The sequence below is a fragment of the Alicyclobacillus kakegawensis NBRC 103104 genome, from assembly GCF_001552655.1.
Lineage (GTDB): Bacteria > Bacillota > Bacilli > Alicyclobacillales > Alicyclobacillaceae > Alicyclobacillus_G > Alicyclobacillus_G kakegawensis.
Window position 1 is genome coordinate 1 of sequence record NZ_BCRP01000021.1, and the last position, 44,448, is coordinate 44,448.

The 44,448-nt window shown below is 61.0% G+C and carries 39 protein-coding genes; 33 read left to right on the forward strand and 6 right to left on the reverse strand.

Features of this window, described 5'->3' with window-relative positions:
* The first annotated feature begins 9 nt into the window (after positions 1 to 9).
* From yicI to AK2_RS13410, 9 genes are all read left to right on the forward strand, one after another.
* Positions 10 to 2,331: an alpha-xylosidase gene (yicI, locus tag AK2_RS13370; protein WP_067935463.1), complete on the forward strand. Its 2,322-nt coding sequence runs from the start codon at positions 10 to 12 to the stop codon at positions 2,329 to 2,331.
* Between the two features lie 442 nt (positions 2,332 to 2,773).
* A complete protein-coding gene (gene acs, locus AK2_RS13375; protein ID WP_067935349.1) occupies positions 2,774 to 4,729 on the forward strand; it encodes an acetate--CoA ligase in 1,956 nt (651 codons plus the stop codon).
* A 12-nt stretch (positions 4,730 to 4,741) separates the two neighbouring features.
* Positions 4,742 to 5,326 carry an acetate uptake transporter gene (locus AK2_RS13380; RefSeq protein ID WP_067935352.1) on the forward strand — a complete coding sequence of 195 codons (585 nt, stop codon included), beginning with the start codon at positions 4,742 to 4,744 and terminating at the stop codon, positions 5,324 to 5,326.
* Between the two features lie 267 nt (positions 5,327 to 5,593).
* A complete protein-coding gene (locus tag AK2_RS13385) occupies positions 5,594 to 6,292 on the forward strand; it encodes a phosphoadenylyl-sulfate reductase (RefSeq protein ID WP_067935356.1) in 699 nt (232 codons plus the stop codon).
* A 164-nt stretch (positions 6,293 to 6,456) separates the two neighbouring features.
* On the forward strand, positions 6,457 to 7,236 hold the full coding sequence (locus AK2_RS13390; protein WP_067935467.1) for a sulfite exporter TauE/SafE family protein: 780 nt from the start codon (positions 6,457 to 6,459) through the stop codon (positions 7,234 to 7,236).
* Between the two features lie 28 nt (positions 7,237 to 7,264).
* Positions 7,265 to 8,449 carry a sulfate adenylyltransferase gene (gene sat, locus AK2_RS13395; protein ID WP_067935359.1) on the forward strand — a complete coding sequence of 395 codons (1,185 nt, stop codon included), beginning with the start codon at positions 7,265 to 7,267 and terminating at the stop codon, positions 8,447 to 8,449.
* Between the two features lie 33 nt (positions 8,450 to 8,482).
* Positions 8,483 to 10,312 (forward strand): NADPH-dependent assimilatory sulfite reductase hemoprotein subunit, encoded by a 1,830-nt coding sequence (locus AK2_RS13400; protein WP_067935363.1) that lies wholly within the window; start codon positions 8,483 to 8,485, stop codon positions 10,310 to 10,312.
* 47 nt (positions 10,313 to 10,359) lie between these two features.
* Positions 10,360 to 11,544, forward strand: a complete 1,185-nt coding sequence (gene cobA, locus AK2_RS13405; protein ID WP_067935366.1) for a uroporphyrinogen-III C-methyltransferase — start codon at positions 10,360 to 10,362, stop codon at positions 11,542 to 11,544.
* On the forward strand, positions 11,544 to 12,353 hold the full coding sequence (locus AK2_RS13410) for a sirohydrochlorin chelatase (protein ID WP_067935370.1): 810 nt from the start codon (positions 11,544 to 11,546) through the stop codon (positions 12,351 to 12,353). The genes cobA and AK2_RS13410 overlap by 1 nt, the downstream gene beginning before the upstream one ends.
* A 108-nt stretch (positions 12,354 to 12,461) precedes the next feature.
* On the opposite strand, the gene AK2_RS13415 is transcribed toward AK2_RS13410, so the two are convergent.
* Entirely contained in the window at positions 12,462 to 13,295 is an 834-nt protein-coding gene (locus AK2_RS13415) for an IclR family transcriptional regulator (RefSeq protein WP_083521204.1), read from the reverse strand.
* A gap of 241 nt (positions 13,296 to 13,536) precedes the next feature.
* Here AK2_RS13415 and AK2_RS13420 point away from each other — a divergent pair, with 241 nt between their 5' ends.
* The 14 genes from AK2_RS13420 (at position 13,537) to AK2_RS13485 (ending at position 27,283) form a co-directional block, all read left to right on the forward strand.
* On the forward strand, positions 13,537 to 14,028 hold the full coding sequence (locus AK2_RS13420) for a flavin reductase family protein (RefSeq protein ID WP_067935377.1): 492 nt from the start codon (positions 13,537 to 13,539) through the stop codon (positions 14,026 to 14,028).
* Positions 14,029 to 14,127: 99 nt separating this feature from the next.
* A complete protein-coding gene (gene hpaE, locus AK2_RS13425; RefSeq protein ID WP_067935380.1) occupies positions 14,128 to 15,624 on the forward strand; it encodes a 5-carboxymethyl-2-hydroxymuconate semialdehyde dehydrogenase in 1,497 nt (498 codons plus the stop codon).
* 21 nt (positions 15,625 to 15,645) lie between these two features.
* Positions 15,646 to 17,124 (forward strand): 4-hydroxyphenylacetate 3-monooxygenase, oxygenase component, encoded by a 1,479-nt coding sequence (gene hpaB, locus AK2_RS13430; protein ID WP_067935384.1) that lies wholly within the window; start codon positions 15,646 to 15,648, stop codon positions 17,122 to 17,124.
* A gap of 10 nt (positions 17,125 to 17,134) precedes the next feature.
* Entirely contained in the window at positions 17,135 to 18,136 is a 1,002-nt protein-coding gene (hpaD, locus tag AK2_RS13435; protein WP_067935387.1) for a 3,4-dihydroxyphenylacetate 2,3-dioxygenase, read from the forward strand.
* A 124-nt stretch (positions 18,137 to 18,260) separates the two neighbouring features.
* Entirely contained in the window at positions 18,261 to 19,148 is an 888-nt protein-coding gene (gene hpaI, locus AK2_RS13440; protein ID WP_281180669.1) for a 2,4-dihydroxyhept-2-ene-1,7-dioic acid aldolase, read from the forward strand.
* A 50-nt stretch (positions 19,149 to 19,198) separates the two neighbouring features.
* Positions 19,199 to 19,537, forward strand: a complete 339-nt coding sequence (locus AK2_RS13445; RefSeq protein WP_067935390.1) for a Rieske (2Fe-2S) protein — start codon at positions 19,199 to 19,201, stop codon at positions 19,535 to 19,537.
* A complete protein-coding gene (locus AK2_RS13450) occupies positions 19,534 to 20,379 on the forward strand; it encodes a fumarylacetoacetate hydrolase family protein (protein ID WP_157076349.1) in 846 nt (281 codons plus the stop codon). The genes AK2_RS13445 and AK2_RS13450 overlap by 4 nt, the downstream gene beginning before the upstream one ends.
* A complete protein-coding gene (locus tag AK2_RS13455; protein ID WP_067935393.1) occupies positions 20,376 to 21,119 on the forward strand; it encodes a fumarylacetoacetate hydrolase family protein in 744 nt (247 codons plus the stop codon). The genes AK2_RS13450 and AK2_RS13455 overlap by 4 nt, the downstream gene beginning before the upstream one ends.
* An 18-nt stretch (positions 21,120 to 21,137) precedes the next feature.
* Positions 21,138 to 21,536, forward strand: coding sequence for a 5-carboxymethyl-2-hydroxymuconate Delta-isomerase (locus AK2_RS13460; RefSeq protein WP_067935396.1), 399 nt, complete (start codon positions 21,138 to 21,140; stop codon positions 21,534 to 21,536).
* Positions 21,537 to 21,722: 186 nt separating this feature from the next.
* Positions 21,723 to 22,925 (forward strand): cytochrome P450, encoded by a 1,203-nt coding sequence (locus tag AK2_RS13465; protein WP_067935399.1) that lies wholly within the window; start codon positions 21,723 to 21,725, stop codon positions 22,923 to 22,925.
* 5 nt (positions 22,926 to 22,930) lie between these two features.
* A complete protein-coding gene (locus AK2_RS13470) occupies positions 22,931 to 24,358 on the forward strand; it encodes an MFS transporter (RefSeq protein WP_217994706.1) in 1,428 nt (475 codons plus the stop codon).
* A 183-nt stretch (positions 24,359 to 24,541) separates the two neighbouring features.
* A complete protein-coding gene (locus tag AK2_RS13475; protein ID WP_067935478.1) occupies positions 24,542 to 25,207 on the forward strand; it encodes a GntR family transcriptional regulator in 666 nt (221 codons plus the stop codon).
* A gap of 123 nt (positions 25,208 to 25,330) precedes the next feature.
* Positions 25,331 to 26,377 (forward strand): S66 family peptidase, encoded by a 1,047-nt coding sequence (locus tag AK2_RS13480; RefSeq protein WP_067935402.1) that lies wholly within the window; start codon positions 25,331 to 25,333, stop codon positions 26,375 to 26,377.
* A 327-nt stretch (positions 26,378 to 26,704) separates the two neighbouring features.
* The gene (locus AK2_RS13485; RefSeq protein ID WP_067935405.1) at positions 26,705 to 27,283 is read left to right on the forward strand and encodes a GNAT family N-acetyltransferase; all 579 of its coding nucleotides are present in this window, start codon (positions 26,705 to 26,707) and stop codon (positions 27,281 to 27,283) included.
* On the opposite strand, the gene AK2_RS13490 is transcribed toward AK2_RS13485, so the two are convergent.
* Complete coding sequence (locus AK2_RS13490; protein WP_067935408.1) at positions 27,231 to 27,863, reverse strand: response regulator; 633 nt, start codon at positions 27,861 to 27,863, stop codon at positions 27,231 to 27,233. The two genes, AK2_RS13485 and AK2_RS13490, sit on opposite strands and share 53 nt — an antisense overlap.
* A gap of 101 nt (positions 27,864 to 27,964) precedes the next feature.
* A complete protein-coding gene (locus tag AK2_RS13495) occupies positions 27,965 to 29,110 on the reverse strand; it encodes a GAF domain-containing sensor histidine kinase (RefSeq protein WP_067935413.1) in 1,146 nt (381 codons plus the stop codon).
* A 227-nt stretch (positions 29,111 to 29,337) separates the two neighbouring features.
* Between AK2_RS13495 and AK2_RS13500 the strand changes: the two genes are divergently transcribed.
* The 7 genes from AK2_RS13500 to AK2_RS13530 all read left to right on the forward strand — a co-directional run bounded on the left by AK2_RS13500 (position 29,338) and on the right by AK2_RS13530 (position 36,787).
* On the forward strand, positions 29,338 to 30,222 hold the full coding sequence (locus AK2_RS13500; protein WP_083521209.1) for an FAD binding domain-containing protein: 885 nt from the start codon (positions 29,338 to 29,340) through the stop codon (positions 30,220 to 30,222).
* On the forward strand, positions 30,219 to 30,734 hold the full coding sequence (locus tag AK2_RS13505; RefSeq protein ID WP_067935424.1) for a (2Fe-2S)-binding protein: 516 nt from the start codon (positions 30,219 to 30,221) through the stop codon (positions 30,732 to 30,734). The genes AK2_RS13500 and AK2_RS13505 overlap by 4 nt, the downstream gene beginning before the upstream one ends.
* Positions 30,715 to 33,066 carry an aerobic carbon-monoxide dehydrogenase large subunit gene (locus AK2_RS13510; RefSeq protein WP_067935427.1) on the forward strand — a complete coding sequence of 784 codons (2,352 nt, stop codon included), beginning with the start codon at positions 30,715 to 30,717 and terminating at the stop codon, positions 33,064 to 33,066. Before AK2_RS13505 ends, AK2_RS13510 begins: the two co-directional genes overlap by 20 nt.
* 65 nt (positions 33,067 to 33,131) lie before the next feature.
* Positions 33,132 to 34,145, forward strand: coding sequence for an XdhC family protein (locus AK2_RS13515; protein ID WP_067935430.1), 1,014 nt, complete (start codon positions 33,132 to 33,134; stop codon positions 34,143 to 34,145).
* A 127-nt stretch (positions 34,146 to 34,272) separates the two neighbouring features.
* The gene (locus AK2_RS13520) at positions 34,273 to 34,761 is read left to right on the forward strand and encodes an SRPBCC family protein (protein WP_067935434.1); all 489 of its coding nucleotides are present in this window, start codon (positions 34,273 to 34,275) and stop codon (positions 34,759 to 34,761) included.
* Positions 34,762 to 34,805: 44 nt separating this feature from the next.
* The gene (locus AK2_RS13525) at positions 34,806 to 35,666 is read left to right on the forward strand and encodes an AAA family ATPase (RefSeq protein ID WP_067935481.1); all 861 of its coding nucleotides are present in this window, start codon (positions 34,806 to 34,808) and stop codon (positions 35,664 to 35,666) included.
* On the forward strand, positions 35,654 to 36,787 hold the full coding sequence (locus tag AK2_RS13530) for a vWA domain-containing protein (protein WP_067935438.1): 1,134 nt from the start codon (positions 35,654 to 35,656) through the stop codon (positions 36,785 to 36,787). The genes AK2_RS13525 and AK2_RS13530 overlap by 13 nt, the downstream gene beginning before the upstream one ends.
* Before the next feature lie 4 nt (positions 36,788 to 36,791).
* Here the strand turns inward: AK2_RS13530 and AK2_RS13535 are convergent, their stop codons facing one another.
* A complete protein-coding gene (locus AK2_RS13535) occupies positions 36,792 to 37,841 on the reverse strand; it encodes an XdhC family protein (RefSeq protein ID WP_067935441.1) in 1,050 nt (349 codons plus the stop codon).
* A gap of 256 nt (positions 37,842 to 38,097) precedes the next feature.
* On the opposite strand from AK2_RS13535, the gene AK2_RS13540 reads away from it, so the two are divergent.
* Positions 38,098 to 38,625 carry a hypothetical protein gene (locus AK2_RS13540; protein ID WP_157076350.1) on the forward strand — a complete coding sequence of 176 codons (528 nt, stop codon included), beginning with the start codon at positions 38,098 to 38,100 and terminating at the stop codon, positions 38,623 to 38,625.
* Positions 38,626 to 38,716: 91 nt separating this feature from the next.
* Positions 38,717 to 39,961, forward strand: a complete 1,245-nt coding sequence (locus tag AK2_RS13545) for a Zn-dependent hydrolase (RefSeq protein ID WP_281180670.1) — start codon at positions 38,717 to 38,719, stop codon at positions 39,959 to 39,961.
* Between the two features lie 45 nt (positions 39,962 to 40,006).
* Here AK2_RS13545 and AK2_RS13550 read toward each other — a convergent pair whose 3' ends face one another.
* Positions 40,007 to 42,085: a S9 family peptidase gene (locus AK2_RS13550; RefSeq protein WP_067935449.1), complete on the reverse strand. Its 2,079-nt coding sequence runs from the start codon at positions 42,083 to 42,085 to the stop codon at positions 40,007 to 40,009.
* 214 nt (positions 42,086 to 42,299) lie between these two features.
* On the opposite strand from AK2_RS13550, the gene AK2_RS13555 reads away from it, so the two are divergent.
* On the forward strand, positions 42,300 to 43,370 hold the full coding sequence (locus AK2_RS13555; protein WP_067935453.1) for an anthranilate phosphoribosyltransferase: 1,071 nt from the start codon (positions 42,300 to 42,302) through the stop codon (positions 43,368 to 43,370).
* A gap of 98 nt (positions 43,371 to 43,468) precedes the next feature.
* Here AK2_RS13555 and AK2_RS13560 read toward each other — a convergent pair whose 3' ends face one another.
* The gene (locus AK2_RS13560) at positions 43,469 to 44,299 is read right to left on the reverse strand and encodes an aldo/keto reductase (RefSeq protein WP_067935458.1); all 831 of its coding nucleotides are present in this window, start codon (positions 44,297 to 44,299) and stop codon (positions 43,469 to 43,471) included.
* Between the last annotated feature and the right edge of the window lie 149 nt (positions 44,300 to 44,448).

The following is a 44,448-nucleotide window of genomic DNA, read 5'->3' on the forward strand; positions in this document are numbered from 1 at the left end:
GCGACATCTGTGAAATTCAGTAACGGAAACTGGCTCAACAGAGCGGGCGTCACGATGCACCTACCGGCGGAAGTGCACGCGCTGGACCGCCATGACAATGCACTCACCGTGTACGCGCCGTGCCAGCACATTGCGCACCGCGGCGCCACCTTACAGGGGCCGCTTTTGACCATTCACCTATCCTCTCCCATGGCCAACGTGATTCGGGTGCGTATCGAGCATTTTCGTGGAACGCGGGAGGTGGGGCCGCGCTTTCAACTGCATGACGGCGAAGCTCCGGTGGCGGTAGCGGAAACGGATGAAAAGGTCAGCCTCACATCCGGTTCTCTTACCGTCCAAATCGACAAGCGGCGCTTTGGCATGGACTTTTTCGGCGATGGCCGCCGCCTGACAGGCAGTGGTGGCAAGGCGATGGCCTACATCCGGATGGACGATCAGACGCCTTATGTAAAGGAAGAGCTGGACCTGGGAGTCGGCGAGTGTGTGTACGGTCTCGGGGAGCGGTTTGGACCGTTTGTCAAGAATGGCCAGGTGGTCGACATCTGGAACGAGGACGGTGGCACTGGGTCGGAGCAGGCTTACAAGAATATTCCGTTCTATCTGACCAATCGTGGCTACGGCGTTTTGGTCAACCATCCCGAGAAGGTCAGCTTTGAGGTGGCCTCGGAAAAGGTCTCGCGCGTGCAATTTTCCGTCACGGGCGAGGCACTGGAGTACTTCGTCATCTACGGCCCCTCCCCCAAAGACGTCATTCGCCGCTATACTGACCTGACCGGCAAACCTGCACTGCCTCCCGCTTGGTCGTTCGGGTTGTGGCTGAGCACCTCGTTCACCACCGATTACGACGAGCAGACGGTCAACCACTTCGTCGACGGCATGGCGGAGCGCGGGATTCCCCTGAGCGTGTTCCACTTCGACTGTTTCTGGATGAAGGAGTTTGAGTGGTGCAACTTCGAGTGGGACGAACGGGTATTCCCGGACCCGGAGGGCATGCTCCGGCGTCTAAAGGAAAGAGGTCTGCACATATGCGTCTGGATAAATCCGTATATCGGCCAGAAGTCACCGCTTTTTGACGAGGCGGCGGCGCGTGGTTTCCTGCTGAAACGACCGAATGGGGACGTCTGGCAGTGGGACCTGTGGCAACCCGGCATGGGCTTGGTCGATTTCACCAACCCAGAGGCCCGAGCGTGGTTCCAAGGCAAACTCGAGAGGCTGCTGGACATGGGGGTGGACTGCTTCAAAACCGACTTCGGCGAGCGGATCCCGACCGATGTGGTGTATCATGACGGGGCCGATCCGGTCAAGATGCACAACTACTATACCTATCTCTACAACCAGACGGTGTTCGAGCTGCTGCAAAGGAAACGCGGCGAACGCGAGACGGTCGTGTTCGCCCGCTCGGCCACCGTTGGAGGGCAAAAGTTCCCAGTGCACTGGGGTGGGGACTGCTATGCTCGCTATGAGTCGATGGCCGAGAGCCTGCGCGGTGGCTTGTCGCTGGGAGTGTGCGGGTTTGGTTACTGGAGCCACGACATCGGCGGCTTCGAGGAGACCGCCAAGGCGGACGTGTACAAGCGCTGGATTGCGTTCGGCTTGCTTTCCAGCCACAGCCGCCTGCATGGCAGCTCGTCTTACCGCGTCCCGTGGCTATTCGACGAGGAAGCGGTCGATGTCCTGCGTCACTTCACGACCCTGAAGCTGAAGTTGATGCCGTATTTGTACGGGCAAGCCGTGACCGCCCATAAACAGGGCATTCCGATGATGCGCGCGATGTTCCTCGAGTTCCCAGGTGATCCCGCCTGTGACACGCTCGACCGGCAGTACATGCTCGGGGATTCACTCCTAGTGGCGCCGGTGTTTTCGGAGAACGGCCGAGTCGACTACTACCTGCCGGACGGCTTGTGGACCCATTACCTGACCGGCGAGCAGGTGGTGGGCGGGCGCTGGCTGCAAGCGCACTGCGACTACTTCAATTTGCCGTTGTTCGTCCGCGGCAACAGCATTGTGGCGGTCGGTGCCCGCGCCGACACGGCCGAGTACGACTACGCCGACGGCGTCTGCTACGAGGTGTTCGCCCTGGAGGACGGGCGCAGGGCGGCAGCCACCGTGTACGCGCCGGACACCCTGCAGGCGGTGCAGGCGGTGGCCGAGCGGCGGGAGGACCGTATTGATTTCCGGGTGGTCGGGGCCGAGAAGCCCTGGACCGTGCTGCTAAACGGAGTGCAGAGCGTCGATGAGGTCGAGGGAGGCCACGCGGAGAGGACAGAGCGCGGGGTGCGCATTGTCCCCGAAGACGGTGCTTCCTCCTTGACGATTCGGCTGTCTCACTGACGGTTACCTGGGTTCGAGAGGGGCTTGCTGGAGAGAATAGGCGTGACGAACGGGTGCAATGACCCGCACGTCCAATTTCTGTCCGTTAGGGGCTTTCCCGACAGTCATCAACGATGGCTGCGGGAGAGTCCTGTTTCTTGTCAAAAACAGTTAAGGTAGCATTATGAAATATTACGAACAAACAACAATAACTAGGATCCAGATATGACCGAAGTCTTCGCGTATCGTGATAAGCCCCCCTCGGGGGGGTGGGCAGTCCCATTCGCGGCCAGATGCAGGTTGAGGCACTCCCATTCCGCATCACAACGCCTTGCAATCCAGGATCGGTGGAGTATTATGAAAATAACCCCACCAGATCCTATTTTGAAACCGCTTGCATTCGTATCGGGTTGGCTTCACTTCGTCTTCATTTTTTCATACCAAGGAGGGAAATGGATAGGTCATGAGCGGCGAACCGAAAAACCTCGACACCCTGCTGGCGGAGACGAGAACCTTTGCCCCCAGTCCATCGTTCCGGGACAACGCCAATTTCAACGATCCGTCCGTCTACGAACGAGCCGCGGCGGACCCGGAGGGGTACTGGGCGGAGCAGGCGCGGTACCTCGACTGGTTTGAGCCGTATCACACGGTGCTTGAGTGGAATCCCCCACACGCACGCTGGTTCCTTGGCGGCAAGCTGAACGCGGCCTACAACTGTGTGGATCGGCACCGGATGGGGCCGCGCAAAAACAAGGCCGCCCTCATTTGGGAGGGAGAGCCCGGGGATGTCCGGGTCTTCACCTATGACATGTTGGCCCGGGAAGTCGACAAGGCGGCGCACATGCTCCAACAGCTGGGGGTGGGCAAGGGTGACCGGGTGACCATCTACCTGCCGATGATTCCCGAACTCCCGATAGCGATGTTGGCTTGCGCCAAGATTGGGGCCATCCACTCGGTGGTGTTTGCGGGCTTTTCGGCGAATTCCTTGCGCGACCGAATTTTGGACGCCGACGCGAAGCTGCTCATCACCGCCGACGGTGGCTGGCGGCGCGGCAACCTTTTGCCGCTCAAGGCCAACGCCGACAAAGCGGTCGCGGGCACCAGCGTGAAACAGGTGCTGGTGGTCCAACGCATCGGGGATGCGGCGGGAGCCAAGATGCAGCCCGGCCGGGACGTGTCCTGGCAGGAATTGATGGACAGCGTTCCGACCACGCCTTTTCCCGCCGCAGCGATGGACGCGGAAGATATCCTGTATCTCCTGTACACCTCCGGGACGACTGGCAAGCCCAAGGGCATCGTGCACACGACCGGAGGATACCTGGTGGGCTGCAATACCTCCCTGCGCAGCGTCTTTGACCTCAAAGACGAAGATGTGTACTTTTGCACCGCCGACATCGGCTGGGTGACGGGCCACACATACATCGTCTACGGGCCGCTCTCGGCGGGCGCCACAGTGGTGATGTACGAGGGGGCACCCGACTGGCCAACCCGCGAGCGGTTCTGGGAGATGATTGAACGGTACGGCGTGACCATTTTCTACTCGGCGCCCACGCTCATCCGGACGTTCATGAAGTGGGGGCCGCAGTATCCGGAAAAGCATGACCTCACCTCCCTGCGGCTGCTGGGGACGGTCGGCGAGCCCATCAATCCGGAAGCTTGGATGTGGTTTCATGAACACGTCGGCAACGGGCGCTGCCCGATTGTCGACACCTGGTGGCAGACGGAGACCGGGTGCGCGATGATTGCCCCGCTGCCTGGCCTGGTGGAGACCAAACCAGGGTCAGCGACGCGACCGGTGCCGGGCATCTCCGCGAAAGTGGTGGACGAGGACGGGCGGGAGGTGGCCCCGGGCCATGGCGGGTACCTCGTCATCGACAAGCCATGGCCGTCCATGCTGCGCTCCGTCTGGGGCGACAACGAGCGGTTCCGAAAGACGTATTTCGGCAAGTTTCCGGGCGTGTACCTGCCCGGCGACGGCGCGCACGTGGATGAGCAGGGGTACTTCTGGATTCTGGGGAGAATCGACGATGTCATCAACGTCTCCGGTCACCGCATCGGCACGATGGAGGTGGAGAGCGCCCTGGTGGACCACCAGGCCGTCGCCGAAGCGGCCGTCATCGGGCGCAGCCACGAGGTGAAAGGGCAGGCCATCACCGCTTTTGTCACCCTCAAGGAGGGTGTCGCCACCAGCGACGACCTGGTGGCTGAGCTCAAGCAGCACGTGGTGGAGAAAATCGGAGCCATGGCGCGGCCGGAGGAAATCGTCTTTACCGCTGAACTGCCGAAGACACGCAGCGCCAAAATCATGCGCAGGCTGCTGCGCGACATCGCCGAGGGACGGGTGCTCGGGGACACCACCACGTTGGCCGATCCGTCCGTCGTCGAGCAGCTCAAGGAACTCTATCGGGACAAAGAGTAGAGGGAGGTGTGAATGGTGGCGAATGGGCTGAAAATCGGGGATCCTGGCCCCCTGGGCCTGGCTGGATTTGGTGTGACCACGTGCATCCTCAGTCTGATCAACGCCGGCGTCACCAGCGCGGATGCGATGGGGGTTGTGTTGGGCCTGGCGTTGGCCTATGGCGGCGGCGCCCAGTTGCTGGCCGGTATGTGGGAGTTTCGGAACGGAAACACGTTCGGCGCGACGGCGTTCTCTTCGTACGGGGCGTTCTGGCTGGCGTTTTACTTTATCGCGCGGGCCGCCCCCAAAGCGGGTATGGGTGTGTTCCTGTTGTTCTTTGGCCTCCTCACCTTCTACTTGTGGTTTGGCACTTTCTACCTCAATCGCGCACTGTTTTTCGTATTCCTTACGCTATGGATAACCTTTGCCCTATTGGCTCTGCACGATTTTGGTGTACTGGGAACGTCGTCGCCCGGCGGCTGGATGGGCGAGCTGTGCGGCCTGCTGGCCTTGTACACGTCGGCCGCCACCGTCATCAATACCACCGCTGGCCGGACAGTCCTGCCGCTCGGCCAAGCGTACGCGCGGCCTCGGGCGGCAACCGGCGTGTCCGCCTGAGCCTGCCTGTTGCGCCGCTTGGCACGTCAGGCCATTGGCGCACAGCTTCGGGCCCACCGCAATCGGTCCGCAGGTGGCCTTTCGGTGCGACGGTGCCCTCCTTACCTTATATGGGTCCTCCGAGTCTAACTGCTGGTCCCCATCCTGCTGAGACGGGCAGGATGGGGATTTTCGTGCGAAAATCCGTTGTTGACGGTGGCTCCAAGATCGCGTAGACTGAATGCATTGGAAGATAGACTATTTGTATCGGAATTAGAGGTGCGTGGCGTGGAGAGGACGAAATTATCGCAGGAAGAGATTGTCCGCCTGGCTGACGAACTGGAGACGGCCCCGGCGGACAAGATTCTGCGCGAAGCCGTTCGGCTGGTTGATGGACTGACGTTTGCCTGCAGCTTTGGCGCCGAGGACATGGTGCTGCTCGACATGCTGATGGGGATTGATCCGAATGCTTCCGTATTCTACCTGGATACGGATGTGCTGTTTCCAGAAACGTACGAGCTGGTGGAGCGGTCGAAAGAGCGGTACGGAATCCCCAACCTCCACCAGGTGCGTTCCAAGCTGAGCCTGGAGGAGCAGGCGCGTGAGTACGGAGATGAGCTGTGGAAGCGAGACCCGGACCAGTGTTGCGCGTTGCGCAAGGTGCAGCCGCTGACGGAGTGGTTGGCGCAGCACGAAGGCTGGATTACCGGCATTCGTCGGGAACAGGCGCCCACGCGCAGAGGCGCAAAGGTGTTCGAATGGGACCAGAAATTCGGTTTGGTGAAAGTCAATCCGCTGGTGCGTTGGACCAACGAGGAGGTCTGGGATTACATTCGGGCACACGATGTCCCTTACAATCCGCTGCACGACCAGGGATACCCCAGCATCGGCTGCCTGCACTGCACGCGGCCGGTGGCGCCGGGGGAAGACCCGCGCAGCGGTCGCTGGGCGGGGTTTGCGAAGACGGAGTGCGGGCTGCATAAGTAAGAGTCGGCTCCCTCGCGCGGATGGCCCTCCCAGAGCGCGCGGCCACATCATAGGGTGTCGCCCGGTGTGGAGAAAATCTCCTCGCTCGCGGCCGGGTTCTTTGGCGTATGTTGTGGCCGGAGTGGCTTTTTGCACTGGCACAAGGAGAGCGGAGTGATATCCGAGTGGACCTACGCGTGTCCGTCGGCGGCTTCGTGGTCGGCGCCCTCATTGGCCTGACCGGCATGGGGGGCGGTTCCCTCATGACGCCGATGTTGATTTTCCTGTTCAATGTTCACCCAACGGTCGCCGTGGGGACGGATCTCCTGTACGCCTCAGTCACCAAGTTGGTCGGCGCGGTTCAGCACATTCGCCAGCGTACAGTCCACTTCGCCGTCGTCCTGTGGCTGGCGCTGGGTAGTGTGCCCGGAGCGGCCATCGGATCGCTGGGTATCGGGCTGATGGAGCGGCGCCTGGATACGGCGGCGCTTGATTTATGGATGAGCCGCATCCTCGGCGCAGTCTACATCCTGGCGATTGCGGTGATGATTTGGCGCTGGTGGCAATCGCGCAGACAGGTTCGGACGGGGGGCGGCGAGCAGGCGGGCAAGCCGCCTGCGGTGCGGTTGGTCGTGCTCGGCCTGGTGGCGGGGGCCATCGTTGGGGCCACATCGATTGGCAGCGGGGCCATTTACGTCGCCATGCTGGGGCTGTTGTACCCGATGGTTGCGGCGAAAATGGTCGGCACCGATGTCGTTCAGGGCGTGCTGGTGACGGCCGTCGGGGCGTTGGTACACTTTGCCTTCGGCAACGTGGATTTTGGCTTGGCGGCCAGCATCCTCATCGGCTCCATTCCGGGCATCCTGATTGGCAGTCGCTTGACCGCGCGGATCCCGGAAAGGGCCATCCAGGCGGCCCTGTTGGTGATGCTCGGGTGGTCGAGTTGGAATCTGCTGGTCAAGTGACGAACACTTCTACCCGTGGAGGTACATCATGTCGGAACTGATTGCAGCACATGGCGGTGCGTTGGTCGATCGGCGCTTGCGGGGGCGCGAGCGCGAGGAGGCACTGGCCGAAGCGGCCACGTTGCCGAAAATCCCCTTGACCAACTGGGCGCTGTCGGACTTGGAGATGATTGGAATTGGTGTCTTTTCGCCTCTGACCGGGTTTGTGGGCGAGCGGGACTGGGAAAGCATCCTCGAGACCATGCGCCTGGCGGATGGCACCGTGTGGACGATTCCGATTACGCTGGCCGTTCCCGAGTCGGTCGCGTTGTCCCTGAAAATCGGCGAGAAAGCCGCCTTGGTTGGCGAGGACGGGCGGATATATGGCACCATAGAGGTGGCCGAAGTGTATCAGCCGGACAAGCGCCGGGAGGCGGAGGCGGTCTACCGGACGACCGACGAGGAGCATCCGGGCGTGCGCAAGCTGTACGAGCGTGACGATTTTTACGTCGCCGGCCCCATCACCCTGTTGGACCGGACACAACCCGCCGAGTTCGCTGAGTATTATCTCGATCCGCCCGAGACGCGGGCCGCCTTTGAACGCCTCGGTTGGCGCACGGTGGTGGGCTTCCAGACCCGCAACCCGGTGCACCGGGCGCACGAGTACATCCAAAAGTGCGCACTGGAGATTGTGGACGGTCTGTTCCTCAATCCGCTGGTGGGCGAGACCAAGGCGGATGACATCCCGGCTCACGTACGCATGCGCAGCTATCAAGTGCTACTGGATAAGTACTATCCCAAAGACCGGGTGTTTTTCGCCGTCTATCCGGCGGCGATGCGGTACGCGGGACCGCGCGAGGCGGTGCTGCACGCATTGGTGCGGAAAAACTTCGGCTGCACCCATTTCATTGTCGGGCGGGATCACGCCGGTGTCGGCGATTACTATGGCACGTACGATTCGCAGAAGATTTTCAGCAACTTCAAGCCGGAGGAATTGGGCATTACACCGTTGTTCTTTGAACACAGTTTTTATTGTGTGAAGTGTGACGGCATGGCTTCAACGAAGACCTGCCCGCACGGGGACGAGGACCGCATCATGCTCTCCGGGACCAAAGTGCGGGAGATTTTGCGCAGCGGCCAGCGGCTGTCGTCGAAGTTTTCGCGGCCCGAAGTGGCCGACGTATTGATTCAAGGCATGGCGGAGCTTGAGACGAGTTCCCACGCGTCTCGGTAAGCCGATAGCGGCAATCGGGGGTGAAGCGCCAACATGAGTGACACGCAGAGAGAGCTCCAGGGACAACCGGGCGAGAGCAAGATTGAAGCGATCAAGCGCGACAGCCATCACCTGCGCGGGACCATTACAGAGGCGTTGCAGGATGGCAAGACATCGTTCTCCGAAGAGAACGTCCAGGTGTTGAAGTTTCACGGGGTCTACCAGCAGGATGACCGGGACCTGCGCAAACAATTGAAAAAGGAAGGCAAAGAGCGCCACTACATGATGATGGTGCGTGCGCGCATTCCGGGCGGCGTCCTGACGGCGGACCAGTATCTGCGCTTTGACCAGTTGGCCGACGAGTACGGAAACGGGACACTGCGCATCACGACACGGCAGACGTTTCAGATGCACGGCATACTGAAGGCAAACTTGAAGGAGACCATCCGTTCCCTGAACGAAGCCTTGGTGACCACCTTGGGCGGCTGCGGCGATCAGGTGCGCAACATCACCAGTTGCTCCGAGCCCCGCAGTGATTCTATCGCCCGTCAATTGCGGGCGGATCAGTTGGCGTTGGTCGCACGGTTTGGAGCCAGGACGAAAGCGTATCATGAAATCTGGCTGGATGGCGAGCAAATCACCCCCAACTACGGCGGCGACCCAGGCTCTCTGCCGGATGCGGTAGCAGGCGTCGGCGACCGCGGCGAAGGCGGCCGCAATCCAGACAGGAGCGACGACGAGGAGCCGTTGTACGGCCGCACCTATCTGCCGCGTAAGTTCAAGATTGGCCTGACCTATGAAGGAGACAACTGCTGCGACGTGTACTCGAACGACATCGGGCTGGTGGCGCACGCCGAGGGAGACCAACTGGTCGGGTACACGGTGCTCGTCGGTGGCGGCATGGGCCGCACGGCCGGGGACCCGACCACCTATCCGCGGGCGGCGACGCCGTTGGCGTTTGTGCCCCGCGGCGAGCTGCTGGAGGTCTGCGAGGCCATCCTGACGGTGCAGCGGGATTACGGCAATCGCTCCAACCGCCGGTTCGCGCGCATGAAGTACCTGATTGATGAGCGGGGGCTGGAGTGGTTCCAAGGGCAGGTGGAGGCCCGCATTGGGCGGTCGCTCACCCCGCCGCGGCAGCTCAATTGGCAGTCGTCGGAGGACCACCTGGGCTGGCATGTCCATGGGGACAAAGCCTACCTTGGCGTTTATATTGAGAACGGCCGCCTGCTCGACAGGGAAGGGCTCAAGCTGCGCACCGTGCTGCGGGAGATTGTGTCTGAGTACCGGCCGACGATTCACCTGACGACGCAGCAAAACCTGATTCTCTCCAACCTGCCGCAGAACGCCCGTGCCGACGTCGAGTCGCGCCTGCGCGCGGCGGGTGTCAAGCTGGCCGAAGACCTACCGCGGACCCGCCTGGTGGCCATGGCCTGTCCGGCGCTTCCCACCTGTGGCCTGGCGATTGCCGAATCGGAGCGTGCGATGCCGAGCCTCCTGCCCCAGTTTGAGGCGCTGTTCGCGGAGTACGGGCTGGAGAACGAGCCGATCTCGGTGCGCATGACCGGCTGTCCCAACGGTTGCGCCCGTCCCTACCTGGCCGACATCGGCTTTGTCGGCCGCGCCATTGGCAAATACGACGTGTTCCTGGGTGCGGATTCGCTCGGGACGCGCATCAACCGACGCTTCCTGGAGCTGGTGCCGTTGGACGGATTGGTCGAAGCGATGCGCCCGCTCATTGCGGTGTATGCGAAAGAGCGCCTTCCTGGAGAACGATTTGGGAATTATTGTTATCGCGTCGGGTTTGAGTACCTGGAGAAAGTTCGGGCGGATTGGGCCGCGTCCGGCTCTGGGGTGGAGAACTCCACCCCGGCCGGGGTCTGACCCGGCGGTTCCGTCACCAATGCTTTGGCCGCGAGGAGGGGGACCGCGTGGGCTCACAACGTAAAGGCAAGGTTTATCTGGTCGGCGCGGGCCCGGGCGCGGCCGGGCTGTTGACGGTGCGCGCCCGCCGGTTACTCGCTAGGGCCGACGCCGTGGTTTACGACCGCCTTCTCTCCCCTCGCCTGCTGGCTTGGACGCGGCCGGACTGCAGGTGCATCTACGTCGGCAAGCAGGCCAGCCTGCACACCCTGCCGCAGGCCGATATCCAGCGCCTGCTCATCGCCCTGGCCAAAGCCGGGGCCACCGTGGTCCGCCTCAAAGGGGGCGATCCGTTCGTGTTCGGCCGCGGGGGCGAGGAGGCGCTGGCTCTGTCCGCGGCCGGGGTCGACTGGGAGTTGGTGCCCGGCGTCACGTCTGCCGTCTCCGTTCCGGCCTATGCCGGCATTCCGGTCACCCATCGCCGCGTGTCGGCCGGGTTCACCGTGGAGACCGGACACCGCGGCGATCCGGCCGAGGGCACTGCCTGCGCCGCCCCGGACGGTGCTCCTCCTTCTCCTTTCGACCACACGCGGGTGGCCCTGATGGGCGTCGGCCACCTTTCCCAGTTGGTGGAAAATTGGCTCGGCGCAGGCTGGCCGGCGAACACCCGGGTTGCGGTTGTGAGCTGGGGTACGCGGGCGCAGCAACAGGTGGTCGACGGGACCTTGGCTGACATCGTGGACCAGGTGCGGGCCGCCGGCTTAGGTGCGCCCGCGGTGGTTGTGGCCGGCGAGACGGTCGGGTTGAGGTCCCGGTTGGCCTGGGCCGAGCGGTTGCCGCTGTTCGGACGGCGGCTGTTGGTGATGGCGGAGACGCGTGAGCTGGCCACCGACTGTGCGGACGACCTGGAAGACCTGGGCGCCGAGGTGTACGAGGCTTCGCTTGAGCATGTTCCCACTTCGGTCGCTGAGGACGCCTTGGCAAAGGGTGAAGCTGCCACGCACGGGCTATGGGAGGCCCTGCGCAGGGAGACGGCGGAATGGGCGCTGGACGCGGTCTGGGTGGAGTCCAGTCGCTGCCTTCGCGCACTGCAGGCGATGGGCATCCCGGTAACTGGGGTGCCCGTGCTGTGGATGCGCCCTGCGGCCGGCGAGGATGAAACCTCGGGCCCACTGCAGCCCGTGCTGGAAGATGCGCAGAAAGTGGCGGAGTTTCTTGTGCGCAGCGGCCAGCCGACGGGGGCGGTGCGGTGATGGGAGCGAGAGCGTCGGGAGTCCGGGCAGAAACCGGTGTGCTGCTGATAGCGCACGGAACCCGGGATCCAGAAGGGGCGGCGGAGGCGCGCCGTTTCATGGAGGCGGTGGGCAAGCGCCTGCGGCTTCAGCGGCCATGGCTCTCCATTGAGCCCTCGTTTCTGGAACTGGCTTCGCCGGACATCGGAGCGGCGGTCCGTGCCCTGGCTGAACGGCGGGTGCGTCGCGTTTTGGTCTGCCCGCTGTTCTTGTTCACAGCCGGTCACATGCAGCGGGACATTCCCGCCCAGCTGGCCGCTGCCAAACAAGGCCTACAGCACCTGGCGGCCCACCTGCGATTTGAGGTGATGCCGGCGGTAGGCGTCGACGAGCGGTTTGCCCAAGTGGCAGCCCGCCGTGTCCACGACGCCTGGTCGGCCGGCGTCCATCGGTCGGACGGGGCGGCGGTGTTGTTGTCCCGCGGCAACCGAGATCCGAATGCCTGGAGGGATTTGGTTCACCTGGCCCGGCGGGTTGAGGAGCACAGCGGTGTGCGCCCGGTCCTTCCCGCTTCTCTGACCGGTTTGGGCAGCCGGCTCGAAGCCGCCCTCGATGCGGCGGTCGACATCGGGGCCAGGTCGGTCACGGTGGTGCCGTACCTGTGGTTCACCGGCCTGCTCAGCAAGGCACTGCCCGCGCAGGTGCAGTCCTGGCGGGAGCGGCACCTCGGAATTTCTGTGCACGTCAGCCGCCACCTGGGTGTGGACGATGAACTGGTGAGGGTCATGAGCGAGCGCATCCACACGCGCTTGCTCGGCGGCAGTGGCTGACCTGGGGATGGAGGTCAGGCACGGTCTTGCATTCGTCGCGCCGTGACGACCATGCTGGATGTATACTGCCTGGATGGAGCACAGCCGTACCTGCTTGCGCTCTTGGGTTCACCCACGCCTCGGGTCCGCGCCGAGACGGCCCGATATCCGCAGGGCCGCATTTCGGACTGCGGCGGTGGCCTGGGACAGGCGCTCTCCGGTCAAGTGCACGGTCGGACCGTTGACGCCGACAGCCGCAACAAAATGATTGCGGGCATCAAACACGGGCGCCGCGATGCCGGTCACTCCGACGTACCCTTCCCCCGTCTCCACGAACACCTTTTCCTCCCGAATCTGCTGCAGGCGCCGACGGATTTGATCAGGTTGCGTCACTGTTCTCGGTGTGAAAGCGGGCAGCGGTTGGGCGAGCAGCTTCTCCAAATTGTCCGTGTCCATGTAGGCCATGGTGACGCACCCAAAGGCGCCAAACGTGATGGGCCGGCGTGGGCCTTCAAAGGTGGAAACCTTCAGGCCTTCCGGCGCCTCTTTGCGGAACACATACGTCAGCGTGTCCCCCCGCGCCACCGACATAAGAACGGTTTGCTGGGTCTGCCGGTGCAATTCCAGCAGCACGTCTTCCGCTTCCCGGCGGAGATCCAGGGAGTGGGCAACCAGGTCGCCGTAGTACAGGAACTGGTATCCCAACCGGTACTTCTGCGTTTCCGGGTTGTAGAGGATAAGCCCTCGCCGCTCCAGGGTGTAGAGGATGCGATACACGGTTGGCCGGGGCAGGCCGACCTCGTGGCACAGTTCATCCATGCTTCGCTCCGGTGCCTGGTGATGGAACGCGTTCAGGACATCCACGGCGCGGTCAATCGTTCGTATCGATGTCATGCGCAGCTCTCTCAATGCGGTGGCTCCTTTCGCTGTCCCTCGGCTGCCGCGGGACCCTGCTGTTTCCATGATAGACCGCTTCCCGTGACCGTCAATGCAGAGCGCGGACAGGAAGATTCAGAAAATGGGTTGACACACGGGGAGACCACGCGTAGGATAAGGCACAAGAGAAAAAACGAATTCTTTTGCTCACTCTGTGAGCGAATGAGTCTCCCGCACGTCGGGACGGGCTGCCCAGGGATGGGGGTGTGCAACAAAAGCACACGGATCCGCTCGAACCCAGCGGGGCTGAGAGGAGGTTACTTGGGAAATGGAATACTCTCCGACGGAAAGTAAACGCTTTCGTGAAACACTGGGCATGTTCGCGACGGGTGTGACGGTGTTGTCCACCTGGCTGGACGGGCGGGCGCACGCGATGACGGCCAACGCCTTTACGTCGGTGTCGTTGGAGCCGCCGCTCATCCTCGTCTGTTTGAGTCGCGGTTGCCGGATGAGTGCGCTGCTTCAGCCCGGTGTCCAGTTTGGCGTCAATGTGTTGGCGGCAGGGCAGGAGCCCCTTTCCAGGTACTTTGCCGGTGGACTCCGGGAGCAGCCCGAATTCAGGTTTCGTGATTGGGCGGGCGTGCCCCGACTGGAGGAAACGCTGTGCACCCTGGCTTGCGAAGTGGAAAACGTGATGGAAGGGGGAGACCATGGGATTGTCCTCGCGCGCGTGCAGCGACTCTACGTGGAACCTCGACCGCTGCGTCCGCTGTTGTTCTGGAAGGGCGGGTACTTGCCGGTGACGGCTGTCGGAGTGTAGCGAGAAGCCTTGCGTATTTTATCTTAAATCATATATGATTTTAGATAGGTTAGTGAGAGCGGATAGGCTTTAGGACGGGAAGCAGTGAGGAGGACGACAATGACAGAGTCATCACAAGTTGCTGTGAGACCGGCCCAACACTTTATTAATGGTAAGTTTTGCGACAGCGTGTCGGGACGGACGTTTGCGACCATCAATCCGGCGACAAACGAAGTGTTGACCACGGTGGCAGACGGGCAGGCGGAGGATATCGATCGTGCGGTGTCGGCCGCCAAGCAAGCGTTTGAGGCCGGCCCTTGGCGGACCATGAAGGCGAAGGACCGGGCCCGCCTGCTCCACCGCATCGCGGACACCATCGAGCGGCACGGAGATGAGTTGGCCCAACTGGAGGTGCTCGACACCGGGTTGCCGATTGCGCAGGCGCGCGGGCAGGCGGCGCGGGCGGCTGACAACTTTCGCTTCTTTGCCGAGATGGCGACGCGCCTGACCGGGGAGACGTACCCTGTGGACGACATGTTCCTCAACTATACCGTGCGCAGACCCGTGGGGGTGGCTGGGCTGATCACGCCGTGGAACACCCCGCTCATGCTCGCCACCTGGAAGATTGCCCCGTGTCTCGCGACGGGCAACACGGCGGTCCTCAAACCGGCCGAGTGGTCGCCGTTGACCGCCACGCGCCTGGCCGCGCTGCTGCAGGAGGCGGGTCTGCCGGACGGCGTGTTCAACGTCGTGCACGGTTTCGGGGAGACCGCGGGCGCCGCGTTGGTGCGCCACCCGGATGTGCCGCTCATCTCGTTCACCGGGGAAACGACGACCGGTCAGGAGATCATGCGCACCGGGGCTGGCGGCCTCAAGCGGTTTTCGATGGAGCTGGGCGGAAAGTCGCCGGTCATCGTGTTCGCGGACGCCGACCTGGACAGGGCGGTGGACGCCGTCATCTTCGGCGTCTATTCGCTGAACGGGGAGCGGTGCACGGCCGGATCGCGCCTGTTGGTGGAGCGCTCCATATGCCCTGAGTTGGAAGCGCGGCTGGCAGAGCGGGTGAAGAGCATCCGCGTTGGCCATCCGGCGGATGCAGAGACCGAGGTGGGCGCCCTCATCCACCCGGAGCATCGGGACCGCGTGCTTGCCTACATTGACCAGGGGGTGCGCGAGGGGGCGCGTATCGCCGCACAGGCGGAGGTGCCGAAGCACCTGACAGGCGGAAACTTCGTGCCGCCGACCCTGTTTGTCGATGTGAGAAACGAGATGCGCATCGCCCAGGAGGAGATTTTCGGCCCGGTGCTGGTCTCTATCCCGTTTGATACGGAGGAAGAGGCCATACGCTTGGCCAACGGCGTGAAATATGGATTGGCCGCGTACGTATGGACCAACGACCTGACGCGCGCGCATCGGGTGGCGCAGAGCATCCAGTCGGGCATGGTCTGGGTCAATTCGCAGAACGTGCGCGACCTGCGCACACCGTTTGGTGGCGCCAAGATGAGCGGCATCGGCCGCGAAGGCGGGCACTACAGCTTCGAGTTTTATACCGAATTGCAGACGGTCCACGTTTCGATGGGGACACAGCCGATTCCCAAGTTTGGCCACGGGCAATAAACGGGAAAAGGGGGCGTACTCATGGGAGCCAGGAACGGGCAGGAGTACATCGACCGATTGAACCGAGAAGCGCGGGATGTATGGATTGGCGGGGAGCGCGTGGAGGGGCCGATTGCGGAGCACCCCGCGTTCAAGAACGTCATCGCCAGCATGGCCGCGCTCTACGACATGCAGCACGACCCAGAGACCGAGGACGAGATGACGTTTGTCGAGGACGACGTCCGCTACGGCAATTCGTTCCTTGTGCCGCGAACGCGGGCCGATTTGGCGCGGCGGCGGACCGCAATGAAACGCTGGGCCGACTACAGCGGCGGCATGATGGGCCGCACGCCCGACTACATGAACAGCGCTCTGATGGCGATGAGCCAGGCGGCCGACTACTTTGCGCAGGACAACCCAGCTTATGGGGAGAACATCCGCGCCTATTACCAGTACGTGCGGGAGCACGATCTGTCCATCACGCACACGCTTATCAACCCACAGGTCAACCGTTCCTTGTCGACGGCCAAGCAGGCCAATCCCCACGTGGCGGCGCACGTGGTCGAGAAGAATCCGCGCGGGGTGGTCATCCGCGGCGCCCGGCTGCTGGCCACGCAAGGACCGATTGCGGACGAGATCATGGTTTTCCCTTCCACCGTGCTCAAGGGCACCGAAGAAGACAACCCGTACTCGTTCGCCGTCGCCATCCCCAACTCCACGCCCGGGTTGCGCTATATCTGCCGCGAGACGTTCGATTACGGCAAGAGCCACTTTGATCACCCTCTGGGCTCCCGGTTTGAAGAGATGGACGCGGTCGTCGTGTTTGACGACGTATTGGTGCCTTGGGACAGGGTGTTTCTGCTGGAGAACGCACATCTGTGCAACAACCTGCACATGGCTACGCACGCGACTATCCACATGACCCACCAGGTGGTCCAGAAAAACATCGCCAAAGCCGAGTTTCTGCTCGGCATCGCCGAGAGCATCGTGCAGGCCATCGGCATCGGCCAGTTCCAACACGTGCAGGAGAAGCTTTCCGAGATTATCCTCGCCGTCGAGACGATGAAAGCCTTTACAAAGGCGGCCGAGGCGGACGCGGCCGTGGACGAGTGGGGGGTGATGTGCCCCGATTGGGCGCCGCTCAACGCCGCCCGGCACATCTTCCCCAAGACGTATCCGCGTCTGGTGGAAATCATCCAGCAATTGGGCGCCAGCGGGCTGATGGCGATACCGAGCGAGGCCGACCTGGAAAGCCCCATTCGGCCGCAGATTGACGAGTACCTGGTGGCGCGCAATCTGCCGGCCGCAGACCGGCTGCGGTTGTTCCGGCTGGCCTGGGACGCGTCCCTCAGCGCGTTCGCATCGCGGCAGGTGCTCTATGAACGCTTCTTCTTTGGCGATCCCGTCCGGATGGCCGGTGTCTACTACAACACGTACGACAAAACGGCGATGCTGGCGCGCGTGGAGGAGTTGCTGCACCGGGGCGAACCGACGCCCCGCGCGACTATGGAAGCAAAGTGAGGGATGACGCATGGGTCAACATCCGTTTCACATTCTGCGTTCTGCCCACGCGGAGCTGGTCGTGACCGACTTGGCCAAGGCGAAGCCGTTCTACGTCGACGTGCTGGGCTTCGTCGTCACGGCGGAAAGCAAGGGGCGGCTGTACCTGCGCGGGGTGGAGGAACGCGTGCATCACAGCCTGGTCTTGACGGAAGGGGAGGTGGCTGCGGTTCACCACCTGGGCTTCCGCGTCGCGTCGGAGGCGGACCTGGACCACATCGCACGGCAGTGCCAGGACCAAGGGCTGCGCACGGTATGGCTGGAAGCCGGGGAGGAGTTGGGCCAGGGTCGGGCTCTGCGCGTGGTGGACCCGGCTGGTTTTCCGCTCGAGTTTTTCGCCGCCATGGACGCGGCACCCTCTCATCACCAGTTGTACCACTTGCATAAAGGCGGCGCGGTGCGGCGGATGGACCACTTTAATCTGTTTGCGCCCAGCTTTGACGAGGCGTTCTCCTGGTGGACGGAAGGGCTCGGGTTTCGCCTCAGCGAGTACGTCGAGACGGACGACGCCCCGCGTCGCAAAACGGCCGCGTGGTTGCACAAGAAGCCGAACGTGCACGACGTGGCCATCATGGAGGGCCCGGGGCCGCGGGTGCACCACCTCGGCTTTTGGATGGACGACATGATGAGCATCATCCGTGTCTGCGACATCTTGGGCGGTGCCGCGATGCATGAGCACATCGAGCGCGGCCCAGGCCGCCACGGCATCTCCAACGCGTTTTTCCTGTACCTGCGCGATCCGGACGGACACCGCATCGAGCTGTACACCTGCGACTATCTCACGATAGACCCGGACTTGGAGCCGATTCGCTGGAGCGCTTCCGACCCGAGGCGCCAGACGCTGTGGGGGCACCGGACCCCCGACAGCTGGTGGCGGGAAGCCTCGCCGGTGATGGACGCGGACACAGGCCGGTGCGCGTCCGTCCAGCCTGCGAGTTCTGTGGCGTCGCGGTGGAAGGAATTTATTCGATAGGCGAATGACCAAACGCCGAGGATCCGGCGGCTGTCGGAGACGCACCGGGCGGCGCCGCGGGTGCCGGAGGCTGCACCTCTTGCGGCGCAGCGCGGTCCTCGGCACAGCGAGGGAGGAGCACACTGTGGCCAAAGAGTTGCGCGGTTCCATCGTCCCCATGGTGACCCCCTTCCGGGACGATGGACAGATTGACGAGCGGGCGTACCGAGAGCTGATTGAGTGGCAGATTGACAGCGGCAGCCACGGCATCTCCTGCTGCGGGACGACCGGGGAACCCAGTTCTCTGACGACCGAAGAGCGGGAGTACCTGATGGAGGTGACCGTCGACGCCGTACGCGGGCGTGTGCCCACCGTACTGGGGAGCGGATCGACCAACCAGGCGGAGACGCTGCGCCTGACCCAGCATGCGGAGCGCATCGGGGCGGACGCCGCGCTGGTGATTGTCCCGTATTACAACAAGCCGTCCCAGGAGGGGCTGTACCGGCACTTCCGGACAGTGGCGGAATCGGTCCACATCCCCATCATCATCTACAACATCCCCGGCCGCACGGGAGTGAACATGCTGCCGGCGACGATGGCCAGGCTTCGCCGCGACTGTCCCAACATCATCGGTGTCAAGGAATCAAACAAAGACTTCGAGCAGGTCAGCCACGTGCTGCATCAGTGCGGTCGAGACTTCCTCGTCTACTCGGGCATTGAACTGTTGTGTTACCCCATGCTGGCCTTGGGTGGAGCTGGGCATGTCAGTGCCACCGCGAATCTGATGCCGCGCGAGGTGGCGGAGCTGTACAACCTTGTGGAGCGAGGCGAGTGGAAGCGGGCCATGGACCTGCACTATCAGCTGTTGGAACTCAACGAAGCCTTGTTCTGGGAGACGAACCCGGGCCCGCTCAAGGCGTGTCTGGCCATGCAGGGGAAGATCCGCCCGGTGGTGCGCCCACCCCTGGCGCTGCCGGGGGATGACATGCAGGATCGGTTGCGCGTGGTGTTGACGCGATATGGCCTGCTCTAGGGGCGAACGAGAAACCGTGGTGGCAGTGGTGCGACAAAGGGGGTGGTGGCATGCCGTGCTGGGTGGAGTGTTTGGCGTTTGATCACGTGCAGAGCCAGGGACTGTGTGCCGTCTGCGTGGATGGACGGGACATCGTGCTGGCCGCCGTGGGCGACCAGGTGTTCGCCCTGGACAACCGGTGTTCCCACGCGGATTGCGCGCTGTCGGAGGGGATGATGGACGGGTACGCCATCCTTTGCCCGTGCCACGGCAGCGAGTTTGACCTGCGTACCGGAGAGGTGTTGAACCCGCCGGCCAAGAGACCGGTGGCGACATACCGGACAAAGGTGGAGGACGGTCGTGTCTGGGTGCAGAGTGACCGGGCGGGGCATGAGGAGGGGACGGCGTGACGCAGGCGTGGCTGAGACGGCATGGGTGTGTATGGAACGAGGAAGTGGAGGCGTTTCCGGATACGATGGATCTCGTATGGCAGGGTAGGCGCATCCAGGCGTCTGAGCTGCCCTTGACCGCCCCGGTGACTGGGACGGTGTATGGTGTGGCGTTGAACGACCCCGAGTCCCTCGCCCGGCTGGATAGGGCGTTCAACCGCCCGCCGTACAACCGGCCTCCTGAGGCGCCGGTGCTGTACATCAAGCCGGCGAATGCGGTGATCGGCCCGGGGGCAGCGATACCGGTACCGGACGGAGTCGAGTGGTTGTCAGCCGCCCCGGCGCTCGGCGCCGTGTTGGGTCGGACGGCCGCGCGCGTCGACGAGCGGGAGGCTTTGTCGTACGTGCTCGGGTACACTGTCGTGATGGATGTGAGCATCCCGCGTCAGGATTGGTACCGCCCGGCGGTGGCGGAGCAAGCCCGGGACGGGTTTTGTCCGATTGGGCCGTGGATTGTGGAGCGGGCGGCGGTGGCTCACCCGAACTGCCTGCGGGTTGAGGTTTACGTCGATGGGAAGCGGTGTCTCTCCTATTCGACCGCCAGCGCCGTGCGTACGCTACCGCGGCTGCTCTGTGATGTAACCAGCTTCATGACGCTCTATCCAGGCGATGTGCTGCTGGCGGGCGTACCGGCGGATGCGCCCCTGGTACGAGCGGGGCAGCGGGTGTGCGCGGTCATCGAAGGGGTGGGTGCGCTGGAGAACCCACTGGTGGCCGAGCCGCAGGCAGAGGCGCTCTACAGTGGGCCGGTCGCGCAGCCTCAGGCCTTCGACCTGAGACCGGATGGGAAGTGGTCGCCGTGAGACGGGCGCGTGTGGCCTACCAGGGGGCGATTCACAACGCTGTCATGGAGGAAGGACGCCTGCGCCTGGCCGACGGGCGGTTGGTGAGAGAAGAGGAGGTGGTCTGGCTGCCGCCGTTTACGCCGGGCACCGCGTTTGCGCTCGGGCTGAATTACGCAGACCACGCCGGAGAGCTGGCGTTCGAGCCACCCAAGGAGCCGTTGGTGTTCTTGAAGGGGCCCAACACCTGGGTCGGCCACCGCGGTCAGACGGTCAAGCCGAGGGACGTCACGTTCATGCACTATGAGTGTGAGCTGGCGGTGGTCATCGGGCGCGGCGGCAAGCGCATCGCGCGCGAGCGGGCGTACGACCACATCGCCGGCTATACGGTCGCCAACGACTACGCGTTTCGCGACTATCTGGAAAACTTTTACCGTCCCAACTTGCGCGTGAAAAACCGGGATGCCTCGACTCCCATCGGGCCTTGTCTGGTGGACAGGGACGACATACCGGATGCGATGAACCTCAATCTGCGCACGTACGTCAACGGCGAGTTGCGGCAGGAGGGGTGCACAAGGGACATGATTTTTGACATCCCGTTCCTCGTCTCCCACATCAGCCAGTGGCTGACGCTTCGGCCTGGGGACGTCATTCTCACCGGGACGCCGCGGGGAGCGACGCCCGTCGAGGTGGGGGACGAGGTGGTGACCGAGATTGAGGGTGTCGGTCGCTTGGTCAATTTCGTCGCAGCGGACGGGTGAGGAGAGGAGGCCCATCAGGTGCCGCACTTCATTGTCGAGTACACGGACAACATCCGCGACGACGCGGACATTGCGGGTCTGCTGAAGAAGGTGCACGAAGTGTTGCTGGCCCACTCTGACGTGTTCCCTGCTGGCGGCATCCGCTCGCGCGCCATAGAGCTGCACCAGTACCGGGTTGCGGACGGATCGGCCGATGACGCGTTCGTGCATGCCACCCTGAAGATGGGCGGTGGGCGCCCGGAGGAGGTGAAGCGAAAGGTCGGGGACGAATTGTTCGCGGTCATCAAGGACCACTTTGCCGACCTTTACGCCCGACGCTACCTGGCGCTCTCGATGGAGGTCGTCGAATTCGGTGGCAAGGGAACGTACAAACACAACAACATCCACCAGCGGCTGCGCGGCGCGTCGCCGCCGTAGGGGCGGATGGGAGGTGAGGAGGCCCGGGCGGATAACGAGACCCCCGCGTCCCCCACCTGGCCTGGGGTGGCAGGGATGTATCAACTGCCTTTGTCATGGAGCTGATCCTATATGATATCAAATATATATCTTTTGCGTCACCGGAATAATTGACTGATAATACAGTTAAATTGGAGGTGAGCGGCTGTGACAACGCTCGCGGCGGAATGGGGAGCGAGCATCACCCTGGATGAGTTGAACGTCAATCCCTATCCGACTTACCGCCGGCTGCGGCAGGAAGCACCAGTCTGCTACGTGCCATGCGCGGGTCGCTGGTTTGTCACGCGCTATGACGATTGCGTCTATGTGGACACCCACCCCGAGACGTTCACTGCGCGTGAAACCGCCTCCCTGCAGACGCGAGTGATGGGGGTGACCATGCTGCGCTTGGACGGAGCCGCGCACGCCCGCCTACGTCGGGCTTGCGAAGAGCCGCTCAAGCCGCGTACCGTCGCTGAACGCTGGCGACCGCACCTGCTGAAAACGGCGCATGAGTTGATTGATCGGTTTGCCGGCGATGGGGAGGTGGAGTTGGTCAGCGCTTTTGCCGATCCGTTTGCGGCCCACTGCCTGAAGTACGTCCTGGGGCTCTGGGAGGCGACCGATGGGGACATGCAGCGTTGGACGCGCGACCTGATGGACGGGACGTCCAACTATGCGGACGATGCATCCGTATGGGAGCGGGCGCAGAAATCAGCGGCTGAGATTGACGAGGCGGTGGACCTGGCCCTGGAGCGCGTGCAGAGGCAGCCAGACGGGACCATCATCTCGAGCATGGTGCACACGGAGGTCGAGGGTCCGGCCATCACGCAGGAGGAGATTCGCGCCAACGTCAAGCTCGTCATCGGCGGCGGATTAAACGAGCCGAGGGACGGCATTTCGTTGACTGTGTGGGACTTGCTGACACACCCAGACGTATTGGCGCAGGTCCGGGCGCAACCTGAACTGTTTGCGGCCGCGGTCGAGGAGTCGCTGCGCAAGGTGGCGCCGCTGGGGATGTATCCGCGCGAAGTGGCGGTGGACACGGTGTTGGCTGGAACGCCGCTGAAAAAGGGCGACAAGCTGGCCGTGTTGGTGGCTTCCGCGAATCGCGACGAGCATCATTTTGCCCGCCCGGACGAGTACGACATCACCCGCCCGCGGCCGCGCAGCCACCTGGCGTTTGGGACGGGCCCACACTATTGCCTGGGGGCGTGGCTGGCCCGGCAGGAATTGGCGCACGCCGCCCTGCCGGCGCTGTTTGAGCGCCTGCCGGGGCTGCGGTTGGACCTGGATCAGCCACCCATCATCCGCGGCTGGGTGTTTCGCGGGCCCGTTCAACTTCATCTCCGTTGGGAAAGGGAGAGGTGATTGGCGTGGAAGCTGGACTGAACACAGAAACATGGCGACAAACTGTGGCGCGTTTGGAGCGCATCCCGGTATGGGCGCTGCCGTATCAATTCATCCTGGTGATTGGCCTGGGGTTTTTGTTCACGTTTTATGACATCTTCGACAGCAACGTATCATTTATTCAGACGTGCGCCAGTATCATCCCAGGCTTCAAGTCAGAGATGGCTGGGCAGTACCTGGGCATGCCGATACTCATGAACCTGCTTGGCTATGTGGTCGGCACTCTGGTGCTCAGCCCGGTTTCGGACAAAATCGGACGCAGAAACATGCTCCTCATCACCATGCTCATCACCGGATTGGGCTCATTGTGCACCGCGTTCACCACGAGTTACTGGGCGTTTGTCGTATTTCGAGGCATTACCGGCATCGGCATCGGCGCTGACCTGGCCGTCGTGAACACCTACATCGCCGAAGTGGCGCCGACCAAAACCCGAGCGAAGTATACCGCCCTCATTTTCATCTTCTCCGCGCTCGGAGCACTCTTGGCGGTGTGGATTGGTCTGTGGCTGACCACGCCCGCAGCTCCCTTCCCGGCGGGGCTGCCGCTTGCCCTAGGCGCCAGTCTTCCGTACGGGTGGCGCATCATGTACTGGATTGGCGCCGTCCTCGCCTTGATTGCCATCTTGATGCGCATCCGCCTGCCGGAGTCGCCGCGTTGGCTGCTTGCCGTAGACCGTGGCGAGGAGGCGGAACGCGTGGTGGCCGAGATGGAGGCGACAGCCGCCCGGCACGCGCCTCTGCCCCAACCTGCCTCCGTCTCCGTGCACTGGGTCCCTGCGACAGCCAATCCGTACGGTGACATCCTGAGCAATGGCACGTACATGCGCCGTGTTTTGCTGTTGTTCTGCGTGTGGCTGTTCAGCTACGTGACTGTGTACGGCTTCTCGGGCGGCATGACTTCGCTCTTGGTTGGCCTGCATTACGACGAGGGCGAGGCCGGAATGATTACCGCCGTGGGTGTGTTCGGAATGGTTTTGTCCGCCGTGTTCGCGTACTGGTTTGGGGAACGCCTGGAGCGGAAGGTGTGGTTGATACTATCTGCTCTGACGACGATTCTAGGCGGTATCCTGATCGGTCTGGCCGGCAGCAATCTGACGCTGGCGATGGTGGGGGCTGTGATTCTGTTCCTGGGCGAAAACTTCTGGGTACCCATCGCCTACGCGTGGACCTCAGAGAACTTCCCGGCCCGCGCTCGCACCAGCGGCTTTGCGCTGGTGGACGGCGTCGGCCACATCGGAGCCGGCATCGGCATCTGGGCCATCGCGCCCCTGGTGGCGCCGCTCGGCGTGCTGAAAGGGTTCCTGTTCATCGGCGGGTTCTTGTTCGTGGCGGCCGTGATTGCGCTGTTTGGGGCGCGAACGAAGGACCGCACCTTGGAAGAGATATCGCCGTAAGGCCACGGGACGGTGGATATCGGGCAGCCGGATGCCGGGTCCTAAGGCATCAAGCCGGCGACGGCATCCCGTTCCATCGCCCAGGGGGTCGTCGCTTGCGGGGGCCGGATCCAGATCGGGTTGGCGTCCAACGGATGGCAACCGGAATTGACCGGACCCTTGCGTCCCTATATGATAAAATGTATGAAAACACAGGCTGCAACCCCGAACAAGCAGGAACAGGCGTATGAGTGGATCAAGTCGCGCATCATGGACGGTACCTTTGGCGCCGGCTATCGACTGGTGATTGACAGGCTGGCGCGGGAGTTGGGCATCAGCGCCATCCCGATTCGCGAAGCCGTCCGCAGGTTGGAAGCGGAAGGACTCGTCGAGGTGGAGCGGTTCAGTGGCGTCCGGGTGACCCGGATTGATGAAAAGGTCTATGTGGAAACCCTGTCGGTGCTCGCTCTCTTGGAGGGATACGCGACGGCTCTGGCCGCTCCGCACATGACCGATGACGATTTGGACACGCTGCGCACCATCAACAGCAAGATGGAACAAGCGCGCGTTTCGTTTGCTCTGGAGGCGTACAGCGCTTTAAACAAGCAGTTCCATGAGTGCATCTGGCAGGCATGCCCCAACACCTACTTGGTCAACCAACTCAGGTCGGTGCAGGAACGGATGGATACCGTGCGGGCCACTGTGTTTATGCTCATCCCGCACCGCACCACCGATTCCATCGCAGAACATGAGGAATTGATCCGCTTGATGGCCGAAGGGGCTGAGGCGGACCAAATTGAATCGTTTGCCCGCGCCCACAAACTGGCCACGCTGGAGGCGTTCCGGCGCTGGCGCAAAACGCGGGGATAATGCAAAAGATGGACGGCACAGGGGCGGGGGTGCCGATTCTCAGGGAAGCCTATCGGCGTTTCCTGGGACCGGTATCCTGCTCGTTGATGGATATGAAGTGGAAGGTTGAAATAGGGAGGAATTATGAATAGCATCCGGTATCCGAAACCGTTGAAAAAAGGTGACAGAGTAGGCGTTTGCGCTCCGTCGAGTGGAGTGCAAGAATCCATGCATCAAATCATAAACCAGTCAAGAATGATGCTTGAGAAACGCGGGTACATAGTGGCAGAGGGAGAGACCATCTGGACAAATGAAAAGCTGGTTAGCGCACCGGCAGCCACAAGAACGGCAGAACTGATGAGTCTTTTTCAAGATGAGTCAATTCGTGCCATCATCCCACCGTGGGGTGGTGAATTCCTCATGGAGATTCTCCCGCACGTAGATTGGGATGTTCTGCGTAGTATTGAGCCTAAATGGTTTATGGGCTATTCAGATTCGAGCACCTTTGCATTTGTATATACATTGCTGACGGGATATGCGTCTGCGCACGGGCCCAATTACTTTGAGATGTCTGCCACAGAATGGGATGAAACAACTACGAGATGGACGGACGTTCTTGGAACTTCATGCGGGGAATCCGTAACTCAGTATTCTTCCAAATATTATCAGTCGTCGTGGGATGGCGTTTTCAGGAATATGCAACAAGGGTTTAATTTAGATACAGCAACCGAATGGAAATGCCTAACCTCAACTGAAGGAGAGGAAAATGAGGTTCGGTTTTCTGGGCGATTGTTGGGCGGCTGTATGGATACATTGTCAATTTTAATTGGCACTCCATATGCGCCCGTAACAGACTTTATAAACAATTACTGTAAAGACAGTGGAGTTATATGGTTCCTTGAGAGTGCTGAAATGAAGTCTACAGATATATACCGTCATCTGTGGCAAATGCGCATGAACGGTTGGTTTGAGAACACCAACGGTATTTTGTTTGGTAGACCATCAGGGTACTCGGAACCAGGGGGCTTTACACTCACGGACGCCTTAAGTGGATTAGCGGATCTGGGTATTCCAATTTTATACGATACAGACATTGGTCATATCCCTCCACAAATCACTCTGGTCAACGGAGCCTATTCCACCGTGTCCTGGAGAAATGGAAAGGGAACTGTGAAAATGAGTTTTATTTAAGGCCAGCCAGTCAACGGACGGGAGATTTCAGACCATTTGAGTTAATTTTACAATTGTAGTATCTATTGTTCATCTTTCGGGGCTTTAACATAAGTTCTGCCACCTTGTCTAAGCAGGTGTCAAGACTTGAACAGGCGTTTTCACTGGCTTGCGACATGACTCAATGAGCAGTAGCCGTTGTTGTTCGGTTTTTCCCATGCCTATATGCGTCTCCAGGAAGCGAAACCAGAACAGATTGCGCTTTGCCATCGTGAATCCGCACAATGCAGACGGACCATGCTTACGCCAGACCTGTGAGAAGAGAAAAACGAGTAGAGGACGGTGTTGATGGCCACCATTCGCATGGCTGTACCTCAGGATATTGAGGCTCTCACCAAGATCCGCTTCGACTTGGTGCAGGAATACGATGCGTCGATTTCCGCGAACGATTATCCGGCGTTCTCAGAATCCTGCAAATCGTTCTTGCTTGAAGCGATAGCGGACGGCTCCAAGTGGAAGATTTGGGTCGCGGAGGTGGGAGACCGTGTGGCCGCTTGCATGTTTTTGCAGTTAGTCGAAAAAGTACCCAGACCAGGCGGCGACTCGGCTCCGTTCGGATATTTGACCAACGTCTACACGGTACCGGAGTACCGTGGGCAAGGGATCGGCAGACGGTTGCTGCGTGAGATCACGGTCTGGGCGGCGGCGCAAAAGCTGGATTTCATCATCGTATGGCCCAGCGAGAACAGCGTCGCGTTTTACTCCCGGAACGGGTTCTCGGCTGTGCAGGCGAGTGGGTACCACGTCGATTCTCCCGGTATCAAGGCTGCGAAACTTGAGTTAGTAACTGTTGTCCATCTGTATTCTCGGACCATCATAGAAGCCGCCGCTGGTGTGCTTCCATTACGGCTTCTACGCGGTTTTTGACGCCGAGCCGGCGATAAATTTCATTGATAATGGACTTGACGGTGTTTTCTGACAGGTACAGGTGCTTGCCGATTTCTTGATTGGTGCGTCCCTGGGCCATGAGGCGCAGGATCTCCACGTCCCGTAGGTCGAGGGCATCTTTGCCGGATTCGCCTTCCTTCGGTGATTCAATCCAATGGAGGACGTACTCTGTCACGGTCGGATCGAGGACGGATTTGCCATTCAAGATATTCTGTATGGATTTGAACAACTCTTCTCCGGGCATATCCTTCAGCAGGTAGCCCTGAACCCCTGTCTGGAGACAGGCGTGTACGACATTCTTGTCCATCGACGAGGTGAGGATGGCGAGGCGGGTGGACGTGTTTGTCTCCCGTACCGACTTGCACAACTCGATGCCGCTCATGTCCGGCAACCGCACGTCAATCAGAGCGAGATCGGGTTGCAGAGATTGAATGAGATCGAGACCTTCCGCTCCCGTGCTCGCCTGTCCAATCAAGTCTAATCCGTGCTCGCTGAGCAGCGTCTGTACACCAATGCGAACCAGTTCATGGTCGTCGACAATTACGATGCCCTTTGTCAAGGACGGCCCCTCCTTTGCATATCGTCGACTGTACTCTGGTGTCGAATCGGGGCGAAATGAACGGAACTGGATGTCATTTCATGCCCTGGTTCCATCGAGTCCTAGCGAACGGGAAACGTGCAGCGCACAGTGGTTCCTCCATCCTCGTTGCGAAAGATGTCCACATGCCCATTCAGAATCGCGACGGAACGCGCTATCGAATGCAGGCCAAAGTGCCCGGTTGGATGAGTGATGAGGCGTAGGGCTTCGTCTGAAATGCCGTCCCCGGCGTCCTGTACCGTGATGGTCGCTTGGTCTGCTTCCACAAGCAGGTGGACGATGGCAACTGGGCTGTTGGCGTGACGAAACACGTTGGTCAGGGATTCGGCGACAATCTTGAGCATGGTCTGACGGATGGGGAGGCTCAGTCGACCGAAGTCGCCGTGCGTGATGAGTTTTGTGGAAATCCCGCTGATGCGCTCAAATTCTTGTACGAGATGAGTCAAAGCGGTGACGTTGGGTCGTGCTTCATCGTCCATGAGGCGAAACAAAATGGCTCGAAGTTCGGATTGGCATTGCTCCGTCAATTCGCGCAAGCGGGCGGTACGCGCCTGCAGCTCTCCCTTCTGTGCGCCCGTCAGTCGTTCCAACCGGTCAATCTCGCGTACCACGGCAAACAGGGTTTGCGACAGTGAATCGTGTAATTCTTCCGCGATTCGTTGCCGTTCTTCCGTAAGGATACGGAAACAGCTTTCATTTTGTTGGTCACACCATGAGATAAAGATGGAACACAGCGAAGCAAACCCGTTCATCATGTCTTCGTCAGTCTTGGTGAAGGATCTGGACTTAGGGGGCTGGCCGAAAAAGATGCAACCAATCGCCTGTCCATGGTATTTCAGTGGGATGGTCAACAACGCTTCGACGGGTGGATGGCCCACCGGCATGCCGACGGCCAGTGGGTGTCGGGAGATGGATTCAACGTGCAGCGAGGCACCGGTTTTCGTGGGCATAAAGTACATTCCGTGTCCTTTCGGAAATTCCACGGGCTTTCCGTCCCATCCGGAAACTTTAAAGTACCGAATGGTGGACGGATCCTTTGGATCCGTGATGATGATCCCGGCAAACGCAGCGTTGACCAATGTACGCGCGTGGTCCACGACAGCCTGCAACAGCGGTTCAAGGCCTTCCTCCATCCACGGCTGCAGGCGTTCCAGCGCTTCCGACAAAATCCGCAAGACTTCGGCTTGATTTGTCGTGGGTTGGCTCATCCGCTGTCTCCCGTCCTTTCCAAGGATAGTAAAGGGAGGACCCGGTATCGAAAAACACCCGATCGGGTGTATTGCGTGTCTACCGGCTATTTTATAATAAATCCAACAACAGTGAACTACCTTTTATCCTGGTTTTGAAATCGCATTCAGAATGAGGGTTCGTCGGGATCGCGGTCCGACCACCGACCTCTGTCATTCTCACGTTTCTCAACAAAGGGGGCCTTATGGTGTTTCCCAATGCGTTCAAGTACGAAGCACCGACATCAGTCGACGAGGCGGTGCGTCTCATGACTGAGTACGGTTACGACAGCAAGGTGTTGGCGGGTGGCCAGAGCCTGTTGCCGATGATGAAGCTTCGCATCGCGGCGCCGGCTGTACTCATCGATGTGAACGGCATCCAGGATTTGAAGGGTTGGCGCGAGGCCGATGGGAAACTGCGCATCGGAGCTTTGGTGCGCCACGCGGAACTGGAACATGCATCAGAACTCGATGACAAATATCCGCTTTTGTCCCGCACTGCCCGCTGGATTGCGGACCCTCCAATTCGCAACCGGGGCACCGTTTGCGGCTCACTCGTTCACGCAGATCCAGGCTCGGATTGGGGCGCGGCGATGATAGCTCTGCGCGCCGAGGTGGAGGTGCAGGGGACGGAGGGAAACCGACTGATTCCCATTGACGAGTTCTTCGTAGACACGTTTGCGACATCGCTGAATGAAAACGAACTCGCGGTCGCGGTGCATGTCCCGACGCCTGGCGGGCCCGTCGCCGCCCGTTACATGAAACTTGAGCGCAGGGCCGGCGATTTCGCCATCGCCGCGCTGGCTGTGCACATTGTGCTCGACAGTGAAGGCCGCGTTGCCGAGGGCGGTATCGGCATCGGCGCCTGTGGACCGATTCCTCTGCGGGCGACCAAGGCGGAGGAGGCGCTCATCGGACAACCCATCACAGAGGAGACGATTGCGACCGTGTCGCGGCTGGTGCCGGAAGATGCCGATCCCGCGGATGACCTGCGCGGCAGTGCCGCCTACAAGCGCGACCTGTTGCGTGTTTTCGCTGCGCGCGCGCTTCGCGAGATCGCGGAAGAGTTGCATGGAAGGGTGGGGAATGAATGAACATCCGAGTAAAGGTCAACGGACGCCTGTACGAAGCGGACGTTGAACCGCGTACGCTGTTGGCTTATTTCCTGCGTGAACAACTGAATCTGACGGGTACGCACATAGGTTGTGACACGACCACCTGCGGTGCGTGCACGGTGCTGTTCGACGGGAAGCCCATCAAGTCGTGCACGGTGTTGGCTGTGCAGGCGGACGGCCACGAGGTGATGACCGTCGAAGGGCTTGAATCAAATGGTCAATTGCACCCGTTGCAGAGTGCGTTTTGGGAGGATCATGCGCTGCAATGCGGCTACTGCACCCCTGGCATGCTGATGGCGGCCTACGGGTTGTTACAGACGAATCCGGCACCTACTGACGAAGAAATTCGCGAGGCGCTGTCAGGAAATATCTGCCGCTGCACAGGGTATATGAACATCGTGAAAGCGGTTCAAAATGCTGCTCGGCAGATGGCGGGTGAAAACCAAGAAGTGATTGAGGAGGCGGCAGTCAGTGGCACTTCGACAGACTGAGTTGCGGCCCATGGGCAAACCGATTGGGCGCAAGGAGGACCCGCGCCTGATTCGGGGCAAGGGCCATTACGTGGATGACGTGATGTTGCCGAATATGCTCTATCTCTGCATCGTGCGCAGTCCGTACGCGCATGCGCGCATTCGCCGGATTGATACCTCCGCGGCGCTCGCCGCACCGGGGGTCAAGCTGGTCCTTACAGGAGAAGACTTGGCCGAGATGAACCTCGCCTGGATGCCGACGCTGGCGGGAGACCAGCAGATGGTGATGGCCACCGGCAAGGTCCTGTTTCAGTACCAGGAAGTCGCGGCGGTCGTCGCTGAGACGCGCGCTCAAGCAGAGGACGCGGCGCAGCTGATTGAAGTGGATTACGAACCGTTACCGGTCGTGGCGGACCCGTTCCAGGCACTTGCGCCGGACGCTCCGATACTGCGCGAAGACAAAGAGAAAAAGTCGAACCACATCTTCCACTGGGAGGCGGGCGACAGAGAGGAAACGGAAGCGCTGTTCCGCGAGGCGCCTGTCGTCGTCAAGCAGAATGTGCGTTTTCCGCGCGTCCATCCTGCGCCCCTTGAACCTTGTGGGTGCGTGTCGGACTGGGATGCAGCCCGGAATAAGTTGACGCTGTATGTCACGTCGCAGGCGCCGCATGTCCACCGGACGGTACTGGCGATGGTATCTGGACTCCCGGAACACCAAATTCATGTCATTTCACCCGATGTTGGCGGCGGTTTCGGCAACAAGGTCCCTGTGTACTCTGGTTATGTGGTGGCGACGGTTGCGTCCTTGAAATTGGGCGTGCCTGTGAAGTGGATTGAAACCCGCACCGAAAACATCGCCAGCAGCCATTTTGCTCGTGACTACCATATGACGGCCGAGATTGCGGCGCGTGAGGACGGTACGGTGCTCGCCCTGCGGGTGAAGACGGTCGCTGATCACGGCGCGTTCGACGCGGCTGCCGATCCGTCCAAATTCCCGGCTGGATTGTTCAGCATCGTGACGGGGTCGTACGATTTTAAGGCCGCGTTCGTCGAGGTAGACGGGGTGTATACGAACAAAGCTCCGGGCGGTGTGGCCTACCGCTGTTCCTTCCGTGTCACAGAGGCAGCGTATCTCATCGAACGCGTCATGGACATCTTGGCCCAGCGGCTGAAGATGGATCCGGCCGAACTGCGTCTGAAAAACTTCATCCGCAAGGAGCAATTCCCGTATCATTCGCCGACCGGATGGGTTTACGACAGCGGGGACTATGAGAAAACACTGAAACTCGCGCTGGAGCGCATTGGGTACGAAGAGCTGCGCAAGGAACAGGCGGAAAAGCGGGCGCGCGGAGAGTTGATGGGGATTGGCATCTCGACCTTCACCGAGGTGGTCGGCGCGGGACCGGCTCATCAGTTCGACATCGTTGGCATCAAGATGTTTGACAGCGCGCAGATTCGCTTCCATCCGACCGGTAAAGTCATCGCGCGGCTGGGTGTGCGGCACCAGGGCCAGGGACACGAGACGACCTTTGCCCAGATCATCGCTGAAGAACTCGGGCTCAGTGCGGACGACGTGTTGATTGAGGAAGGCGATACCGACACGGCGCCCTACGGGTTGGGCACGTACGCCAGCCGCTCCACACCGACGGCCGGCGGCGCGGCGGCCCTCTGCGCGCGCAGGATTCGCGAGAAAGCTCGCAAAATCGCGGCCCATCTGCTGGAGGTCGGCGAAGACGACGTGGTCTGGGACGGGGTCGCCTTCTCCGCAAAAGGCTTGCCAGGTCGGGCCGTGTCGATGAAGGACGTGGCGTTCGCCGCCTACACAAATGTACCTGAGGGCATGGAACCGGGCCTGGAAGCGACGTACTATTACAACCCGCCGAACTTGACCTTCCCCAACGGGGCTTACATCGCGGTGGTGGATATCGACAAAGGAACGGGCACGGTCAAGGTGCGGCGGTTTTTGGCGGTCGACGACTGCGGCAACGTGATTAACCCAATGATTGTCGAAGGCCAAGTGCACGGCGGGCTCACAGAAGGCTTTGCGATTGCGTTCATGCAAGACATCCCATATGACGCGGATGGCAACTGTCTGGCACCGAACCTGATGGACTACCTGGTCCCCACGTCGGTGGACACTCCGCGTTGGGAAACGGATCGGACGGTTACGCCTTCGCCTCACCATCCAATCGGCGCCAAGGGCGTTGGTGAGTCACCGAACGTCGGCTCACCCGCAGCCTTTGTCAACGCGGTGGTGGATGCCCTGTCGCCGCTTGGTGTGGAACACATCGATATGCCGATTTTTCCATGGAAGGTATGGAACATCTTGAGGGAGCACGGTATCACCGAGTAATTCGGTAGCCAACCTGAATTGAGGAGGGAAGACCCGGCGGCACGGAGGCCGCCGGGGCCCAACGGATGGATAATCTTTGGGAAGCCGCGAGGGACCTGGACGAACGCTCGGAACCGTATGTCATGGTGACAGTCGTCCGCCGTGTGCGCCCAAGCTCAGCGACGGTTGGCGACAAGGCCATTGTCACGGCGGATGGGGAGATGAAAGGCTTCGTCGGCGGTCAGTGCACGCGGGAGCTGGTCATTGGCCAAGCGAAGAAGTGTCTGAGCGGCGGTGAGAGCAAGCTCTTGCTGGTTACGTCGCAGCCGCCGGACGAAGTGACGGAAGGTGTCACTGTCTTGCCGATGACGTGCGCATCCGAAGGAACGGTCGAGCTGTTCTTGGAACCCAAAAATGTAGAGCCACTGCTGGTTCTCGTGGGAGATTCCCCCATCGCGCACGCTCTCGCAGAATTGGCGCCTCGGTTTTCACTCAAGCCGTACCGGATTGCGTTGGAAAAGGCGATGGACACGGGTCCCGCTGAAGATCCGGTCGTCAAATTGCGCAACCAACTTCCCATCCATGCGACTGCGCCAGCGTACTCCGTGGTTGCCACGATGGGGTTGTACGATGTCGATGGATTAGTGGCAGTCTCTTCATTGCCGCTCCGTTATGCGGGCCTCGTTACCAGCCCCAAGCGCTGGGCGACCGTGCGTGCCGAGCTCGCGCAGGTCGGTGCATCGAGGGAATTTATCGATTTTGTCACGGCGCCTGCGGGTTTCGATATCGGGTCTGTGGGGCCCAATGAGATAGCCCTCAGTATTCTGGCGCAAATCGTAGAGTGCCGTCGCCGCGGAGCGAATGCATCCTGGCCGGGACAGTCCGATGCTGGCAGTTCAGCGTCTGCGTCTCCGGCCACTCATGACAGCCAGGTCACGGTTTCACAACAAGTGGTCGATCCGGTCTGCGGCATGACCGTGGACTTGACGAAGACTCCGTACCGCCTTGAACTGGACGGAACCATCTATGGGTTTTGCTGTTCTGGCTGCCGGGACCGCTTTGCCCGCGAGCCAGACAAGTACCTGCAAAGTTACGCTTGACAACGCGCCATGCGGATCTGGACCTGTACTCACACCAAGGGCACGGGGACAGCACTTCCGTCTCGTCGGTGGTTGGCGGCTGGACGGGCGTTAGAAAACTGGCATGAACAACAGAGGAGGCACGACCATGCGTACGTACGAAGGAGAATTTACGATTGAGCAGCCGCGGGAGAAAATTTGGGCGTTCGTTACAGATCCGCATCAAATGGGAACTTGTATTCCCGACTTGATTGAATTGCACGTAGAAAGTGAGACCCGCTTTCGCAGTCTCGTCAAAGTCGGCGTGGGACCGGTGCGGGGCAAGTTCGACCTTACCAGCGAACTGACCGTGACGGAACCGGGCAAGGCGGCCTCCCTGTCGATTCGCGGCGGAGGAATGGGCAGCGGGGTCGATATGAAAGCGCAAATGGAACTGAGCGACGTCGAAGGGGGGACCCTCTTGAAATGGCGTTGCGACGCGGTGATCAGCGGACCTATCGCAAGTCTAGGCGGACGGCTGATTGACAACGAAGCCCGCAAGATTACGGAGAAGGTGTTTGCGAACCTGAAGAACGCCTTGCTCGCCTTGCCGGATGAAGAGGTCGCTGCAGCCGATAAAACAGCGGACCAAGGTTGAAGGACGTCAGCAAGGTTGAAGGGCGTCAGGTGGAGGCTGTCCGGATGAATGAACAGGTGCGCCGACTGCAGGAGGAATTGCATCGCGCTCACTATGTCGTCGAGGAAGGGTTAGCCACTGTACTGTATCTAGCACAGCGGCTGGCCCGACCTCTGTTGTTGGAGGGGCCTGCGGGCGTAGGGAAAACGGCGCTGGCGAAAGCGGTTGCCACCGTTCGTTCCGTGAGCCTGGTGCGCTTGCAGTGTTATGAAGGCTTAGATGCGAGTCAGGCGTTGTACGATTGGGATTACCCAAAGCAGTTGCTGACGGCGCGCACAGCGTTTGCCGAGGGTGTCGTGAATCAGGCGGCTCTGTACAGTGAGCCGTTTCTCATTGAACGGCCGCTTTTGCGCGCGCTGCGCGAAAGACCGGCGCCTGTGCTGCTGATTGACGAGGTCGATAGGGCCGACGAGGAATTCGAGGCGCTGCTCTTGGAATTCCTCTCGGAGTTCCAAATTACCATTCCTGAGATGGGAACCTTTCGCGCCGAAGAGCCACCGATTGTCATCTTGACGTCCAATCGTACGCGCGATTTGTCGGACGCTTTGCGGCGGCGTTGCCTCTACGTTTGGATTGATTACCCGTCTCCTGAGCAAGAGGCGGCCATCATTTCGTTGCATGTGCCGCAGATAGCATCGGAACTTGCCAGACAGATTGCGCGGGGTATGCGACGGCTGCGCAAGCTCTCGCTGCTCAAGCCCCCCGGATTGGCGGAGTCCCTCGATTTCGCACAGGCGCTGCATGAGTTGGGGGCGCAGGAATTGGACGAAGAAGGAGTTCGACTCACGCTCGGCTGTTTGCTGAAGACAGAGGAGGATTTGAACTTCGTACGGGAGAGGGGACTCGACGTATTATGGAACGCCTGACGGCGGACGGGATGAACCGCTTGACGGGCGACATCGTGCGGCAGGTGAGCGATTTTGCGCCTTGGCTGAGAAAACATGGATTTCGAGCCGGCGTTCCGGAAACGTTGACAGCCATTTCTGCCTTGGCGGAATTGGACCTGACCCGGATGGACGCGGTCTGCAGCGCCTTTCGCTCCATCTATTCGCGGACACCCGCAGAGTGGGGCGCCTTTCCGAGTCTGTTCGAGCGATACTTTTGCGGTCGGGGAGTTCAGCTGGAGCAAAAGCGCCGCCTGCAGCCGGATGATGTGGAGGATCGCGAAGGGGGCAGCGGGGGTGATCAGACTGAGCGGCCTCCGGTTGATACTGTGCAAGGCCTTCTCGCCGGGTATCATCCCAACGATGGCGAGCGTTATGCGTTGCGGGCGGACGAACAGGTATTGAAGGACGTCGTTCAGTGGACCCGTTTGGCGGTGCGCACCATGGATGCGCCGCGCGGGCGCAAGTGGCGGCCTCGAGGCAGAGAGAAACTTGACCTCCGTCAGACCATGCGCCACGCTATGCGCCATGCAGGGGATCCGTTTGTGCTGAAGATGCGTCGACACCGTCCCGATAAGCCGCGCGTTGTCCTGGTGATGGACATATCCGGCTCCATGAAGCCGTACGCACCGTTTATCACGTCACTCGCCTGGTCATTCACGCGGGCCCGGGCGCGTACCCAGATCTTCTTGTTTTCAACCCGCCTGCTGCGAGTAACTTCTCTCATCGCGCGAAAAGGGGTTGCGGGCATCACGCACGCTGAGTTGCCGGGGTTGCGGGGAGGCACCCGCATTGGCGGTGCGTTGGAGCAGCTCCTGCGCAGGTATCCAGGTCTGTTGCAGCGGCATACGTGTGTACTCATTGTATCGGATGGATTTGACGCCGGGCATCCGGAGCAAATGCACACCTCCATGCGCGACTTGGCTGCCCGGGTTGGCCAAGTGGTTTGGTTGAACCCGCTGCTTGGCGAACCCGGATATGAACCAACATCGGTCGGCATGTCGATGGCCTTGCCGTACCTCGACGCGTTCGTCGATGTCCATGATGTGAGAACCTGGAAAAGGGCCGTGTTGAGCGGGGCACTGCAATCCGCAGCGCCCTGAGAACTCAAGAGTGAACGCTTTCCCGCCCGTGGAGCGGCCCTCCCGTCCGTGCGGAGCGCGCCGCGAGCAATTCGGATACGATGGATACCGCGACTTCGTCAATCGTTTCCGCGCCTACGTCCAGCCCAACCGGGGCGTGAATCGGCCCGCTGCTCATGTTGGCGCCAATGTGGTCCAGCATCTCGAGCGTTCGCGACAAGGGGCCGAGCACGCCGATGAACTTGGGTTGGGCTTGCAAGGCTAGGCGCAGCGCGGCTTCGTCGCGCACTTGCAGGTGGTTCATGATTAACCACCAGCTGTTTGTGAGTTGTGCGGGATCTGCTTGGTCCGGCTCGACGACCAGGTGTTCGGCGTTAGGGAAGCGTTTAACGCCATTAAACTCTTTACGGGGATCAAGAACCGACACTCGAAAGCCGCACTGGGCAGCGAGGGCTGCCACCGGCACAGTGTCGTGGCCTGCACCGCACAGGATCAGCCGTTCATTCGGCCGCATCGTGTCGATATAAAAGCGGCGGCCGTCGACAATGGCCACTTCCGCCCTCGTACGGCTCCAAACACGGCTTGTCAACTGCTGCACGACAGTTTCCGGCAGGTTGTCCATATCGCCGGAAATCGGACTTGTCCCGTCAAAGACGGCGCGAGCACCGGTCGGCAATTCGATGGCCAATGAGATGGCGTGGTCTTCTGCGAGGGCTTCTCGCACAGATTGCCAAAATGGGTCTTCAGCGTGAATGGGAAAGATGGCGACTTCGAGAGTTCCTTTACAGCCAATTCCGAGAGACCACAGTTCGTTTTCACTGAGGTCGTAATTGACAAGGCGGGGTTCGTCTTCTTCCATGGCCTTTTCCGCCCATCCATAAAGGTCGGATTCTAGGCAACCACCGCTGAGTGTGCCGAGCATCTTGCCCTTTTCTGTCATCATCATTTTGGCGCCGGGAAGGCGATACGCGGAACCTTTCACTTGGGTAATCGTCAACAGAGCCGTCCGTTCTCCATCCGACCAGGCCTGTTCCATTCGGGAGAACACGTCACGTGCTTCATCGATCCTCGACACAGTTCGTCATCTCCTTGGTTTCGCTGGAGGTGAATTCGACATACTCGACAAAGTTTCCTGTATTCTGGATTATATAATGAATGTATAATGATAATATAGGGTTTATGTGTACCTAAATGGATGTTTCTTAATACCGGACCGGATGTTCTCTGATCTTGAAGGATATTCGGGTGGCAATCGCTAGAGGGTTCTTCATCTAAAGGCTTTACGATGGAAATTTATCATAGAAATTGTAATAGACGGAAGGCGGTATCGTATGGATCGATTGTATCGGACAACAGGATGGGGCTGCGCCTGGGGCAGTATGTCTGGGTCTATCATTGGTGGCATATTCGATTTGTTCATCGGTACATCAGGGCTGCTCGCCTTCCTACTCGCCGGCTTCGGCGCAGTTTTGGGGAGTCATGTAGGATTTCGGGTCGGATCGAAAGATATTGAGAATGCCATATGCCACTTGACCTCTCCGTTGGATATCGTAAAGATTCATAAACAGCATGGGGCCATGTGGTCCTTGATGGGGGCCATGGTAGGGGGAGTTGTCGGAGCCACGGTGGGGACCGGTGTGGCCGCCGCTGGATGGGTCTTATACATGCATCATATGGAGATGCATATGCCTAATACGATGGACTTTATGTCCATCTTTAATGTCGTCATGGGCGGGGAGATGGGAGGCATGACGGCTGGGGTCATCGGCGCGTGGTGGAGCGCAGCTCGTGCCGGATTCGTCGGAGCGAAAAAAGACGCACAGTTGCCGCCTAGTGAGAAACGGAATTTCGAGGCGTAACCGGCCACTCACGGGCAGCCTTTACGGGCCTCGCCGTGCTAGACTCAAGTGTAAGCTTCTCTGAAAGAAAAGGACAGCGGGGGGTTACGCTGTGGCAAGCGGCTCTATCAATTCTATCAATAAGGAACGGTTATGGTCCCGTTTGATGCGATTGGCTGAGATTGGCCGCCAGGCGTCTGGCGGGGTGACGCGGATGTCGTTTACGCGCGAAGAGCGCATGGCGAAGGACCTGGTCGCCGCCTGGATGCGGGACGCGGGGTTGTCGGTGCGGGAGGACGCGGTGGGCAACTTGATTGGCCGGCTGGACGGTATCCATCCAGACGCGCCTGTGGTGCTGGCGGGTTCCCATCTCGATTCGGTGCCAAACGGCGGCAACTTCGATGGGCCCCTGGGTGTGCTGGGAGCCTTGGAGGCGGTCCAGACAATCCGGGAACAGGGCATATCCCACATCCACCCCATTGAGGTCATCGCCTTTACCGATGAAGAGGGCGCCCGCTTCCGCTTTGGGATGATTGGCAGCCGGGCCCTGGCGGGAACGTTGACAGCGGATCATCTGCAGGCGCAGGATGCGGACGGGGTGACGGTAGCCGCGGCGATGCGGTCTGTCGGGCTGTCTCCGGACCAGGTCCGCACCGCCGCGCGGGCGGCCGGATCGGTCAAGGCGTACGTGGAGTTGCACATCGAACAGGGGCGTGTGCTGGAGGCGGCGAATCTGCCGGCGGGCATCGTCACCGGCATCGCGGGTCCGTTATGGCTGCGGTTTCGCGTCTTGGGAGAGGCTGGCCATGCCGGAACGACACCGATGCGGATGCGCAAGGACGCGCTGGCCGCCGCAGCGCAGGTAGTGACGGCGGTGGAGACGGCGGCTGCCGGACAGGAGCGGACCGTGGCCACGGTGGGCCAGTTGGCGGTGAGTCCGGGTGGGGTAAACATCATCCCGGGATGCGCCGAGTTTACGCTCGACCTGCGTGACACGGACGAGCGGGTGCGAGACGAAGTGGAGCGCCACATCCGCCAACAGGCCGAGGCCATCTGCGCCCAGCGCGGGCTGCGCTTGGAAATAGAGGAATTGCAACGGGTGCCCCCGGTGTCCTGCTCGGCCTGGCTGCAGGAGGAGATGGCCACCTGCGCCCGGGAGATGGGCATCCAGCCCCTGTCCTTACCCAGCGGCGCCGGCCACGACGGCATGCAGTTGGCCGGTCTTTGTCCAATCGGGATGCTGTTTGTCCGCTCCAAAAACGGCATCAGCCACCAGCCGGAGGAGTGGAGTTCTCCGGAGGATTGCGCAATCGGCGTGGAACTGTTGTACCGGACGCTGGTGCGCGTGGCGAATTGAAGCATCCGCCGCTCGCATTGACAGCACAGGCGAACGGCGGACGCATTACGCCCTCCGTCCAGCCTGGACTCCCAGGTTTGACGCCGTGCCCGCGCCGATTTTGTCCAACAGGAAGGCGTACATCTCGGCTAACTCGCGCAGCTGGTTGAGCCGACCGGAGGAGCCAAAGTGGCCCGCCCCCATGTGCGTCTTGAGCACCAATACGTGGTCGTCCGTCTTCATGGCGCGCAGCCGCGCCACCCATTTCGCCGGTTCCCAATAGCCCACGCGCGGGTCATTCAGGCCGGCGGTCACAAACAGGTGCGGATAGGGTTTGGCTTCCACGTTATCGTACGGGCTGTATGATTTCATGTATTCATAGTACCTCTTGTCAGCTGGGTTTCCCCACTCGTCCCACTCCAGGGTCGTCAACGGGATGGTCTCATCGAGCATCGTCGTGATCACGTCGACGAACGGAACCAACGCGGCCATGGCTGAGAACAGACTTCCTTCCAGGTTGGCCACCGCACCCATCAGCAGGCCGCCCGCGCTGCCGCCGTACGCGGCCAGACGTTCAGGCGCCGTATAGCCGTTCTCTATCAGGTGCCGGGCCACCGCGGCGAAGTCGGTGAAGGTGTTGCGTTTGGAGAGCAATTTGCCGTCCTCATACCACTGCCAGCCCATTTCCGATCCGCCCCGGACCTGTGCATACGCCAGCATCACCCCACGGTCGAGCAGCGGCAACAGGGTCGCCCGAAAGTGAGGGTCTGTGTTCACACCGTACGATCCGTACCCGTTCAGAATCAACGGCGCCGGTCCGGCGGCTCTGGCGTCACGGCGGTACACGACGGCCAGCGGTACCATCGTGCCGTCCTCGGCTGTCGCCCACAGCCGCTCCTGGTGGTAGGCCGCTGGGTCATAGTCACCCGGAACTTCGGCCTGTTGCAGGACCGTCCGAGTGAGGGCTTTTGTGTCGAGCGCCAGAGTGGTGCGCGGGGTCAGCAGGGATTGGTACTCAATCAGCACCTCCGTTGTATGGTAGCTGCGGTTGGCTCCCAGGCGCACAGTGTAAATGGGCTCCTCCCATTCCAGGCGCCGCAGAGCGCCCTCGCGGTAGACCCAGACTTGGGTCAGGCCCTCCTCCCGCCCGCTAAGGAAGAGTGCATCCTGAAACGGGTGCAGTCCTGTCAGATAGCGCCGTTCGTCATAGGGGAACAGGTCCCGGGGAGCCGTCGAACGGTCGACCGGGCAGGTGAGGACGCGGAAGTTGGTCGCCTCCTCATTGGTCAGGATGAGGAACTGGTCTTGCCAGTGCTCGAGCGTGTATTCGACGCCGGGGGCACGCGTCCGAAAGAGGGTCCATTCCGCCAGCGGATCGTCCGCCGGCAGGTAGCGGACCTCGCTGGTGGTTTTGGACGCCGAAATGAGAAACAGGTATCGTCCGCTCCGCGACTTGTCCAGATCGAGGGAGAACGTGGGGTCGGCCTCTTCGTAGAGCATTGCATCCGCGTCTCCTCCCACCTCGTGACGCCACAGGCGGAACGGGCGCTGCGTGTCATCCACGGTCAGGTAGAACAGCCACCTGCCGGTTGCATCCCACTCCACGCTGTTGTGCAGAAACACGTTAGGGATGCTATCATGCAGCTCCTGGCCGCTGGACAAGTCGCGGACGTGCAGGGTGCACCTGTCGGTGCCGTCGCGATTCACCAGGTAGGCCAGACGCCTTCCGTCCGGGCTGACGCGCAGGGTGGTCACACTCAGGTAGCCGCCGTCGGTGGCCAATTCGTTGACATCCAGTACGATTTCCTCGTCAGCCTCAGGCAAATGCGCCCGCGAGGCGGCCCGTTTGCGTGCGTAGATGGGGTATTGCTTCGACTTTTCCGCCCGCACGTAATAAAAAAACTCCCCGTCCTGAACGGGGACCTGCTCTTCGACGTCCGGGATGCGCTCTGTCATCTCTGCGAAAAGCGCGTCGACAAGCGGCCCCAGCGGGCGCATCTGCTCCTGGTAATAGGCGTTCTCCGCTTCCAGGTAAGCGATGACGTCCGGGTTTTCCCGATTGCGCAGCCAGTAGTAATCATCAGGCCGCGTGTCGCCGTGCAGGCGGTGAGGATGGGGAATCCGCTTGGCTTTGGGTGATTCCATAAAATTCCTCCTGTCCGGGTCAGAGTCGTGTTTTCATTCTCTTACTATACCGCGGATGCCTTGGCACATCGAGGCAAATCGTTTGGGTTTGAACAGCGCTCCCATAACAGCGGATTGGCGAGCCTGACACCGCGAGACAAACAGATGGGCTAGCGTCCAGGTCCCGGTGCGTTATATCCTGAGTACCAGGAGAAGCGCAGGGGAGGGTCTAAAGATGCAGGCTTACTTACGCGAAGTGGCGCGCGGGCCAAAGGGCGCACGGGACCTGGAGGTGGAGGCAGCCTACGAAGCGGCCTGTGCGATTTTGGACGGACAGGCCACAGACGCGCAAATTGGGGCTTTTTTGGTGGCCCTGCGCTTGAAGGGAGAGAGTGTGGACGAGCTGGCCGCTTTGACCCGGGCGCTCAGGGAAAGATCGGCTGCCGCGGGCATGGAAGCGTGCTCCGGACCGGTGCTGTCGGCGGTACCCGGCGTGCTCGATTGCGCCGGCCCGTACGACGGGCGGGCGCATAGCTTCGCGGCCACCGTGCCGGTGGCGGTTGTCCTGGCCGCGCTCGGCGTGCCGGTGTTCTTGCATGCGTCGGCGTCCCTGCCGCCCAAATACGGGGTGACGCTGCTGGACATTTGGCGCGCCCTGCGGCTGGCGCCCGCACATGCGTCCCCGGTGGCGGATGAAACTCCGAGCCCAGACCGGCTGGCCGCACAGCTGGCGGAGGCGCGCGTGGTCTTGGCGGATACCGAGCGATGGTGCCCGGCGCTCGCTCGCTTGCGGCCGCTGCGTCAACAGCTGGGGGTTCGCACAGCCCTCAACACGGCGGAGAAATTTCTGAACCTGAGTCAGGCGGAGTTTCTGGTGGTTGGGGTGTTCCATGGCGCCGCCGTCGAGAAGGCCGCCGACCTCGCCCTGCGACTGGACGGGCGCAGCGTGCTGGTGGTGCAGGGAGTGGACGGATCGGAAGACGTGCCGACGCACCGGGTCTCACAGGTGTGCCGGATTCAGGGCGGAAAGATAGAAAAATTGCTGGTGAACCCTGCCGACTTGGGCGTACAGGCACCCTGCCCACGCGTCGAGTGGTCTGTTTCCGACCAAGCGCGCGCGATTGCGGACGTACTGCAAGACCCACAGCACCCATGGCGGGCCATGGTGGTGTTGAACGCCGGAATTCGGCTGTGGCACGTGGGTCGGTGCGAAGACATCCGCGAGGGAATCGAACGGGTGAGGGAGTGTCTCGACTCCGGGGAAGCCTGGGAACAATTTCAAGCGATGCAACTGGATAAGTCTTGATATAAACGCTGGGGGCGGCCAGCCGTGGGGCCAGCCGCCTCTTCTTTCCTTCAGCGGGAACGGGCCCCCGGCGCCTCACATTTCCCACAGCGCAACGGTCAGAAGTTGAAGTTGTCTGGATCCGCCCCGAAACGGTGGTTCTGGTTCAGTCCGTCGATTTTTTGCATGTCCTCTGCCGACAGTTCAAAGTCGAAGACGCCCGCGTTTTCCACAATGCGGTTTTCATGCACCGACTTGGGAATGGTCACGACCTCGTTCTGCAAATCCCAGCGCAGCACGATTTGCGCCGGGGTCTTGCCGTACTTGTGGGCCAGGTCGGCCAGCAGCGGCTGATTCAAGTTGCCCTGCATCAGGGGGCTCCAAGCTTCCAATTGGATGTTGTGCTGCTTGCAGAACGCGTGCAGCTCTTTTTGCGTCAAGAGGGGATGGTATTCCACCTGGTTGACCATCGGGACAATTTGGCTGTCCGCCATCAGGTCTTCCAGGTGGTGAATTTGAAAATTGCTCACGCCGATGGCGCGGACAACCCCGTCTTGGTAGAGCTTCTCGAGCGCCTTCCAGGTGTCCTTGTATTTCCCTTTGACCGGCCAGTGAATCAGGTACAAATCCACATATTCGAAGCCGAGCCGCTGGCGGCTTGCCTCAAAGGCCCGCAGGGTGCTGTCGTAACCCTGGTCCGAGTTCCAGACTTTTGTGGTGACGAACACCTCCTCACGCGCCACACCCGACTCGCGGATGGCCTTGCCCACGCCGGTTTCGTTGCCGTACACGGCCGCTGTATCCACATGGCGGTACCCGTGCCTAAGCGCGGCTTTCACCGCCTGTTCCACTTCTTCGCCGTCCTTGGCCTGCCAGACACCAAGCCCAAACCACGGCATCTGGACACCGTTGTGCAGCACCGTGGCGTCTGCGAGATGACGAGCTACCATTGACATCAACCTCCCAGGTGTGGGACTTGCGGCAGATAGACCGCGCAGTCTCTACTTTAATCCACAATCCCCAGTAGATTCAAGCACATCTCAGAGCGTAGTTGACAGTCAAAACGCATACTGACTATATTGAACTTAACGTATGTATG

What these genes read in the sequence shown, in the direction of transcription:
- hpaB (WP_067935384.1), top strand. Translation starts at nt 15,646, where the DNA reads ATGGGAGCCAGGAACGGGCAGGAGTACATCGACCGATTGAACCGAGAA.
- AK2_RS13505 (WP_067935424.1), top strand. Translation starts at nt 30,219, where the DNA reads ATGAACATCCGAGTAAAGGTCAACGGACGCCTGTACGAAGCGGACGTT.
- AK2_RS13415 (WP_083521204.1), bottom strand. Translation starts at nt 13,295, where the DNA reads ATGGAAACAGCAGGGTCCCGCGGCAGCCGAGGGACAGCGAAAGGAGCC.
- AK2_RS13520 (WP_067935434.1), top strand. Translation starts at nt 34,273, where the DNA reads ATGCGTACGTACGAAGGAGAATTTACGATTGAGCAGCCGCGGGAGAAA.
- AK2_RS13495 (WP_067935413.1), bottom strand. Translation starts at nt 29,110, where the DNA reads ATGAGCCAACCCACGACAAATCAAGCCGAAGTCTTGCGGATTTTGTCG.
- AK2_RS13400 (WP_067935363.1), top strand. Translation starts at nt 8,483, where the DNA reads ATGAGTGACACGCAGAGAGAGCTCCAGGGACAACCGGGCGAGAGCAAG.
- AK2_RS13445 (WP_067935390.1), top strand. Translation starts at nt 19,199, where the DNA reads ATGCCGTGCTGGGTGGAGTGTTTGGCGTTTGATCACGTGCAGAGCCAG.
- AK2_RS13485 (WP_067935405.1), top strand. Translation starts at nt 26,705, where the DNA reads ATGGCCACCATTCGCATGGCTGTACCTCAGGATATTGAGGCTCTCACC.
- AK2_RS13420 (WP_067935377.1), top strand. Translation starts at nt 13,537, where the DNA reads ATGGAATACTCTCCGACGGAAAGTAAACGCTTTCGTGAAACACTGGGC.
- AK2_RS13555 (WP_067935453.1), top strand. Translation starts at nt 42,300, where the DNA reads ATGCAGGCTTACTTACGCGAAGTGGCGCGCGGGCCAAAGGGCGCACGG.
- AK2_RS13525 (WP_067935481.1), top strand. Translation starts at nt 34,806, where the DNA reads ATGAATGAACAGGTGCGCCGACTGCAGGAGGAATTGCATCGCGCTCAC.
- acs (WP_067935349.1), top strand. Translation starts at nt 2,774, where the DNA reads ATGAGCGGCGAACCGAAAAACCTCGACACCCTGCTGGCGGAGACGAGA.
- hpaD (WP_067935387.1), top strand. Translation starts at nt 17,135, where the DNA reads ATGGGTCAACATCCGTTTCACATTCTGCGTTCTGCCCACGCGGAGCTG.
- AK2_RS13530 (WP_067935438.1), top strand. Translation starts at nt 35,654, where the DNA reads ATGGAACGCCTGACGGCGGACGGGATGAACCGCTTGACGGGCGACATC.
- AK2_RS13550 (WP_067935449.1), bottom strand. Translation starts at nt 42,085, where the DNA reads ATGGAATCACCCAAAGCCAAGCGGATTCCCCATCCTCACCGCCTGCAC.
- AK2_RS13540 (WP_157076350.1), top strand. Translation starts at nt 38,098, where the DNA reads ATGGATCGATTGTATCGGACAACAGGATGGGGCTGCGCCTGGGGCAGT.
- AK2_RS13475 (WP_067935478.1), top strand. Translation starts at nt 24,542, where the DNA reads ATGAAAACACAGGCTGCAACCCCGAACAAGCAGGAACAGGCGTATGAG.
- AK2_RS13515 (WP_067935430.1), top strand. Translation starts at nt 33,132, where the DNA reads ATGGATAATCTTTGGGAAGCCGCGAGGGACCTGGACGAACGCTCGGAA.
- AK2_RS13410 (WP_067935370.1), top strand. Translation starts at nt 11,544, where the DNA reads ATGGGAGCGAGAGCGTCGGGAGTCCGGGCAGAAACCGGTGTGCTGCTG.
- hpaE (WP_067935380.1), top strand. Translation starts at nt 14,128, where the DNA reads ATGACAGAGTCATCACAAGTTGCTGTGAGACCGGCCCAACACTTTATT.
- sat (WP_067935359.1), top strand. Translation starts at nt 7,265, where the DNA reads ATGTCGGAACTGATTGCAGCACATGGCGGTGCGTTGGTCGATCGGCGC.
- AK2_RS13380 (WP_067935352.1), top strand. Translation starts at nt 4,742, where the DNA reads ATGGTGGCGAATGGGCTGAAAATCGGGGATCCTGGCCCCCTGGGCCTG.
- AK2_RS13480 (WP_067935402.1), top strand. Translation starts at nt 25,331, where the DNA reads ATGAATAGCATCCGGTATCCGAAACCGTTGAAAAAAGGTGACAGAGTA.
- AK2_RS13560 (WP_067935458.1), bottom strand. Translation starts at nt 44,299, where the DNA reads ATGGTAGCTCGTCATCTCGCAGACGCCACGGTGCTGCACAACGGTGTC.